The sequence below is a fragment of the Variovorax sp. DAIF25 genome (assembly GCF_050711835.1).
Classification (GTDB): Bacteria; Pseudomonadota; Gammaproteobacteria; order Burkholderiales; family Burkholderiaceae_C; genus Variovorax.
Genome location: NZ_CP136636.1, coordinates 450,425 through 504,785 on the forward strand (window position 1 = coordinate 450,425; position 54,361 = coordinate 504,785).

At 70.6% G+C, this 54,361-nt stretch carries 55 protein-coding genes (1 of these 55 only partly in view); 40 read left to right on the plus strand and 15 right to left on the minus strand.

The features are described from left to right. The first annotated feature begins 13 nt into the window (after positions 1-13). Genes R0232_RS02065 through speB form a run of 8 tightly spaced genes read left to right on the plus strand, consistent with a single transcriptional unit; the run spans position 14 to position 6,754 of the window. The gene (locus R0232_RS02065) at positions 14-847 is read left to right on the plus strand and encodes a transporter substrate-binding domain-containing protein (RefSeq protein WP_431511096.1); all 834 of its coding nucleotides are present in this window, start codon (positions 14-16) and stop codon (positions 845-847) included. A gap of 50 nt (positions 848-897) precedes the next feature. Continuing rightward, on the plus strand, positions 898-1,563 hold the full coding sequence (locus R0232_RS02070; protein WP_431511097.1) for an amino acid ABC transporter permease: 666 nt from the start codon (positions 898-900) through the stop codon (positions 1,561-1,563). Continuing rightward, positions 1,560-2,225 carry an amino acid ABC transporter permease gene (locus R0232_RS02075; RefSeq protein WP_203203832.1) on the plus strand — a complete coding sequence of 222 codons (666 nt, stop codon included), beginning with the start codon at positions 1,560-1,562 and terminating at the stop codon, positions 2,223-2,225. Before R0232_RS02070 ends, R0232_RS02075 begins: the two co-directional genes overlap by 4 nt. Continuing rightward, entirely contained in the window at positions 2,222-3,040 is an 819-nt protein-coding gene (locus R0232_RS02080; RefSeq protein WP_431511098.1) for an amino acid ABC transporter ATP-binding protein, read from the plus strand. The genes R0232_RS02075 and R0232_RS02080 overlap by 4 nt, the downstream gene beginning before the upstream one ends. Beyond that, positions 3,037-4,374 carry a M20 family metallo-hydrolase gene (locus tag R0232_RS02085; protein ID WP_431511099.1) on the plus strand — a complete coding sequence of 446 codons (1,338 nt, stop codon included), beginning with the start codon at positions 3,037-3,039 and terminating at the stop codon, positions 4,372-4,374. Before R0232_RS02080 ends, R0232_RS02085 begins: the two co-directional genes overlap by 4 nt. A gap of 7 nt (positions 4,375-4,381) precedes the next feature. Beyond that, the gene (locus R0232_RS02090; protein WP_431511100.1) at positions 4,382-5,110 is read left to right on the plus strand and encodes a DUF1989 domain-containing protein; all 729 of its coding nucleotides are present in this window, start codon (positions 4,382-4,384) and stop codon (positions 5,108-5,110) included. Positions 5,111-5,150: 40 nt separating this feature from the next. Then, on the plus strand, positions 5,151-5,795 hold the full coding sequence (locus R0232_RS02095; protein ID WP_431511101.1) for a cupin domain-containing protein: 645 nt from the start codon (positions 5,151-5,153) through the stop codon (positions 5,793-5,795). A 14-nt stretch (positions 5,796-5,809) separates the two neighbouring features. Then, positions 5,810-6,754: an agmatinase gene (gene speB, locus R0232_RS02100; protein ID WP_296799747.1), complete on the plus strand. Its 945-nt coding sequence runs from the start codon at positions 5,810-5,812 to the stop codon at positions 6,752-6,754. A 55-nt stretch (positions 6,755-6,809) separates the two neighbouring features. On the opposite strand, the gene R0232_RS02105 is transcribed toward speB, so the two are convergent. The 5 genes from R0232_RS02105 to R0232_RS02125 are packed head-to-tail and all read right to left on the minus strand — an operon-like array spanning position 6,810 to position 13,920. Then, the gene (locus tag R0232_RS02105) at positions 6,810-7,391 is read right to left on the minus strand and encodes a superoxide dismutase (RefSeq protein ID WP_431511102.1); all 582 of its coding nucleotides are present in this window, start codon (positions 7,389-7,391) and stop codon (positions 6,810-6,812) included. Between the two features lie 46 nt (positions 7,392-7,437). Next, positions 7,438-8,160: a helix-turn-helix transcriptional regulator gene (locus R0232_RS02110; RefSeq protein ID WP_208510409.1), complete on the minus strand. Its 723-nt coding sequence runs from the start codon at positions 8,158-8,160 to the stop codon at positions 7,438-7,440. 50 nt (positions 8,161-8,210) lie between these two features. Next, positions 8,211-9,710 (minus strand): efflux transporter outer membrane subunit, encoded by a 1,500-nt coding sequence (locus tag R0232_RS02115; RefSeq protein WP_431511103.1) that lies wholly within the window; start codon positions 9,708-9,710, stop codon positions 8,211-8,213. Then, on the minus strand, positions 9,707-12,817 hold the full coding sequence (locus R0232_RS02120; RefSeq protein WP_431511104.1) for a MexW/MexI family multidrug efflux RND transporter permease subunit: 3,111 nt from the start codon (positions 12,815-12,817) through the stop codon (positions 9,707-9,709). Before R0232_RS02120 ends, R0232_RS02115 begins: the two co-directional genes overlap by 4 nt. Then, positions 12,814-13,920: an efflux RND transporter periplasmic adaptor subunit gene (locus tag R0232_RS02125; protein ID WP_431511105.1), complete on the minus strand. Its 1,107-nt coding sequence runs from the start codon at positions 13,918-13,920 to the stop codon at positions 12,814-12,816. The genes R0232_RS02120 and R0232_RS02125 overlap by 4 nt, the downstream gene beginning before the upstream one ends. A 284-nt stretch (positions 13,921-14,204) precedes the next feature. On the opposite strand from R0232_RS02125, the gene R0232_RS02130 reads away from it, so the two are divergent. Then, entirely contained in the window at positions 14,205-14,531 is a 327-nt protein-coding gene (locus R0232_RS02130) for an ArsR/SmtB family transcription factor (RefSeq protein WP_093355146.1), read from the plus strand. A gap of 22 nt (positions 14,532-14,553) precedes the next feature. Here R0232_RS02130 and R0232_RS02135 read toward each other — a convergent pair whose 3' ends face one another. After that, positions 14,554-14,970, minus strand: a complete 417-nt coding sequence (locus R0232_RS02135; protein WP_057593584.1) for a DsrE family protein — start codon at positions 14,968-14,970, stop codon at positions 14,554-14,556. 185 nt (positions 14,971-15,155) lie between these two features. Between R0232_RS02135 and R0232_RS02140 the strand changes: the two genes are divergently transcribed. The 14 genes from R0232_RS02140 to R0232_RS02205 all read left to right on the plus strand — a co-directional run bounded on the left by R0232_RS02140 (position 15,156) and on the right by R0232_RS02205 (position 27,016). Then, positions 15,156-16,046 carry an MBL fold metallo-hydrolase gene (locus tag R0232_RS02140; RefSeq protein ID WP_431512850.1) on the plus strand — a complete coding sequence of 297 codons (891 nt, stop codon included), beginning with the start codon at positions 15,156-15,158 and terminating at the stop codon, positions 16,044-16,046. Further along, positions 16,043-16,513: a hypothetical protein gene (locus tag R0232_RS02145; protein WP_431511106.1), complete on the plus strand. Its 471-nt coding sequence runs from the start codon at positions 16,043-16,045 to the stop codon at positions 16,511-16,513. The genes R0232_RS02140 and R0232_RS02145 overlap by 4 nt, the downstream gene beginning before the upstream one ends. A 155-nt stretch (positions 16,514-16,668) precedes the next feature. Then, positions 16,669-16,980, plus strand: coding sequence for a c-type cytochrome (locus tag R0232_RS02150; RefSeq protein ID WP_408908584.1), 312 nt, complete (start codon positions 16,669-16,671; stop codon positions 16,978-16,980). 19 nt (positions 16,981-16,999) lie between these two features. Further along, positions 17,000-18,343 (plus strand): sulfite dehydrogenase, encoded by a 1,344-nt coding sequence (gene soxC / locus R0232_RS02155; RefSeq protein ID WP_208513786.1) that lies wholly within the window; start codon positions 17,000-17,002, stop codon positions 18,341-18,343. After that, entirely contained in the window at positions 18,327-19,385 is a 1,059-nt protein-coding gene (locus tag R0232_RS02160; protein WP_431511107.1) for a c-type cytochrome, read from the plus strand. The genes soxC and R0232_RS02160 overlap by 17 nt, the downstream gene beginning before the upstream one ends. Before the next feature lie 49 nt (positions 19,386-19,434). Then, positions 19,435-19,890: a thiosulfate oxidation carrier protein SoxY gene (gene soxY, locus R0232_RS02165; RefSeq protein WP_093355161.1), complete on the plus strand. Its 456-nt coding sequence runs from the start codon at positions 19,435-19,437 to the stop codon at positions 19,888-19,890. A 48-nt stretch (positions 19,891-19,938) separates the two neighbouring features. Then, the gene (gene soxZ, locus R0232_RS02170) at positions 19,939-20,250 is read left to right on the plus strand and encodes a thiosulfate oxidation carrier complex protein SoxZ (RefSeq protein ID WP_172705585.1); all 312 of its coding nucleotides are present in this window, start codon (positions 19,939-19,941) and stop codon (positions 20,248-20,250) included. Positions 20,251-20,259: 9 nt separating this feature from the next. Next, complete coding sequence (soxA, locus tag R0232_RS02175) at positions 20,260-21,063, plus strand: sulfur oxidation c-type cytochrome SoxA (RefSeq protein WP_093355164.1); 804 nt, start codon at positions 20,260-20,262, stop codon at positions 21,061-21,063. An 11-nt stretch (positions 21,064-21,074) separates the two neighbouring features. After that, on the plus strand, positions 21,075-21,740 hold the full coding sequence (gene soxX / locus R0232_RS02180; protein ID WP_431511108.1) for a sulfur oxidation c-type cytochrome SoxX: 666 nt from the start codon (positions 21,075-21,077) through the stop codon (positions 21,738-21,740). Positions 21,741-21,762: 22 nt separating this feature from the next. Further along, entirely contained in the window at positions 21,763-23,490 is a 1,728-nt protein-coding gene (gene soxB, locus R0232_RS02185; RefSeq protein WP_431511109.1) for a thiosulfohydrolase SoxB, read from the plus strand. A gap of 62 nt (positions 23,491-23,552) precedes the next feature. Continuing rightward, a complete protein-coding gene (locus R0232_RS02190) occupies positions 23,553-24,662 on the plus strand; it encodes a YeeE/YedE family protein (RefSeq protein WP_296801490.1) in 1,110 nt (369 codons plus the stop codon). Positions 24,663-24,744: 82 nt separating this feature from the next. Then, the gene (locus tag R0232_RS02195; protein ID WP_431511110.1) at positions 24,745-25,791 is read left to right on the plus strand and encodes a MerR family transcriptional regulator; all 1,047 of its coding nucleotides are present in this window, start codon (positions 24,745-24,747) and stop codon (positions 25,789-25,791) included. A 50-nt stretch (positions 25,792-25,841) separates the two neighbouring features. After that, a complete protein-coding gene (locus R0232_RS02200) occupies positions 25,842-26,552 on the plus strand; it encodes a phytanoyl-CoA dioxygenase family protein (RefSeq protein ID WP_431511111.1) in 711 nt (236 codons plus the stop codon). A 62-nt stretch (positions 26,553-26,614) separates the two neighbouring features. Continuing rightward, a complete protein-coding gene (locus R0232_RS02205; RefSeq protein WP_431511112.1) occupies positions 26,615-27,016 on the plus strand; it encodes a PaaI family thioesterase in 402 nt (133 codons plus the stop codon). Positions 27,017-27,034: 18 nt separating this feature from the next. On the opposite strand, the gene R0232_RS02210 is transcribed toward R0232_RS02205, so the two are convergent. Next, on the minus strand, positions 27,035-29,167 hold the full coding sequence (locus tag R0232_RS02210; protein WP_431511113.1) for a M14 family zinc carboxypeptidase: 2,133 nt from the start codon (positions 29,165-29,167) through the stop codon (positions 27,035-27,037). A gap of 134 nt (positions 29,168-29,301) precedes the next feature. On the opposite strand from R0232_RS02210, the gene rrtA reads away from it, so the two are divergent. From rrtA to fusA, 11 genes are all read left to right on the plus strand, one after another. Beyond that, positions 29,302-29,898: a rhombosortase gene (gene rrtA, locus R0232_RS02215; RefSeq protein ID WP_431511114.1), complete on the plus strand. Its 597-nt coding sequence runs from the start codon at positions 29,302-29,304 to the stop codon at positions 29,896-29,898. Between the two features lie 121 nt (positions 29,899-30,019). Further along, positions 30,020-30,142: a hypothetical protein gene (locus R0232_RS02220; protein WP_256223059.1), complete on the plus strand. Its 123-nt coding sequence runs from the start codon at positions 30,020-30,022 to the stop codon at positions 30,140-30,142. After that, positions 30,139-30,237: a K(+)-transporting ATPase subunit F gene (gene kdpF, locus R0232_RS02225; protein WP_057593567.1), complete on the plus strand. Its 99-nt coding sequence runs from the start codon at positions 30,139-30,141 to the stop codon at positions 30,235-30,237. Before R0232_RS02220 ends, kdpF begins: the two co-directional genes overlap by 4 nt. A 1-nt stretch (position 30,238) precedes the next feature. Next, on the plus strand, positions 30,239-32,044 hold the full coding sequence (kdpA, locus tag R0232_RS02230; protein WP_208509084.1) for a potassium-transporting ATPase subunit KdpA: 1,806 nt from the start codon (positions 30,239-30,241) through the stop codon (positions 32,042-32,044). Between the two features lie 13 nt (positions 32,045-32,057). Beyond that, on the plus strand, positions 32,058-34,154 hold the full coding sequence (gene kdpB, locus R0232_RS02235) for a potassium-transporting ATPase subunit KdpB (RefSeq protein ID WP_431511115.1): 2,097 nt from the start codon (positions 32,058-32,060) through the stop codon (positions 34,152-34,154). Positions 34,155-34,166: 12 nt separating this feature from the next. Next, a complete protein-coding gene (kdpC, locus tag R0232_RS02240; RefSeq protein ID WP_093355185.1) occupies positions 34,167-34,748 on the plus strand; it encodes a potassium-transporting ATPase subunit KdpC in 582 nt (193 codons plus the stop codon). A 54-nt stretch (positions 34,749-34,802) separates the two neighbouring features. After that, positions 34,803-35,210, plus strand: coding sequence for a hypothetical protein (locus R0232_RS02245; RefSeq protein ID WP_431511116.1), 408 nt, complete (start codon positions 34,803-34,805; stop codon positions 35,208-35,210). Next, complete coding sequence (locus R0232_RS02250) at positions 35,200-35,337, plus strand: hypothetical protein (protein WP_296793447.1); 138 nt, start codon at positions 35,200-35,202, stop codon at positions 35,335-35,337. Before R0232_RS02245 ends, R0232_RS02250 begins: the two co-directional genes overlap by 11 nt. Positions 35,338-35,362: 25 nt before the next feature. Continuing rightward, complete coding sequence (locus tag R0232_RS02255; protein ID WP_431511117.1) at positions 35,363-38,122, plus strand: DUF4118 domain-containing protein; 2,760 nt, start codon at positions 35,363-35,365, stop codon at positions 38,120-38,122. A gap of 5 nt (positions 38,123-38,127) precedes the next feature. Then, a complete protein-coding gene (gene kdpE, locus R0232_RS02260; RefSeq protein ID WP_093355193.1) occupies positions 38,128-38,820 on the plus strand; it encodes a two-component system response regulator KdpE in 693 nt (230 codons plus the stop codon). Between the two features lie 716 nt (positions 38,821-39,536). Beyond that, positions 39,537-41,555, plus strand: coding sequence for an elongation factor G (gene fusA / locus R0232_RS02265; protein ID WP_431511118.1), 2,019 nt, complete (start codon positions 39,537-39,539; stop codon positions 41,553-41,555). 48 nt (positions 41,556-41,603) lie between these two features. Here fusA and R0232_RS02270 read toward each other — a convergent pair whose 3' ends face one another. The 6 genes from R0232_RS02270 to R0232_RS02295 form a co-directional block, all read right to left on the minus strand. After that, positions 41,604-42,734, minus strand: coding sequence for a zinc-binding dehydrogenase (locus tag R0232_RS02270; RefSeq protein WP_057593558.1), 1,131 nt, complete (start codon positions 42,732-42,734; stop codon positions 41,604-41,606). A 112-nt stretch (positions 42,735-42,846) separates the two neighbouring features. Then, complete coding sequence (locus R0232_RS02275; protein WP_431511119.1) at positions 42,847-43,449, minus strand: dual specificity protein phosphatase family protein; 603 nt, start codon at positions 43,447-43,449, stop codon at positions 42,847-42,849. Then, entirely contained in the window at positions 43,446-43,937 is a 492-nt protein-coding gene (locus R0232_RS02280; protein ID WP_093355197.1) for a hypothetical protein, read from the minus strand. Before R0232_RS02280 ends, R0232_RS02275 begins: the two co-directional genes overlap by 4 nt. After that, on the minus strand, positions 43,934-45,082 hold the full coding sequence (locus tag R0232_RS02285; protein ID WP_431511120.1) for an MGDG synthase family glycosyltransferase: 1,149 nt from the start codon (positions 45,080-45,082) through the stop codon (positions 43,934-43,936). Before R0232_RS02285 ends, R0232_RS02280 begins: the two co-directional genes overlap by 4 nt. 331 nt (positions 45,083-45,413) lie before the next feature. Next, positions 45,414-46,859: a nicotinate phosphoribosyltransferase gene (locus R0232_RS02290; protein ID WP_431511121.1), complete on the minus strand. Its 1,446-nt coding sequence runs from the start codon at positions 46,857-46,859 to the stop codon at positions 45,414-45,416. 72 nt (positions 46,860-46,931) lie between these two features. Then, on the minus strand, positions 46,932-48,005 hold the full coding sequence (locus R0232_RS02295; protein WP_431511122.1) for a bifunctional nicotinamide-nucleotide adenylyltransferase/Nudix hydroxylase: 1,074 nt from the start codon (positions 48,003-48,005) through the stop codon (positions 46,932-46,934). Between the two features lie 206 nt (positions 48,006-48,211). Here R0232_RS02295 and R0232_RS02300 point away from each other — a divergent pair, with 206 nt between their 5' ends. The 6 genes from R0232_RS02300 (at position 48,212) to R0232_RS02325 (ending at position 53,346) form a co-directional block, all read left to right on the plus strand. Then, positions 48,212-49,012 (plus strand): pseudouridine synthase, encoded by an 801-nt coding sequence (locus R0232_RS02300; protein WP_057593553.1) that lies wholly within the window; start codon positions 48,212-48,214, stop codon positions 49,010-49,012. After that, positions 48,979-50,112, plus strand: coding sequence for a winged helix DNA-binding domain-containing protein (locus tag R0232_RS02305; RefSeq protein ID WP_431511123.1), 1,134 nt, complete (start codon positions 48,979-48,981; stop codon positions 50,110-50,112). Before R0232_RS02300 ends, R0232_RS02305 begins: the two co-directional genes overlap by 34 nt. Positions 50,113-50,306: 194 nt before the next feature. After that, entirely contained in the window at positions 50,307-50,963 is a 657-nt protein-coding gene (locus R0232_RS02310; protein WP_057593551.1) for a response regulator, read from the plus strand. After that, positions 50,960-52,342 (plus strand): sensor histidine kinase, encoded by a 1,383-nt coding sequence (locus R0232_RS02315; RefSeq protein ID WP_431511124.1) that lies wholly within the window; start codon positions 50,960-50,962, stop codon positions 52,340-52,342. Before R0232_RS02310 ends, R0232_RS02315 begins: the two co-directional genes overlap by 4 nt. A gap of 124 nt (positions 52,343-52,466) precedes the next feature. Beyond that, a complete protein-coding gene (locus R0232_RS02320; RefSeq protein WP_093355211.1) occupies positions 52,467-52,805 on the plus strand; it encodes a hypothetical protein in 339 nt (112 codons plus the stop codon). Positions 52,806-53,004: 199 nt separating this feature from the next. Beyond that, the gene (locus R0232_RS02325; protein WP_057593548.1) at positions 53,005-53,346 is read left to right on the plus strand and encodes a hypothetical protein; all 342 of its coding nucleotides are present in this window, start codon (positions 53,005-53,007) and stop codon (positions 53,344-53,346) included. Positions 53,347-53,425: 79 nt separating this feature from the next. On the opposite strand, the gene aqpZ is transcribed toward R0232_RS02325, so the two are convergent. Together aqpZ and R0232_RS02335 are read right to left on the minus strand one after the other, a co-directional pair. Further along, the gene (aqpZ, locus tag R0232_RS02330) at positions 53,426-54,169 is read right to left on the minus strand and encodes an aquaporin Z (RefSeq protein ID WP_093355215.1); all 744 of its coding nucleotides are present in this window, start codon (positions 54,167-54,169) and stop codon (positions 53,426-53,428) included. A gap of 184 nt (positions 54,170-54,353) precedes the next feature. Beyond that, positions 54,354-54,361 carry the 3' end of a zinc-dependent alcohol dehydrogenase family protein gene (locus R0232_RS02335; RefSeq protein ID WP_431511125.1) on the minus strand. The gene runs 1,000 nt beyond the window's last position, so only the last 8 of its 1,008 coding nucleotides appear in the window; its start codon lies beyond the right edge, outside the window — the gene reads right to left on this strand; it ends in the stop codon at positions 54,354-54,356.

The following is a 54,361-nucleotide window of genomic DNA, read 5'->3' on the forward strand; positions in this document are numbered from 1 at the left end:
GAGGGCCCTGCTCATGCTGTTCCATCGCGCAATCGCCGGCGTTCTTTCCCTGTTCCTGCTCGGTGCCGCGCACGGCGCCGACATGCTGGAGACGGTGAAGAGCAAGAAAGAAATCGTCATCGGTACCGAGGCGCAGTTCGCGCCGTTCGAGTACCTGCAGGACGGCAAGATCGTGGGCTACGGCCCCGACCTGATGCGCCTGATCCTGGCCGACCTGCCCGAGGTCAAGGTCAAGCAGTTCGACGTGCCGTTCCAGGGCATCCTGCCGGGCCTGGCGACCAGGCGCTTCGACTTCGTCGTGACCTCGGTCACGCTCACCAAGGAGCGCGCCGACAAGTTCGCGTTCACCGTGCCGATCGCCGACGCCACGACGGCGCTGGTCAAGCGCAAGGACGACGCCGCGCTCACCGACCCCGCGGGCATCGCCGGCAAGACGGTGGGCTCGCAGGCCGGCTCGGCCCAGCTGCGCGCGCTGCAGGACTATGCGAAGAAGCTGCAGGCCGACGGCAAACCCGCGGTCACGATCCGCGAGTACGTGAGCTTCGACGAGGCCTATGCCGACCTGGCCGCCGGCCGGCTGGTGGCGGTGGCGCAGTCGCTCTCCAACCTGGCGACGCTGGTGAAGACGCGCGGCGACATCTATGCGGTGATGCCCGCGCCCATCGGCCCCAAGACCTACTTCGGCTGGGTCGGCCGCAAGGACGCCGACAGTGCGCCGCTGGTCAAGTTCTTCAGCGACGGCATCGCGCGGGCGCAGAAGAGCGGCCAGCTCAAGGAACTGCAGATGAAGTGGTTCGGCTTCCCGATGGAGGTGCCCACCGACGCGGTGCCGGTGCCGCAGATGTGAGCGGGCCTGCTCCGCACGACGCTTCCTGACCCCGCACCACCGCGCTCCCGATGAATGCAACGACCCTTCTCGAGCGGCTGGCCGCCTACCTGCCCGTGCTGCTGCAGGGCGCCGTCACCACGCTGAGCGTGGCGATCGCAGCCATCGCGCTGGGCTTCGCCTGGGGCGCGGTGCTGCTGGGCCTGTCGCTGCGGCGCGGTGGCCGGGGCGTGCTGCCGGCCGCGGTGCGCACCTACCTGAGCTTCTTTCGCGGCACGCCGCTGCTGGTGCAGCTGCTCATGCTCTTCTACCTGCCCAGCGCCTACGGCCTCGACCTGCCGCCGCTGCTGGTGGCCATCGTCGCGCTGGGCCTGAACTCCGCCGCGTTCCAGTGCGAGATCCTGCGCGCCGGGCTGGTGGCGGTGCCGGTCGGGCAGATCGAGGCCGCGGCCTCGTTCGGCATGCCGCCCGCGCGCATCTTCCGCCACGTGCAGCTGCCGCAGCTCGCGCGGGCCGTGTGGCCGGCCGTGGTGTCCGAGGGCGTCGACGTGGTGAAGAGCTCGGCCATCGTCTCGGCGATCTCGGTGGCCGACCTGGCGCGCGGCGGGCGGCAGATCGTGGCCGCCAACTTCAGGCCGCTCGAGGTCTACGTCTCGGTGGGCCTGTGCTACCTGCTGATGACCGGCGCGGTGCTGTGGCTCGGCCACTGGCTGCGCGGCCGGATGGAGCGGCCATGATCGACACGGCGCTCCTGGGCCAGCTGCTGCCCGCGTTCGGCGCGGCCGCGCTGCGCACCGTGCTGCTCACGCTGACGGGACTGGCGGGCGGCCTGGTCGTGGGCTTCGCCTTCCACGCGCTGCGCGAAACCGGCTGGCGCGCGGCGCGCTGGCTCTACACCGCCTACACCGCGGTGTGGCGCGGCGTGCCGTTCCTGATCCACCTGTTCATCGTCTACTTCGGCCTGCCGAGCGCGGGCCTGTCGCTCGATCCCTTCGCCGCCGCGGGCCTCACGCTCGCGGTCTACGGCGGCGCCTACTTCGCCGAGATCTTCCGCGCCTGCTGGCAGAGCATTCCGCGCGGCCAGATCGAGGCGGCGCGCTGCATGGGCCTGTCCTCGCGCCAGATCTTCGCCACCATCGAATGCCCGCAGGCCCTGCGCGCCAGCCTGCCGCTGATCGCGAGCCAGACCATCCTGCTGATGAAGGAGTCCGCGCTGGCCTCGGTCATCACCTATCCCGAACTGACGATGACCGCCGGCAAGGTGGTGTCGGAGCAGTTCGTCTACGTCGAGCCCTACCTGCTGCTGGCGCTGAGCTACTGGGGCCTGTCGCTGCTCGTCAACCGCGCGGCCGGCACGCTGCGCGCCTGGGCCGCCCTTCGAGAAACCTCCCGTCCATGAATGCTCCCGTGACCGTTCCCATCGTCTCCCTGCGCGGCGTCGGCAAGTCCTTCGGCCCGCAGCGCGTGCTGTCGGACATCGACCTGGACATCCGCAAGGGCGAGGTCCTGTCGCTGATCGGCCCCTCGGGCTCGGGCAAGACCACGCTGCTGCGCTGCATGAACTTTCTCGAGGCCTACGACGAGGGCGAGGTCCGCATCCGCGGCGCGCTGCTCGGCTACCGCCGCAACGCGGCCGGCGCGCTGGCCCGCGAGAGCGAGCGCGTCGTCGCCGAGGTGCGCGCGCCGGTGGCCATGGTGTTCCAGCAGTTCAACCTGTGGCCGCACATGACGGTGCTGGCCAACGTGATGGCGCCGCTCACGCTGGCCAAGGGGCTGCGCGCGGACCAGGCCCGGGCCGTGGCCGGCGAGGCGCTGGCGCGCGTGGGCATGTCGGCCAAGGCCGATGCGCGGCCGCCCCAGCTCAGCGGCGGCCAGCAGCAGCGCGTGGGCATCGCGCGCGCGCTCGCGGTCGGGCCCGAGGTGATGCTGCTCGACGAGCCGACCTCCGCGCTCGATCCCGAGCTGGTCGACGAGGTGCTCGAGGTGATCAAGTCGCTGTCGCGCGGCGGCATGACCATGATCATGGTCACGCACGAGATGAGCTTCGCGGCCGAGGTGTCGGACCGGATCGTGTTCATGGAGAAGGGCCGCATCGTGACGATCGGCACGCCGCGCGAGGTGATCCACGCGCCGGCCCATCCGCGCATCCAGGCCTTCCTGCAGCCATGGATCCGCCGCAGCCTCGGCCAGCCCGCGGCGGGAGCGCTCGCATGAACGCGCTCGACGCGATGCGGGACGCGGCCCTCGCGGGCGACGTGGCGCGCGCGGTCGGCACCGCGAGCCTCGAGGCCCGGCTGCGTGGCCTGGCGGCGCATGGCGCCGCCGGCGCGGGCACCGGCGGCGGCGTGGCGCGGCAGGCGCTGTGCGCGCACGAACTGGCCGCGCGGCGCTGGCTGGTGCAGCCGTTCGCGCGCCGGCCCGGCTACCGCGTCGGCATCGACGCCGCCGCCAACGTGTTCGTCCGGCGCGACGGACAGGGATCGATGCTGTCGCCAATCATGACCGGCAGCCACATCGACACCCAGCCCCTGGGCGGCTGGCTCGACGGCGCCTTCGGCGTCGCGGCGGGCCTGGAGGTGTTCGATGCGCTCGACCGTCTCGGCCTGCGCACCCGCCGGCCGATCGACGTCGCCATGTGGACCAACGAGGAAGGCTCGCGCTTCGCGCCCGGGTTGATGGGCTCGGTCGCCTTCACCGCGCCGCAGCGGCTCGAGGCCTTCCTCGGCGTGCGCGACGGCGACGGCCTGCGCTTCGAGGCCGCGCGCGATGCCGCCGTGGACGACCTGCGCGCGGAAGCACTGCGCCAGGGCTGGCGCTGGATGGACACGCCGCTCGCGCGCCCGGTGCATGGCTACATCGAGGCGCACATCGAGCAGGGCCCGGTGCTGGAGGCCGAGGGCCTGCAGGTCGGCTGCGTGAGCGCGATCCAGGGCGTGCGCTGGTTCCGCATCACCGTGCCGGGGCGCAGCGCGCACGCGGGCACCACGCCGCTGGCCGCGCGCGACGACGCGCAGGCCAAGGCCGTGCGCATGGCCCATGCGCTGCTCGAACACGCGGCGCGGTGCGGCGACGACCGGCTGCGCCTCACCATCGGCTGCTGGGAGTGCAGCCCCGGGTCGATCAACACCATTGCCGAGCGCGTCGTCTTCACCGTCGATGCGCGCCATCCCGAGGCCGCCGCGCTCGATGCGGTGCGCGCGCTCGTCGACGCGGCGCTGCCGGCCGGCGGCCAGCTCGAGGTGCTGCAGGACAAGCCCACCGTGCGCTTCGACGCCGCGCTCGCGGGCCTGGCGCGCGAGGCCTGCGCCGCGCTGCAACTGAGCCACCGCGAGATGCTGTCGGGCGCCTTCCACGACGCCATGCCGCTGGCCGGCTTCTGCCCCAGCGCGATGCTGTTCGCGCCCAGCCGTGGCGGCGTGAGCCACCACCCCGACGAAGACACCCCCATCGACGACCTCGCGGCCTGCACGCGCGCCCTGGCCTGGTGCCTCGCGCGGCTGGCCGGGCCGCTCGTTTCCTCCACCCCTCCCGAAGCTTCAAAGGACTAGCCAGACCATGGACGACCAAGCCACTTCCTCTTTCCACACGGACACCCACGCGCACGCCCACGTGGCCGACAATGGCGAACCCGTCGGCGCCAACTGCACGCTGCGCGAGCCCGTGTCGGCCGACGGCACGCCCGAGCTCGGCAAGCGCTACGAAGTGCCCGCGCGCAACGGCCGCGCCGTGCGCCTCGCCAAGGGCCAGGTGATCCGCGTCATCAACACGCACGGCAGCCAGGTGTGCGACTTCTGGGCCTTCAAGGCCGACGACCTCAGCGAGTTCATGTCGATGGAGCATGCGCGCGCGGTCATCGACCGCATCATGCCCAGGGCCGGCGATCCGCTCGCCACCAACCGCCGCCGTCCCATCATGACGCTCGTGGCCGACACCTCGCCCGGCGTGCACGACACGCTCATGGCCGCCTGCGACGCCTACCGCTACCAGAACCTCGGCGTGACCGAGTACCACGACAACTGCGCCGACAACATGCGCATGGCGCTCAAGGCCATCGGCCTGCGCGCGCGCGAGGTGCCGCAGCCGCTCAACCTGTGGATGAACATCCCGGTGGGCCCGGGCGGCGGCGTAGACTGGCTGCCGCCCGTCTCCAAGGCCGGCGACCATGTGGATCTGCGCGCCGAGATGGACTGCGTGGTCGTCATGTCGGCCTGCCCGCAGGACATCGTTCCCATCAACGACAACCGCCCGGTCGAAGTGCACTTCACCGTGCTGGCGGATGCCTGAGCTTTCCGGCGCGCCGCCGGCCCACTGACGACTCGACGCCATGCGCACTGCCAAGAAGACCACCGCCATTCCCGCTGCCGCCGCCGCCTCGCCGGCACCGGTGGAGGCAGACCCGGACCTCGCGCTGTCGGCGCTGGGGCCGCGGCTCAAGCATGCGCGCATGGTGCGAAGTCTCACGCTGAAGGCGCTCGCCGATGCCGCCGGCTGTTCCGAAAGCCTGCTGTCGCGCGTGGAGCGCGGCCAGGTCATGCCCTCGCTGGCCAACCTGCACCGCCTCGCGCGTGCGCTCGACACCAACGTCGCCGAGCTCACGGCCTCGTTCGCGCCGCCCATGTCGCCGGTGACGCGTGCTTCCGAACGCCCCGTGATCGAGTTCACCGGCCTGCGCGGCAAGAAGCGCGGCGTGAAGCTCGAGCGCGTGATCGTGCCGATCCGCGGCCAGCTGCTGCAGGCCGACATCCACGTGCTCGAGCCCAAGGCCGAGAGCCTGGAGCAGATCGCGCACGTCGGCGAGGAGATGGGCTACGTGATCGAGGGCGAGTTCGAGCTGCGCCTGGGCGACGAGGTCTACCGGCTGTCGGCCGGCGACTCCTTCTATTTCTCCAGCGACGTGCCGCACAGCTACCGCAATCCCGGCAAGACCCAGACCCGGGTGCTGTGGACCAACACCCCGGCCACGTTCTGAACCCCCTGCCTGCCATGCAAACAGACACCGCCATGCAGACGCTGCCGCGCTACAGCGGCATCCCGACCTTCATGCGCGTGCCCTTCGCGCAGCGCCTCGAGGACTTCGACATCGCCCTGGCCGGCGTGCCCTTCGACGGCGGCGTGACGGCGCGTCCCGGCGCGCGCTACGGCCCGCGCGAGATCCGCAACATGTCGTCGATGACGCGCGCCATCCACCACGTCACCGGCTTCAATCCCTTCGAGGCCTGCCGCGTGGCCGACGTGGGCGACGTGCCGTTCACCGACGTGTTCCACCTCGAGCGCTCGCACGAGGACATCCGCCGCTTCTTCGAACCCCTGTTCGCGGCCGGCAAGACGGTGCTGGCCGCGGGCGGCGACCACTCGATCACCTTCCCGGTGTTCCAGGCGATGCAGCCGCGCCGGCCGCTGGGCATGGTGCACATCGATGCGCACACCGACACCTGGGACGACTTCCTCGGTTCCAAGTTCAGCCATGGCTCGCCGTTCCGCCGCGCGGTCGAGGCCGGGCTGCTCGACCCGAAGCGCACCATCCAGATCGGCATCCGCGGTGCGCAGAACTCCGACCAGGGTTGGCGCTATTCGCTCGACAGTGGCATGCGCGTGGTCTTCATCGAGGAGTTCGAGGCCAAGGGCGTCGAGGCGATCGTGCAGGAGGCGCGGCGCATCGTCGGCGATGGGCCCACTTACCTGTCGCTCGATGTCGATGGCCTGGACCCGGTGTTCGCGCCGGGCACCGGCACGCCCGAGATCGGCGGCATGACCACGCGCGAGACGCTGGGCCTGCTGCGCGGTCTCGACGGGCTGGACTTCGTGGGTGGGGACGTGGTCGAGGTGTCGCCGCCCTACGACCCCTCGGGCAGCACCGCGCTGCTGGGTGCCACGCTGATGTACGAGATCCTCTGCCTGCTGGCGCGCAGCGTGGCTTCGCGGCGCTGAAGCAGGGGTTCGGGGCGCCCCGCGGGCACGCCCCGAACCCGATCGACCCCGGGGATCAGCCGAAGTTCTTTTCGGCGAAGTCCCAGTTGACCAGCTTGGACAGGAAGGTCTCGACGAACTTGGGACGCAGGTTGCGGTAGTCGATGTAGTAGGCGTGTTCCCAGACGTCGACCGTCAGCAGCGCCGTGTCGGCGGTCGTCAGCGGCGTGCCGGCGGCGCCGGTGTTCACGATGTCCACGCTGCCGTCGGGCTTCTTCACCAGCCAGGTCCAGCCCGAGCCGAAGTTGCCCACGGCCGACTTCACGAAGGCTTCCTTGAAGGCATCGAAGCTGCCCCACTTGGCGTCGATGGCCTTGGCCAGCGCGCCACTCGGAGCGCCGCCGCCTTGCGGCTTCATGCAGTTCCAGAAGAAGGTGTGGTTCCAGATCTGGGCCGAGTTGTTGTAGATACCGCCGCTGGACTTCTTGATGATCTCTTCGAGCGTGAGCGACTCGAACTCGGTGCCCTTCTGCAGGTTGTTGAGGTTCACCACATAGGCGTTGTGGTGCTTGCCGTAGTGGTACTCGAGGGTCTCCTTCGAGTACTCGGGTGCCAGCGCGTCGAGGGCGTAGGGCAGGGGAGGCAGGGTGTGTTCCATCGTGGGGTCCTTCTGGTTGATAAAAAGAAAAAGAGGCGGGGGGCGCTCAGTCGGCGCCCTTGCTTGGTTTGATGCGGGTCTTGTCGCCTGGCTTGTCGCCGGCCTTGGGAACGACGCGGTAGGCGCAGCGCCGCGCGCCCGCGAGCACGTGCTCGACGCGGCTCACGCTCACGTCGGGCCCGAGCACCTCGTCGAAGAGCTGCAGCTCGCTGCGGCAGAAGCCCGTGCAGGCACGCGCCGCGGTGCAGATCGGGCAATGGTTCTCGATGAAGAGGAAGCCCTCGCCCTCGTCGTCGGCGCGGTACTCGGCCATGTAGCCCTCGCGGCTGCGCACCTCGGCCAGCCGCTCGAGCCGTGCGCCGATGCCGCGCGCGCCGCGCAGGGCCTCGCGGTAGTTGCTGCGCATGGTTTCCTCGCGCGCGCCGATCAGCTGGTCCATGCCCTTCTCGCCGAACACCTGGATCACGGCGCTGATCATCTGCACCGTCATCTCGGCATGCGTGTCGGGAAAGCGCGCATGGCCCGAGGCCGTGAGCCGCCAGATCTGCGTCGGCCGGCCGCGCCCGGCGCTGCGGCTCTCGGCGTCGACCAGGCCCTCGGCCTGCAGCTTGGCCATCTGCTGGCGCACCGCCTCCGCCGTGACCTGCAGCACCTTGGCGATGTCGGGAATGCCGAGCGCGCCGCGGGTCTTGAGCGTCGAGAGGATGCGGTCGGCCGGCTGGTGCGGGGTCCAGGCGGGCTTGGCGTCGGCGGTGTCGTTGGCGGACATGGCGCGGTCTTCGTGGGGAGCGGAACGGAAAGGCGGCAACCCTTGCATTGTCAGGTGCTTGGGGCGTCCTTCGCAGAAACGCCCGAAAGCCCCTTGGCCGCGCCCTCGTCGCGGCCCGCGGTCGGGGCATCGGGCGCCTGCCATCCGCCGCCCACGGCCTTGTAGAGCGCGACCAGGCTGGTGTACGAGGCGGTCTCGGCCTCGGCCACCGCATCCTGCGCGCGCAGCAGCGTGCGCTGCGCGTCGAGCACCGACAGGTAGGGCGCGGCGCCTTCGCGGTAGCGCACCTCGGCCAGCTCGGCCGCGCGCGCGCTCTGTTCCGAGGCCACCACCAGGCTTTGCAGCCGCTGCTGGTTCTGGCCGTAGCCGGTGAGCGCGTTCTCCACGTCCTCGATGGCGCGCAGCACGGTCTGCTCGTAGGCCGCGCGCTCGCCCTGCGCGCGCGCCTGGGCGCCGCGCAGTTGCGCGCGCACCGAGCCCAGCCGCAGCGCGGGCCAGCTCAGGCCCGGCGTGAGGCTGAAGGCGCGGCTCGACCCGCGGCCCAGGTCCGAGCCGCGCAGCGCGATGAAGCCGAGGAAGCCGCCGATGTCGAGCCGCGGGTACAGCGCGGCCGTGGCCGCGCCCACGTCGGCCGTGCTCGCGGCCAGGCCGCGCTCGGCGCGCAGCACGTCGGGCCGGCGGCGCAGCAGGTCGCCGAGGTCGCCCACCGGCAGCCGCTTGGCGAGCAGCTGCAGCGGCCGCGGCGCGAGCATCGGCTCGAGCTCGGCCGGCTGCAGCGCCGCGAGCACCGCCACGCGGTGCGCGGCCTGGCGGCGCGCGGTCTCGAACAGCGGCAGCTGGCTCTCGGTGCTCGCGAGGTTGGCGCGCGCGCTCGCGAGGTCGCCCGCGAGGCCGCGGCCGATGCCGACCTGGGCCTCGGTCACGCGCAGGCTGTCGCGCAGGCTCTGCAGCGTGCGCTGCGTCACCGCGAGCCGCTGCTCGGCACCGCGCATCTCGTAGTAGTTGCGCGCTAGCTCGGCCACCACCACGATGCGCGCCTGCTCGAGGTCGGCGGCCTGCGCCTCGGCGCGTGCGCTGGCGGCCTCGTCGAGCCGGCGCAGGCGGCCGAACAGGTCGATCTCCCAGCCGGCGTCGAAACCCAGGCGGCTGCTTTCGGCCAGCGTGCGGGCCTCGGCCGGCACGCCGTTGCCCTGCGCGATGCTGCGGGTCTTGCTCGCACCCATCGTCACGGTGGGCCAGCGGTCGAGCTCGGCCTCGTCCTGCACGGCGCGGGCTTCGAGCAGCCGTGCCTGCGCGATGCGGATGTCGTGGTTGGCGGCCAGCGCGCGTTCGATCAGCGCGTCGAGCTGCGCATCCTCGAGCTGGCGCCACCAGTCGCGCTGCACCGCGTCGGGCGCGAACAGGTGGCGCTCGGGCGCGGCGATCGTCACCGGCGAGGTCTCGGGCGCCGCGTAGCGCGGGCCGACCGCGCAGCCGGCCAGCAGCAGTGCCGTGGCCAGCATCGACAGGGAAAGGATCAGGGTCTTCATGGTCGTTCTCCCGTGCTTCATGCGTGGCCGCCCGCCGTGGCCGGTGCCGTCGGGCCGTCCTCCAGCGCCGCGAGCTCGGCCGCGCGCTTCGACTGCCCCGCGGCGCGATGGTCGCGCGCCAGCAGCGTGTACATCGTGGGCAGCACGAACAGCGTGAACAGCGTGCCCACCAGCATGCCGACCACGATCACCAGCCCGATGCTGAAGCGGCTGTTGGCGCCCGCGCCGCTTGCGAACAGCAGCGGCACCAGGCCCACCACCATCGCGGCCGTGGTCATCAGGATCGGCCGCAGGCGGATGCGCGCGGCCTCCTCGATCGAGGCGCGGCGGTCGAAGCCCTTGCGCATCTGGATCTCGTTGGCGAACTCCACCATCAGGATGCCGTGCTTGCTGATCAGCCCGATCAGCGTCACCAGCCCGATCTGGGTGTAGATGTTGATGGTCGCGAAGCCCAGCGCCAGCGGCACCAGCGCGCCGCAGATCGACATCGGCACGCTGACCAGGATGATCAGCGGGTCGCGCAGGCTCTCGTACTGCGCGGCCAGCACCAGGTAGATCACGACGATCGCGAACACGAAGGCCAGCACCAGCGCCGAGCCTTCCTGCGTGAACTGGCGCGCGTCGGACTGCCAGTCGTAGCTGAAGCCGGCCGGCAGCTTCTTCGCCTCGGCGCTCAGGAAGGTCACCGCGTCGCCCATGGTCACGCCGGGCATCGGAATGGCCTGGAAGGTGGCGGCGTTGAGCTGGTTGAACTGCGTGAGCTTGTTCGGGCCCACGCTGGTCGACAGCTGCACCAGGTTGGCCAGCGGCACCGGCTGGCCGCTCGCGCTCTTCACGAAGTAGCGCGACAGCGCCTCGGCCGTCAGCCGCTGCTCGCGCGGCGTCTGCGGGATCACGTCGTAGGAGCGGCCGTCCATGCCGAAGCGGTTGACGTAGTTCTCGCCCACCAGCACGGCCAGCGTGTCGCCGATGGACTTCATGGTCACGCCCAGGCTGTTGGCCTTGGCGCGGTCCACGCGCACCTCGACCACCGGGTTGTTGAACTCGAGGTCGCTGTCGACCACGGCGAACTTGCCGCTCTCGCGCGCCGCCTTCTTGAGCGCCTCCATGGCCTCGAACACGCTGCGGTGGTCGCCCGGGCTGCGGATCACCATCTGCACCGGCAGCCCGCCGGTGGAGCCCGGCAGCGAGGGCAGCTGGAAGGCGAAGATGTTGCTGCCTTCCACCGCGCCCATGCTGCCCTGCACCTCGTGCTGGATCTGGTCGGCGTTGCGCTGGCGGTCCTTCCAGTCGGACAGCTGCACGCCGCCGATCGAGTTCGACACGCCGTCGGAGCCGTTGATCAGCCAGCGGCCGGTGTTCTCGGGCAGCGCGGCGAACACGTCGTCCCACTTCTTGCCGAACTTCTCGACGTAGTCGATGTTGGCGTGCTGCGGCGACTTGATCGCGGTCAGCACCATGGCCTGGTCCTCGCCGGGCGCGAGCTCGCGCTGCGCGGCGTTGTAGAGGAAGGGCAGGCTCACCAGCACCACGGCGGCCAGCGCGCCCGTCACCCAGCGGTGGCGCAGCGACACGTCGAGCACGCGGCCGTAGCCGGTGGCCAGACGGTGGAAGAAGCCCTCGGCCAGCCGCGCCATGCGCGTGCCGGTGGCGTCCTGCGGCAGCAGGAAGGAGCTCATCACCGGCGACAGCGTGAGCGCGATCACGCCCGACACCACCACCGCGCCCGCGAGCGTGAAGGCGAACTCCTTGAACAGCGAGCCGGTGAGCCCGCCCATCAGGCCGATGGGTGCATAGACCGCGGCCAGCGTGAGCGTCATCGCGATCACCGGGCCGGCCACCTCGCGCGCGCCGATCAGCGCCGCCTGCACGCGCGACTTGCCTTCCTCGATGTGGCGGTGCACGTTCTCCACCACCACGATCGCGTCGTCCACCACCAGCCCGATCGCCAGCACCATCGCCAGCAGGGTGAGCAGGTTGATCGAGAAGCCGAACACCAGCATCAGCGCCGCGGCACCCAGCATCGACAGCGGAATGGTCACCACCGGGATCAGCACCGCGCGCACCGAGCCCAGGCACAGGAAGATCACCAGCACCACGATCACCACGGCTTCGAGCAGCGTGTGGCGTACCTCGTCGATCGAGGCCTCGATGAAGCGCGCGAGCTCGAACGGCAGCTGCACCTCCACGCCCGCGGGCAGGTTCTGCTTGATGCCGGGCAGCAGTTCGCGGATGCGCTTCACGATCACCAGCGGGTTGCCGTTGGGCGCCGCCTGCAGGCCGAGGTAGATGGCCTTGTCGCCGTCCATCATCGCGCTGACGTCGGCGCTCGCCGCGCCGAGCTCGACCGTGGCCACGTCGCCCAGGCGCACCAGCGCATCGCCGTCGCGCTTGATCACCATGTCGCGGAACTCGGCCACATTCACCAGGTCGGTGTTGACGCGGATGTTCGACACCACGTACAGGCCCTTGACCTGGCCCGGCGCCGCCTGCACGTTGTTCTGGCGCAGCGCGTCGGCCAGCTCGCCGGCCGAGATGCCGCGCGCGGCCATGCGGTTGGCGTCGAGCCACACGCGCATCGCCAGCGTCTGGCCGCCCGAGACCTCCACGCCCGACACGCCCTCGATCGACGCGAACTGCGGCTGCACCACGCGCGAGAGGTAGTCGGTGAGCGCGGGCACGCCCATGGTCTTGCTCGAGAAGCCCACGTAGGCCACGGCCGTGGCCTCGCCCGATGACTTGAGGATCACCGGGTCGAAGGCCTCCTGCGGCAGCCGGTACTTGACCTGGCTCACCTGCGCCATCGCCTGCGTGAGCGCCTGGTTGGCGTCGGCGTTGAGCTTCATGCGCACGGTGATCACGCTGCGGCCCAGCGTGGACGAGGACGACAGGTAGTCGACGTTCTCGATCGTGGCCACCGCCTGCGCGATCGGCTGTGTGACGAAGCCCTGCATCAGCTCGGGCGAGGCGCCCGGGTACTGGGTGGTGATGGTCAGCGTGGTGCTCTCGGTCAGCGGGTACTGGCGCACCGGCAGCGAGCCCAGGGCGCGCGCACCCAGCAGCAGGATCAGCGTGCTCACCACCAGCGCCAGCACCGGCCGGCGCACGAACAGGTCGGTGAATCTCATGACTTGCGCTCCTGCACGGCCAGCGTGTCCTTGTCCATCGGCTGCACCGCGGCGCCGCCGTACAGGCGCAGCTGGCCCGAGGTCACGACGCGCTCGCCGGCCTGGAGGCCCTTCTCGATCACCACCTGGCCGTCCTGCCGGTCGCCGGCCGTCACGAACAGCTGCTGCACCACGAAGCCCTCGCCCTTGTCGGCCGGACGCACCACGTAGACCGAGTCGCCGTGCGTGCTGTAGGTGAGGGCGGTCTCGGGCACGGTGATGGCGTCGGCGCGCGGCGGCAGCGCCACGCGCGCGCTCACGTACATGCCGGGCGCGAGCGCGCCGTCGGCGTTGTCGATCGCCGCCTGCAGCCGCACGGTGCGCGTGTCGCTGCCGATCTGCGGCTCGATCGCGCTGAGCCGGGCCTGGAAGGCGCGGCCGGGCCAGGCGTCGACGTTGAGCAGCACCTGCTGGTTGCGCTGGAGCGCGGGCAGGGCGGCCTCGGGCAGGGTGATGGTCGCGAGCAAGGTGCGCGCGTCGGTCAGCGAGACCAGCGCATCGCCCGAGCGCACGAACTGCCCGAGGTTGACCTTGCGCAGGCCCAGCCGGCCGTCGAAGGGCGCCACGATGCGCTTCTGGGCGATCTGCGCCTGCACGCGCCGCAGCTCGCCGCTGGCCTGGTCGTAGCCGGCCTGCGCCTGGTCGAGTTGCTCCTGCGTGGCGGCCTGCTGCGGCAGCAGCCGGCGCGTGCGCTCGAGCAGCGCCTTGGCATTGGCGCGCTGCGCCTGCAGCCGTTCGAGGTCGCCCTGCTCGGGTGCGTCGTTGAGCTGCACCAGCAGCTGGCCCGCGCGCACCTCGGCACCCGCGGTGAAGAGGATCTTCGCGATCCGCCCCTCCACCTCGGCCGGCACCTCGACCTGCCGGTTCGCCTCCAGCGTGCCGATGCCGCTGAGGAAGCGCGGCAGTTCGGTCTGCCGCGCCGCGGCCACCGCCACCTGCGCCGGCGGCATGCCGCCACCGCCGCCGCCGGCCGCCTTCGATTTCGCCACGAGGCCGTAGCCGGCCCCTCCCACCACCACTGCCGCGAGGCCGGCTCCGAGCCAGGCCCTTGATCGTGCGTTCATGATCTTACCGTTATTAATCAAAGAAAGTGCTTGGATTATTGGCGGCTCGCGGGGGCCTGTCGAATAAAGGAAAGCAATGCCCCCGATGAAGGCGGGCTATCCGGGTCGGGTCGTGCATGAGGGAATCTCCGAAAGTCGAGCGGGAAATGCCGCTGCTCCGAAGACGGGCCATGGGGCCGTTTTGTGACGCGCGCGTCACGCGCGATTCACCGGCGCGGCGGCCGTGCATTGCGCACGGGGCCGGGGGCCGATGTACATTGCGGCCTGCTCAAGAATCTTTCAGCATGGCCACCAAGTCCCGAAAAAAGCCCGCGGCCGTCACCGAGGACGAGGTCTTCGACATCGCTGCCGAGCTGTTCCGGGCCATGGCCGCGCCCATGCGGCTGAAGATCGTCAGCCTGCTGTGCAACGGCGAGAAGAACGTGAGCGAGCTGCTGGCCGAGATCGACACCACGCAGCCCAACATGTCGCAGCACCTCAACACCCTCTACCAGGCGGGCGTGCTCGCGCGGCGCCGCGAGGGCGTGAGCATCTACTACAGCATCGCGAACGAGACCGTGGTGGCGCTGTGCCGCAGCATCTGCGTGCAGATCGCCATCGAGCAGGCCTGAGGCCCGTGCCGGGCCGCCGCCCTCAGGGCTTCAGGTAGACGTAGCCTTCCTGCGCCTGCAGCCGCGCCACCTCGGCCACGCCCGAGGGCACCACCTTCGCTTCCATCAGCAGCCGGCCCGCGTCGATGTTGCGCGTGCTCAGCGTGTTGTTGCAGACGTCGAACACCACGCCGCGCGCGGCCAGCGCGCTCACCGGGCCGCTGAACTCGCGGCCCTTGCTGTCCTTCGCGTCGCTCAGCAGGAAGTCGATGCCGGGGCCGTGCGTCACCACCACGATCTTCGCCTTCGGGTCGGCGTTGAGGTGGTTCGTGATGTTGGCGAGGATGGCCGCGCTGGTCTCGACGCCGGTGTTGACGTGATAGACCGCCTTGACCACCTGCTGCGCGCCGGCGAACGAAGCCGCGATGGCGAGAAGGAACGCGATGAATGCCTGTCTCATGGGGAAACCCTCGGTTGTTGTTGTGGCCCTCAAAATATCATCTTCTACTTATATTTACAGCCGGGCAAGTCCGGGGTCGCGCGGCGATGCATCGCGCGACGAAAAAAAAGAGAGACGCCACGATGTTCCCGCTCCTTCTTCGCGCGCTTCTTCGCACGCTGTTGCCGCTGGCCTTCGGCCTCTTCATGGCGAGCGCGCTCGCCGCGCCCGACATCGCGCCGCGCGCCGTCGCGCCCGATGTCTACTACGTGCAGGGCGTGCCGGCCCTGGGCTCGGCCGAGAACCAGAACTTCATCTCGAACGCGGGCTTCGTCGTCACGCGCGACAGCGTGGTGCTGATCGATGCGCTCGGTTCGCCGGCCGCGGCCGAGCGGCTGGTGCAGGAGATCCGCCGCATCACGCCCAAGCCGATCAGCCACGTGATCCTCACGCACTATCACGCCGACCACATCTACGGCCTGCAGGTGTTCAAGGCGCTGGGCGCGCAGGTGATCGCGCATGCGCTGGCCAAGACCTACCTGTACTCCGACGCGGCGCGGCTGCGCCTCGAGGCCTCGCGCAAGGACCTCGCGCCGTGGATCGACGACAGCACGCGGCTGGTGCCGGCCGATGTCTGGCTCGAGGGCCGCACCGAGATGACGATCGGCGGCACGCGCTTCGTGATCCAGCCCGCGGGCCCGGCCCACACGCCCGAGGACCTCGCGATCTACCTGCCGCAGCAGCAGGTGCTGTTCTCGGGCGACGTGGTGTTCCGCAACCGCATTCCCTACGTGGGCACGGCCGACAGCCGCCACTGGATCGCGGCGCTCGATGCGCTGCTCGCGCTCGATGCGCGCACCATCGTGCCGGGCCACGGGCCGGCTTCCTCCGATCCGCGGCAGGACCTGCAGCTCACGCGCGACTACCTCGTGTTCCTGCGCGGCGCGATGCGCAAGGCCGCGGCCGACATGACGCCCTTCGACGAGGCCTATGCGGCCACCGACTGGTCGCGCTACGAGGCCATGCCGCTGTTCAAGGCCGCGAACCGCATGAATGCCTACAACACCTACCTGCTGATGGAGCAGGAGGCGCGATGAATACGCACAGGTCGACGCGGCGCCAGGTCCTCGCCGGCATCGCGCTGTCGTGCGCCTGGCCCCTGGCGCATGCCGCCGAGTCGGCGCTGCCCGCGCCGGACTCGCTGGCCGATGCGCTCGCCGCCGCACTCGCGCGTTCGCAGCCTTTGGTCGTGATGGCCAGCCTGCGCGGCTGTCCCTTCTGCCGCATCGTGCGCGAGCACTACCTGATGCCCGAGCTGGCGACGGGCCTGCCCGTGGTGCAGATCGACCTGCGCGACCGCCGCATGGTGCGCGACTTCGACGGCACGCCGCGCACGCACGAGGCCCTGCTCGCGGCCTGGGGCATCGCGGTCGCGCCCACGCTGCTGTTCTTCGGCCGCGGCGCGCGCGAGGTCGCCGAGCGGCTCACGGGCGGGGCCTCGGATTTCTACGGCGCCTACCTCGAGCAGCGGCTGCGCCAGGCCCGCGCGGCCGTGCGCGCGTGATCGCGAGCTGGCGTTATGCATGAGCGTGCCGAGCGGGTTTCCCCCAGGCACGAAGCCCTTCCCATCGACGCACGGACTCCTAAAATCAATACATAACGATTTACTTATTTAACGATGAAACTGGCAGCTTCGATGCGAGTTTCGAGGAGACGAAATTGAAGTTGTTGCCGTCGCTCGCGGTCGCCGCCGCTTTGCTGATCTGCGTCCAGGCGCATGCGAGCAAGGAGCTGGCCCAGAAGAACGCCTGCCTCGCCTGCCACGCGACCGACAAGAAGCTCGTGGGCCCGGCCTACCAGGACGTCGCGAAGAAGTACGCGGGCCAGTCCGATGCGCTGGCCGTGCTCACCGCGAGCATCCAGAAGGGCAGCAGCGGCAAGTGGGGCCCGGTGCCGATGCCGGGCCAGCCCGCGCTGAGCGAGGCCGACGCCAGGTCGCTGGCCGCCTGGGTGCTGGGCGGCGCCAAGTAGGCGGTTGCGAAGGCCTGCGATGAGCAACATCCAGCAGCCCGGCCAGGTGCGCAAGGCGCCCGAGAACTTCGTCGACGCGCAGGGCGTGCGCACCGTGTTCTCGGAAGCGCGCAAGGGCCGGCGCGATTTCATCCGCGGTGCCTTCGCGGCCGCCGTCGCGGGTGGCGCAGCGACGTCGGCGTTCGCGCAGGCCGATGGCGATCCCGCGATCCTCCAACTGCCCGCGCACAGCACCGGCCTCGGCCAGCCCGTGGTCACCGACGGCTACGGCAAGCCCTCTAAGTACGAGGCCAACGTGCAGCGCCGCCAGAGCCCCGGACTCACGCCGACCGCGCAGGCCTCGGTCTCGTTCGCGCCGCTGCAGTCGCTGTTCGGCATCGTCACGCCCAGCGGCCTGCACTTCGAGCGCCATCACCAGGGCTGGTGGGACATCGATCCTTCGAAGCACCGCCTGATGATCAACGGCCTCGTGAAGGCCGCCAAGGTCTTCACGCTCGACGAGCTGATGCGGCTGCCCTCGGTCTCGCGCTTCCACTTCATCGAATGCGGTGCCAACACCGGCATGGAGTGGGGCAATGTCGCGGTGCCCACCGCGCAGTACACGCACGGCATGCTGTCGTGCAGCGAATTCACGGGCGTGCCGTTGATCACGCTGCTCGAGATGGCCGGCGCCGACCTCAAGGGCGAGCGCTTCGTGCTGGCAGAGGGCGCGGACGGCTCCTCGATGACGCGCACCATCCCGATGAGCCTGGTGCGCTCGGGCGAGGTGCTGGTGGCCTACGGCCAGAACGGCGAGATGCTGCGGCCCGAGCAGGGCTATCCGCTGCGGCTGGTGGTGCCGGGCGTGCAGGGCGTGAGCTGGGTCAAGTACCTGCGCCGCATCGAGCTCGGCGACATGCCCTACGGCACCAAGGACGAGACGGTGCACTACGTCGACCTGATGCCCGACGGCCAGCATCGCCAGTACACCAGCGTGCAGGAATGCAAGAGCGTGGTGACCACGCCCTCGGGCGGGCAGACGCTGCTGGACAAGGGCTTCTACAACATCACCGGCCTCGCCTGGTCGGGACGCGGCAAGGTGAAGCGCGTCGACGTCAGCGTGGACGGCGGGCGCAACTGGCGCAGCGCGCGGCTCGAGTCGCCGGTGCTCTCGAAGTGCCTCACGCGCTTCAACATCGACTGGGCGTGGGACGGTTCGCCCGCGATCATCCAGAGCCGCGCGATGGACGACACCGGCTACGTGCAGCCCGGCTACCGCCAGCTGCGCGCGGTGCGCGGCACGCGCTCGATCTATCACAACAACGCGATCCAGTCCTGGCAGGTGCAGGCGAGCGGGGAGGTGGCGAATGTCCAGCTCGGTTAGCCGCATCGTGTTGCGCGCGCTGCTGGCGCTCGCGGGCTGCGGCGTCTGCATCGCCACCTGGGCGCAGCCGAAGGCCGCCTACCCGGGCATCGGGCGCGACGCCACGCCGAAGGAAGTGGCGGCCTGGGACATCGACGTGCGCCCCGACTTCAAGGGCCTGCCCAAGGGCTCGGGCTCGGTCGCGCGCGGCCAGGACATCTGGGAGGGCAAGTGCGCCTCGTGCCACGGCGTGTTCGGCGAATCGAACCAGGTGTTCAGCCCCATCGTCGGCGGCACCACGGCCGAGGACATCAAGACCGGCCATGTCGCGCGACTCAAGGACCCGGCCTTCCCGGGCCGCACCACGCTGATGAAGGTGGCGAGCCTCTCGACCGTCTGGGACTACGTCTACCGCGCCATGCCGTGGAACCAGCCCAAGTCGCTGACGCCCGACGACGTGTTCGCCGTCACCGCCTACATGCTGAACCTCGGCGGCATCGTGCCCGACGACTTCACGCTGTCGGACCGCAACATCCGCGAGGTGCAGGCGCGCATGCCGAACCGCAACGGCACCACCACCGCGCACGCGATGTGGCCCGGCAACGAGTTCGGCCGCGCGGCGAAACCCGACGTGGCGGCGGTCGCCTGCATGCGCGACTGCGTGCCTGCCACGCAGACCGTGTCGCAGCTGCCGCCGCATGCGCGCGGCAGCCACGGCAACCTCGCCGAGCAGAACCGGCTGGTGGGCCCGCAGCGCGGCATCGACACCGCGCCGGCCACGAAGACCGGCGCCCCCGCCGCGGCGGCACCGGCCTCGAAGGCCCCGCTCGCCGTGCTCGAGAAGAACAGCTGCGTCGCCTGCCACGGCATGACGCAGAAGCTCGTCGGCCCCGCCTTCTCCGACATCGCGAAGAAATACCCGGGCCAGGTCGACCACCTGCTCGAGAAGATCAAGAGCGGCGGCAGCGGCGTATGGGGTGCGATCCCGATGCCGCCGCAGACCATCGGCGACGACGATGCCAGGGCCGTGGCGCGCTGGCTCGCCGAAAGCGCCGGGCCATGACATCGCAACCGCGCACCCGGCCCACCATCGATTCGACAGGAGACACGCCATGAAGAACCGCAGACAGATCCTCCAGCAGTCCGCCGCGCTCGCGGGCCTCGCCGCCACCGGTGCCTGGCTGCCGGCCAGCGCGCTGGCCTACACCAAGGAAGCCTTCGAGGCCAAGAGCGTGGCCGATGCGCTCAAGGCCATCGGCGCGGGCACGCCCACCGAGAGCAAGGAGGTCACGATCACCGGCCCCGACATCGCCGAGAACGGCGCCGTGGTGCCGCTGAGCGTCGCGACCTCGCTGGCCGGCGTGAAGCAGCTGATGCTGCTGGTCGAGAAGAACCCGAACGCGGTGGTCGCGATCTTCAACACCTCGGAGTTCGTCGAGGCGAACTTCACCACCCGCGCCAAGCTGGGCCAATCCTCCGACGTGTACGCGATCGCCGTCATGAACGACGGCAAGGCGCTGTTCGCGAAGAAGGAAGTCAAGGTCACGCTGGGCGGCTGCGGCGGCTGACGCGCGCGCCGACCCCCACGAAGAAACAACGAGAGAAGGAGACCCACCATGGCAGATCCCATGCGCATCCGCGCCCAGGCCGCGGGCGACAAGACGACCGTTCGCATCCTGATGGCGCACGAGATGGAAACCGGCCAGCGCAAGGACGCCGCCGGCAAGACCATCCCGGCCTGGTTCATCCAGGAGGTCACGGCCTCGCTCAACGGCAAGACCGTGCTCACGGCCGACTGGGGCCCCGCGGTCTCGAAGAACCCGTTCATGCAGTTCACGCTCAAGGGCGCGAAGGCGGGCGACAAGATCTCGGTGACCTGGAAGGACAACCGCGGCGACACCCGCACCGACGAAGCCACCGTCAGCTAGGCGGTCGCCATGCGCAAGATCCCACTCCCGTGCCTGCTGCTGCTGGCGGGCAGCCTGTCGCTGCACGCCGCCGCGCAGAAGACCACCGCCGAAGGCATCGCCGAGTACCGCGCGCTGCTGCAGGACGGCAACCCGGCCGAGCTGTTCGAGGCCAAGGGCGAAGACCTCTGGAAGCAGAAGCGCGGGCCCAAGGGCGCCTCGCTCGAGAAGTGCGACCTCGGCAAGGGCCCGGGCGTGGTCAAGGGCGCGTTCGCCGAACTGCCGCGCCACTTCGCCGACACCGGCCGCGTGCAGGACATGGAATCGCGCCTGCTGACCTGCATGCAGACCCTGCAGGGCTTCGATGCCGCCGAGATCGCGAAGACGCCGTTCGGCAGCGGCGAGCAGAAGAACCTCGAGGCGCTGGTGGCCTGGATCTCGGCCGAGTCGAAGGGCATGGCGCTGAACCTGCCGCAGTCGCATGCGAGCGAGCGCCGCGCCTACGAGGTGGGCAAGCGCCTGTTCTTCCTGCGCGCCGGCCCGCACGACTTCGCCTGCGCCACCTGCCATGGCGCCGACGACAAGCGCATCCGGCTGCAGGACCTGCCGAACCTCACGAAGAGCCCCGGTGCCGGCGACGGCTTCGGTGCCTGGCCGGCCTACCGCGTGTCCTCGGGCGAACTCTGGGGCATGCAGCGGCGGCTCAACGACTGCTTCCGCCAGCAGCGCTTTCCCTACCCGGGCTATGCCAGCGACGTGACCATCGCGCTGGCCGTGTACATGGGCGTCAACGGCAAGGGCGTGAAGACCACGGCCCCGGCCATCAAGCGCTGAAGGAACGCGACATGAATGCCGACCACATCCTGGGCGCCGTCGCGGTCGCCTGCGCGCTGGCCCTGTTCGGCTGCGCGAGCGCCGACAGCGCGGCCGACATCGACCGCTACACGGCCGAGGCCCTGAAGAGCTCGTTCCGCGACCAGGGCATCGCCAAGGTCGACCGCCTCGTGCAGGACCCGGCCAACCGTGCCTGCAGCGAGGCCGACGCCAGCGGCAAGCCGCTCGAAGAGAAGACCGCCAAGGAGATCGAGGCGGCCAACATGAAGACCATCCGGTGGCCGGCCGACGGCAGGTTCGTCGGCGACTGGCGCGAGGGCGAGAAGATCGCGCAGAACGGGCGCGGCCTGACCTGGACCGACGCCGCCGCCTCCGCCAAGGGGCCGGCCAACGGCGGCAACTGCTACAACTGCCACCAGATGTCGAAGGAGGAGATCTCCTTCGGCACCCTCGGCCCCAGCCTCTACCAGTACGGCAAGCTGCGCGGCGTGAGCGACCCGGCGGCCGCGGCCTCGAAGCCGATCGTCGACTACACCTGGGGCAAGCTCTGGAACGCGCGCGCCTACAACGCCTGCTCGAACATGCCGCGCGTCGGCCACTCGGGCATCCTCGACGAAGCGCAGATCCGCGACGTGATGGGGCTGCTGCTCGATCCGCAGTCGCCGGTCAATCGATAGACGCAGAAGGCCCGCCGCTTCCATGAACCTTTCCAAGCGCGAGTTCCTGCAACTGCTGGGCGCCGGCAGCGTGGCCGGCCTGGGCCTGGGGCGCCACGACGGCGCCAGCGCGGCCGGTGCCGTCGATGCGATGTACGCGCTGCCGCGCTTCGGCAACGTGTCGCTGCTGCACATGACCGACTGCCATGCGCAGCTCAAGCCGCTGTACTTCCGCGAGCCCAGCGTGAACATCGGCCTGGGCAGCATGCGCGGCAAGGTGCCGCACCTGGTCGGCGAGCAGTTGCTCAAGGCCGCGGGCGTCGCGCCCGGCACGCGCGTGGCGCATGCGCTCACGCACCTCGACTTCGACCGCGCGGCACAGCGCTACGGCAAGGTCGGCGGCTTCGCGCACCTCGCCACCCTGGTGAAGCAGCTCAAGGCCAGCCGGCCCGGCGCGCTGCTGCTCGACGGCGGCGACACCTGGCAGGGCTCGGCCACCTCGCTGTGGACCCAGGCGCAGGACATGGTCGATGCCTGCAAGCTGCTCGGCGTCGACGTGATGACCGGCCACTGGGAGTTCACCTACGGCATGGAGCGCGTGAAGGAGATCATCGAGAAGGACTTCGCGGGCCGCGTCGAGTTCGTCGCGCAGAACGTCAAGACCGCCGACTTCGGCGACCCGGTCTTCAAGCCCTACGTCATGCGCGAGATCAACGGCGTGCCCTGCGCCATCGTGGGCCAGGCCTTTCCCTACACGCCGATCGCCAACCCGCGCTACATGGTGGCCGACTGGACCTTCGGCATCCAGGACGACAACCTGCAGCGCGTGGTGGACGAGGCGCGTGCCAAGGGCGCGCAGGTGGTGGTCGTGCTCTCGCACAACGGCATGGACGTCGATCTCAAGATGGCCAGCCGCGTGCGCGGCGTCGACGCCATCCTCGGCGGCCACACGCACGACGGCACGCCCATGCCCACGCTGGTGGGCAATGCCGGCGGCCAGACCATCGTGGTCAACGGCGGCTCCAACGGCAAGTTCCTCGGCGTGCTCGATTTCGAGGTGAAGGCGAAGAAGGTCAGCGACTTCCGCTATCGCCTGCTGCCGGTGTTCTCCGACCTGATCCCGGTCGACCGCGAGATGGACGCGCTGATCGCGCGCATCCGCGCGCCCTACGAGGCCAAGCTGTCCGAAACCCTGGCCCACACCGACGGCACGCTGTACCGGCGCGGCAACTTCAACGGCACCGGCGACCAGCTGCTGCTCGACGCGCTGATGGAGGTGCAGGACGCGCCAATCGCCTTCTCGCCCGGTTTCCGCTGGGGCACCTCGCTGCTGCCGGGCCAGCCCATCACGCGCGAATGGCTGATGGACATGACCGCCACCACCTACTCGTACGCCACCGTCACGCCGATGAGCGGCGAGATGCTCAAGACCGTGCTCGAGGACGTCTGCGACAACCTGTTCAACCCCGACCCCTACTACCAGCAGGGCGGCGACATGGTGCGCGTGGGCGGCCTGCAGTACGCCTGCGATCCCACGGCCGCGATGGGCCAGCGCATCCAGGACATGCGCCTGGACGGCAAGCCCATCGAGGCCGGCCGCACCTACAAGGTCGCTGGCTGGGCGCCGGTCAGCGAGGAGGCGCGCAGCGCCGGCAACAAGCCCGTGTGGGAGGTGATCGAGCCCTGGCTGAAGTCGCGCAAGGTGGTGGCCGCGCGCGCGCCCGAGGCGCCGGTGCTGAAGAACGTCGCGCCCAATCCGGGGCTGGCCTGACGGCCGCCGGCGGGTGCGCACCGTGTCGTGTGGACACGGGCCGCGCTCCCTAGAATCGCCGCATGTCTGTCGAACAGGTCTCCCTCCTCACCTCGTTCGCGCTCGCGGCCGCCTTCGCGCTCTCGGCCGTGTTCGGCGCCGTCGCGCGCGCCACGCGCTTCTGCACCATGGGCGCCATCAGCGACGTGGTCAACCTCGGCGACTGGACGCGCGTGCGGCAATGGGCCGCGGCCGGCGGCGTCGCGCTGATCGGTTTCTCGGCGCTGGTGTTCGCGGGCTGGGTCGATGCCGACCGCACGCTCTATGCATCGAACCGCATCCTCTGGCTCTCGGCGCTGGTCGGCGGCCTGCTGTTCGGCTTCGGCATGGTGCTGGCCTCGGGCTGCGGCAACAAGACGCTGGTGCGCGTCGGCGGCGGCAGCCTCAAGGCGCTGGTCGTGCTGCTGGTGATGGGCATCGCGGCCTTCGCCACGCTCAAGGGCATCACCGCCGTGCTGCGCGTGGCCACCGTCGACGCGGTGCACCTGGAGCTGGCCGTCAATGCCTCGCTGCCCGAGGTGCTGGCCGGCGCGCTGCGCATGCAGGCCGCGCCGCTGCGGCTCGCGATCGGCCTGGTCGCGGGTGGCGCGCTGATCGCCTGGGCCGCCTGGGGCCGGCGCGATGCGCGCAGCCTCGCGGGCGGGCTCGCCATCGGCGCGCTGGTGGTGGCCGCCTGGTGGCTCAGCGGTCACTGGGCCGTGGTCGAGGAGCATCCGCTCACGCTCGAGCACGTGTTCCTCGCCACCAACTCCGGCCGCGCCGAGGCGCTGAGCTTCGTCACGCCCGTGGCCTATGCGCTCGACTGGCTGATGTTCTACAGCGACGCCAACAAGCTGCTGACCCTGGGCATCGCCTCGGTGGCCGGCGTGATCGTGGGTGCCGCCGCGCAGGCGCTGTGGGCGCGCGAGTTCCGCTGGGAGGGCTTCGCCGGCAGCGGCGACCTCGCGCACCACCTGGGCGGCGCCGTGCTGATGGGCATCGGCGGCGTCACCGCCATGGGCTGCACCATCGGCCAGGGCCTGAGCGCGCTCTCCACGCTGAGCCTCGCGAGCCTGCCGGCGATCGTCGGCATCGTCGCGGGCGCGGTGGCGAGCCTCAAGTACCAGGCCTGGCAGCTGCAGCGCGATCTTTGAGTGCGTTGCGCGCGCCATGCTTGACCCGGCCCCTGCGGCCACCTCGATAAACACGGCATCGCAGCAAAACCGAGGTGATTCCGTGACCCCTTCTTCCCGTTTCCTGAACCCGGCCGAGGCCGCGCGCCGGCTCGGCGTGTCCGCCAAGGCCCTGCGGCTGTACGAGCAGCGCGGCCTGCTGGTGCCGGCGCGTACGGCCGCAGGCTGGCGTTCCTACGGGCCCGCCGAGATGGCGCGTGCCACCGAGATCGTCGCGTTGCGCGCGCTGGGCCTGAGCCTCGCGCAGGTGGCGCGCGTGCTGAAGGGCGATGCGCAAGGGCTGGCGCCGGCGCTGGCCGCGCACCAGGCGGTGCTCGAAGCCAAGGCGCGAGAACTCGACGCCACGCTGGACAGGGTGCGCGGCCTGCGCGACGAACTCGCGCGCGGACGCCTGCCCGCGCCCGGCGAACTCGCGCGCCTGCTGCAGCCCGACACCCGACCCGCGCTCGAGTTCGAACTGCCCTGGCCCTGGCCCTGGGGCGGCGAACGCTTCGCGCTGAGCGAAATCCGCCCGATCAACCATATCGTCGGCCCGCTGGGCAGCGGTAAGACGCGGCTCGCGCTGCGCATCGCCGAGCGTTTTCCGGGCGCGGTCTTCCTGCCGCTGGACCGCGCCGAGGGCGATGCCACCGCCACGCGGTTGCGTGAAGACGCCGCCCTGCGATCGCGCGTCGATGCCGCGCTGGCCTGGCTCGTGGAGGACGGCGCCACCGGATCCGAGGCCCTGACCGCGCTGCTGGCCGGCCTCGAGGCCGAAGGCCCCGCCGCCATCGTCGTCGACATGGTGGAGCAGGGCCTCGACCACGCGACCCAGGAAGCGCTGATCGCCCACCTGCGCCGCCGCGGCGCCGAGGCCCGGCCGCTGTTCCTGCTCACGCGCTCCAGTGCCTTCCTCGATCTCGCGGCGGTCGGCGCGCACGAGTCGATCCTGCTGTGCCCGGCCAATCACAGCCCGCCGACCTATGTCGCGCCCTTCGAAGGCGCACCGGGCTACGAGGCCGTCGCCACCTGCCTCGCGACGCCCGAGGTGCGCGCGCGCACGCAGGGCGTGATCGCGTGGCGGCCGAAGGTGTCGGATCCCGCTGGCTGACGCCGGGCCGCCAGCGTGTTCCACTGCCGGGAGTTCCCCTGGATGCTTTCATGAGCCCCACGCAGATCGATCATTTCAGGACCCACGGCTACCTCCACCTCGAAGGCTTCCACCCGAAGCCCCGCGTGGCCCCGCTGCGCCAGAAGCTGCGCGACGAACTCAAGCGCCTGGCCGGCGCCAAGGGTGGCCTGAGCGCGGTGCAGCGCCTGCCGCTGTTCCAGCAGATCGGCAAGCTCTCGGCGCTCGTGAACCTGCCCGGCTTGCACGAGGCGCTGGTCACGCCGGCGTTGCTCGACTTCATCGCGAAGCTCGGCCACCGCGCCCCGCCGTCCGCCGCCACGGGCCACCCGGGCACGCAGCTGCTGCTGTCGCCGCCACAGCAAGGCGACTGGACCCTGCAGGGCCTGAACTGGCATGTAGACCTCGCGGCGCGGCCGCAGGATCCGCTGCCCGGCGTGCAGGCCTTCTTCCTGATCGACGACGTGGCGCCGCACGGCGGCGCCACGCTCGCGCTCGCGGGCTCGCACCGCATCGACACGCGGCGGCCGGCCTCGGATTCGCAACCCGCGCTGCGCGAGCTGCTCAAGGACCCGCTGGACCTGGAGCGCCGCCTGGGCGAGCAGGGCCTGGCCATCGTCGAGATGTGCGGCCGCGCCGGCGACGTGTTCCTGATGGACATGCGCGTGCTGCACACGCCCTCGGTCAACGCGACGAAGCAGCCGCGGATGATGGCGACCACGCGCTGCATCTTCGGCACCTGACGCGCCGGGACAAGACGCCGAGGCGTCAAGGCCGTGCGCATCGGCCACGCGAAAATCCCCGCATGGACATCGAAAAATTCCCGAGCGCGCTGATGCACACCATCGGCTTTTCGCAGCTGCTGCGCAGCGATGCCGAGGCCGGCCTCGCGCGCGTGCGTTTCGTGGCGCGGCCCGAGTTCGCGCACAGCAACGGCACGGTGGTGCAGGGCGGGCTGGTCACCGCATGGCTCGATTGCGCGATGGCCTTCGCGGTGAACGCGAAGGACGCCGCGGCCGGCCTCGCGAGCCTCGAGCTCAAGATCTCGTTCCTCGACCGGGCCGACGTTGCTAGCTTCGAGGCCGAGGCGCGCATCCTGCGCTGGGGCCGCAGCGTGGTGTTCCTCGAGGCCGACCTCTGGTCGCTCGATGGCCGGCTGATCGCGCGCGCCTCGTCCACCGGCAAGCTCGTGCGACGAGGCGCCTGAGCGCCCCGTCGCGCGCGATCAGCGACGACGCCGGCGCGCGGCCACCAGGCCCGCCACGCCGAGCGCGGCCAGCGCCAGGTCGACCAGGTCCAGCGCGCCGCCGCTCCTGCGGAAGGGGAATGCGATCGGCATCACCGGCTGTTCCGGCGTGACCTCGGGCGCGGCCTTGACGTTCAGGAACGCGGCCGACACCGACCCCGGCTTGTCGTCCTCGTTGATGCCCTGCACGTAGACCATGTGGCGGCCCGGTGCGAGGCCCGTGGTGTCGAGCATGCCGCTCGCGGTCCGGGTCGCTTCCTCGAGGCCGGGGCTGGCCTGGTCCGAGGCCGAGAGCGCCAGCGGGATGCCGACCGCGCCGGCCTCCCACGGCAGCTTGCCGACATAGGCCAGCGCCGTCTTGATCTTCTTGACGACCGGGACCGGCGGCGCCGGAATGTCCGACTGGCCAGGCTTCGAATAGAGGTAGCGGTTGTCGTCCACGGTCGCGGTGACGAGCGCCTTCGTTCCCGCCTGCACGGCCTCGGCGGCGATCTTCACGTCGACCGTGTCCGGTCCCTGCGGCAGCTGGTAGGGCCGGTACAGCACGCGGCTCAGGTAGTGGAAGCCGTTGAAGTTCTCGGGATAGACCTCCTTGTTGAAGTTGTCGCAGCTCTCGTAGAAGGAGCGGCCCATCTCCACCGTGTACGAAGGCGCGCCCAGGTAGCCGTAGACGGCGTCCTTGGTCGTTCCCTCGGTGTCGTAGCCGAGCACCTGCTGCGCCGAATACTTGTTGTGATAGGCCATGCGCTGCGCGATGGTGGCCAGCCCGAGGTTGTTGGGCGTCTGGATGTTGTTCTCGTTCTCGGAGCGCCGCACGCCCCAGGACCAGAGGATGGCGCGCGCCGCGCTGTGCAGGTCGATGAACACCCCGCCGCCGTAGTTCTCGTCGGCACCGGTCTTCCAGTCGAACTCGCCGGCACCGCCGTTGTCGCGGTTCTGCGCGTTGCAATAGGTCGCGCTCTTGGGCCGCCCGTCGGGCAGGGCGCCGCCCTCCCACTTGCAGGCGGCCTGGTTCCAGCTGCCGCGCACGTAGTCGAGCACCACCTGCGTCTCGGGCTCGGAGACGGCCGCGGTGCCGCGATAGTCCTCGGCGCACTGGTTGTCCGAAGCCCCGGGCCCGCCCGTGCGCCAGCCGAAGGGGTAGTTGCGGTTCAGGTCGACCCCGCCGCTGCGCGCCGTGCTGCAGGCGGCCGTGGCGTAGTTGGTGTTCTTGCGCTGCCGGGCCGTGATCTGCTGCTCGGCGATCGAGCGGCCGTCGGGGTTGTGGACGACGAAGTGGTAGCGGTTGGTGTCGAGCATCATGCGGGCGTTCGCATCGGTCTCGTAGTTGTCGAGCAGCCACTCGATGTACTTCATGCCGACTTCCTGCGGGGCGTACTCGCGGGCATGGATGCCGCCGGTCCAGACCATGTTCGGCGGCTTCTGCGCCTGCGCGTCCTGCTTCTCGAAGTTGCCGGCCACGATCACGCGGATCGGGTAGGGCTCGGTGGGAAACAGGCTCAGGTTGAAGGTGTTGAGAACGCTCGCGGGCAGGTACTTGACCAGCAGGTTGACCCAGGACGAATTCGTGTTGTTGTCGGAGTCCGTGCCGGGTTGCCGGTACTGGCCGCCCATCCAGGTCTTGCCGAGCGTCTGCACCTTCACCAGCTTCGGATACTTGGCGGCCAGCTCGTCGAAGCTGCTGTAGACCTGCCCGACGGTGCGGTAGCAGGCCGCATGCGAACCGCCGTCGGAGATCTTCTTCGTGCCCGGCGTGGTGTCCGGTGCGGACGAGGCCTGCTTGCCCACGCCCTTGGTGATGTAGTCGCGGATCCGGGCCGTCTCGGCCTCGTTGATCTGCACGGGAAGGCCCAGCATCCGCAGCTGCGCCAGTTCGCCCGGGCCGACCTCCGCCGACACCGTGCGGGCCTTCTGGTCCACGTAGGCATGGTCGAGCAGCCGGGTCAGGGCGTTGAGATCGTTGTCGCTGGCGTAGGGCACGACGATCGAATAGACCTGGACCCAGTCGCCGGTGTCGGGCGATTGCGCCGACACCGGGTGGCCGGCCGCGATGGCGGCGGCGAGCACGATGGACCATTGCGTGGGACGTGAGATGCGATGACTGATCCTCATGACAATTCCCCTTGTTTTGTTGAACAAAAATTGGCCGACCACAGCTTGAAGGCCCATTGGCCGGGGTTCGATAGTGATTACCCGGATTCCGCGCGCGGGCAGGCTGTGGAAGTCGCGCCGATACACTGCCGCGCATGCAAGACCCGCCGTCCTCCTCGCCGGTGCCCGCGCGCTGGCGTGGCCCCGTCGTGCTCGCGGGCCTGATGCTCGCGCTGCAGGCGGGCGGCGAGCCGGTCTACGAGGCGCTGCGCTACGAGCGCTCGGCCGTGCTCGGCGGCCAGCTCTGGCGCCTGCTCACGGCGCACCTGGTGCACCTCGGCTGGACGCATTGCCTGCTGAACCTCGGCGGGCTGGCCGTGTGCGCGGCGTTCGCGAAGGACCGCGCCGGCGCGCGCGCCTGGGCCGGCGCCTTCGTCGCGCTGGCGCTCGGCGTGAGCGCCTTGCTGCTGCTGGCATCGCCCCGGGTCGCGGACTACGCGGGGCTGTCGGGCGTGCTGTACGGCCTGTTCGTCTGGGTGCTCGCGCCGCAGGCCTGGCGCGGCGACCTGCCGGCCCGGTTGGCACTGGCCGTCGTGGCGGCCCGCATCGGCTGGCAGCTGTGGAGCGAGCCCACCGAGGCACAGCGTGCACTGATCGGCGGCGAGGTGCTGGTGCAGGCGCATCTCTATGGCGCGGCATGCGCCGTGCTGCTCGTGCTCGCGCAGGCGCTGCGCAGCCGTTCCCCCGCCTGATCCGACGCCGCCCCGCGCGGCGTTTTTACGCTTTCTTTACGGCCCCCCACCGACTCTTTCCCCCGTTTTGACGCGCATCTGCCGAGACTGCAATTCATCTTTTTGATAGCAGGAGTGATGCATGGACATCGTCTGGATGAGCGCCTTGCTGGCGCTATGGGTCGTGGTGGCGGCCATGGTCGTCGGGCTGAACCGGCTCGAGGGACCGAACCCGCCGGCAGCCAAAGAGGGAGACGCATCGTGATCGGCCTCGACGTCCTCTACGGCTTCGGCGCGCTGATCGCCGTGGTGCTGTTCGCCTACCTGGTTTTCGCGCTGATCTGCGCCGAGGAGTTCTGAGATGAGCGCCTCGGCCTGGGGCCTGCTGGCCCTCTTCTTCGCGCTGCTCCTGCTGCTGGCCTGGCCGGTCGGCAGGTTCCTCGCGGCGCTGTGCAACGAACGCGTGCCGCGCTGGATGGCACGCGTCGAATCCCCGTTCTACAAGCTGGCCGGCGTGGCGCCGGCGCAGTCGATGAACTGGCGCGTCTACGCGATGGCGCTGCTGGCCTTCAACACGGTCGGCGCGATCGTGGTCTACGGCCTGCAGCGGCTGCAGGGACTGCTGCCGCTCAACCCGGCCGGCATGGGCGCGGTGTCGCCCGACTCGGCCTTCAACACCGCCGTGAGCTTCGTCGCCAACACCAACTGGCAGGGCTACGCGGGCGAGTCGACGATGAGCTACCTCACGCAGATGCTCGGCCTCACGGTGCAGAACTTCGTGTCGGCCGCGACCGGCATCGCGGTGGCGTTCGCGCTGGTGCGCGGCTTCGCGCGCCGCGGCGAAGGCCAGGGCAAGGGCCTGGTCGGCAACTTCTGGGCCGACATCGTGCGCGTCACGCTGTGGGTGCTGGTGCCGATCTCCTTCGTGCTGGCGGTGGTGCTGGTGGGCCAGGGCGTGATCCAGAACTTCGACGAGTACAAGGCGGCGACCACGCTCGAGACGACCGCGTTCCAGCAGCCCAAGGCCGGCCCCGACGGCCAGCCGCTGAAGGACGACAAGGGCGCGCCGGTGATGGAGGACGCCACCACCACGACGCAGACGCTGGCCATGGGCCCGGTCGCCTCGCAGGAGGCGATCAAGATGATCGGCACCAACGGCGGCGGCTTCTTCAACGCCAACTCGGCGCACCCCTACGAGAACCCGACCGCGCTGTCGAACCTGCTGCAGATGCTCGCGATCTTCCTGATCCCCGCGGCGCTGTGCTTCACCTTCGGCCGCGTGGTGGGCGACATGCGCCAGGGCTGGGCGGTGTTCGCGGCGATGGCGATCATGTTCGTGGTCGCGGTGATGGTGCTCACGCCCGCCGAGCAGGCCGGCAATCCGCTGCTCGGCCCGCTGGGTGTCGACCAGGCCGCGAGCACGCTGCAGTCGGGCGGCTACATGGAAGGCAAGGAAGTGCGCTTCGGCATCGACGCCTCGGCGCTGTTCGCCGCGGTGACCACGGCCGCCTCGTGCGGCGCGGTCAACCTCATGCACGACTCGCTGACGCCGATCGGCGGCATGGTGCCGCTGGTGCTGATGCAGCTCGGCGAAGTGGTGTTCGGCGGCGTCGGCTCGGGCCTGTACGGCATGCTGATCTTCGCGATGCTCGCGGTGTTCATCGCCGGGCTGATGATCGGCCGCACGCCCGAGTACCTCGGCAAGAAGATCGAGGTGCGCGAGATGAAGCTGCTGTCGATCGCGATCCTGGTGACGCCGATCCTGGTGCTCGTGGGCACCGCCATCGCGGTGGTTTCGGGCGCGGGCAAGGCCGGCATCGCCAACCCCGGCGCGCACGGCTTCTCCGAGATCCTCTATGCGCTGACCTCGGCCGCCAACAACAACGGCAGCGCCTTCGCGGGCCTGTCGGCCAACACGCCCTTCTACAACGCGCTGCTGGGCCTGGCGATGTGGTTCGGCCGCTTCGCGATGATCGTGCCGGTGCTCGCCATCGCGGGTTCGCTGGCCGCCAAGAAGCGTCTTCCGGTCACGGCCGGCACGCTGCCCACGCACGGGCCGCTGTTCGTTTCCCTGCTGATCGGCACCGTGCTGCTGGTCGGTCTGCTCAATTACGTGCCGGCGCTGGCCCTCGGGCCGATCGTCGAGCACCTGGTGCTCTGGAAGTAAGGAGGAGCACGTCATGACCACAACCAAGACTTCCCTGTCGCTGTTCGACGCGGCACTGGTGCGCCCCGCGCTGCGCGGTGCCTTCGCCAAGCTGAACCCGCGCACCCAGTGGCGCAACCCGGTGATGTTCATCGTCTACATCGGGAGCATCCTCACCACGCTGCTGTGGATCCACACGCTGAGCTTCCCGGGCGACACCGGCATGTCGCCGACCTTCGTGCTCGCGGTCACCGTGTGGCTCTGGTTCACGGTGCTGTTCGCCAACTTCGCCGAGGCACTGGCCGAGGGCCGCAGCAAGGCCCAGGCCGCCTCGCTGCGCGGCCTGCGCAAGGACACCTGGGCCAAGAAGCTGGCCGAGCCGCAGCGCGACGCGAAGTGGCTGCCCGAGCAGGCGCCCAACCTGCGCAAGGGCGACGTGGTGCTGGTCGAGGCCGGCGACGTGGTCCCGCTCGACGGCGAGGTGATCGAAGGCGTGGCCTCGGTCGACGAGAGCGCCATCACCGGCGAATCGGCACCGGTGGTGCGCGAGTCGGGCGGCGACTTCTCGGCCGTGACCGGCGGCACCCGCGTGCTGTCCGACTGGCTGGTGGTGCGCATCGCGGTGAACCCGGGCGAGTCCTTCCTCGACCGCATGATCGGCATGGTCGAGGCCGCGCGCCGCCAGAAGACGCCCAACGAGATCGCGCTGACCATCCTGCTGGTGGCGCTCACGCTGGTGTTCCTGATGGTCACGGTCACGCTGCTGCCGTTCTCGGTGTTCAGCGTGGAAGCCGCGGGCGCCGGCACGGTGGTCTCGCTGACCGCGCTGGTCGCGCTGCTGGTGTGCCTGATCCCCACCACCATCGGCGGCCTGCTGTCGGCCGTGGGCGTGGCGGGCATGAGCCGCATGATGCAGGCCAACGTGATCGCGACCTCGGGCCGCGCGGTGGAAGCCGCCGGCGACGTCGACGTGCTGCTGCTCGACAAGACCGGCACCATCACGCACGGCAACCGCCAGGCCAGCGCCTTCCTGCCGGCGCCCGGCGTCACCAAGGCACGCCTCGCGCGCGCCGTCATGCTGGCCTCGCTGGCCGACGAGACGCCCGAGGGCCGCAGCATCGTGGAGCTCGCGCGCCGCGACGGGCTGGAACCCGCGCCGGTCGAGGATGCGCGCTTCGTGGCCTTCACCGCGCAGACCCGCATGAGCGGCGTCGACCTGCCGGCCGCGCCGAACAGCCTGGACACCGATCCCATCGTGCTGCGCAAGGGCGCGGTCGAGGCGGTGCGCCGGCACGTCGAGGCGCTCGGCGGCACGATGGCGCCCGAGCTGCTGCGCGCCTCCGAGGAAGCCTCGCGCCGCGGCAGCACGCCGCTGGCGGTGGCCGAGGGCGACCGCGTGCTCGGCATCGTCGAGCTCAAGGACATCGTCAAGACCGGCATCAAGGAGCGTTTCGCCGAGCTGCGCCGCATGGGCATCAAGACGGTGATGATCACCGGCGACAACCGGCTCACCGCCGCCGCCATCGCGGCCGAGGCCGGCGTGGACGACTTCCTGGCCGAGGCCACGCCCGAGGACAAGCTGGCGCTGATCCGCAAGTACCAGGCCGAGGGCCGGCTGGTCGCGATGACCGGCGACGGCACCAACGACGCGCCCGCGCTCGCGCAGGCCGACGTGGCGGTGGCCATGGGCAGCGGCACGCAGGCCGCGAAGGAGGCCGGCAACATGGTCGACCTGGACTCGAACCCGACCAAGCTGCTCGAGGTGGTGGAGACCGGCAAGGCGCTGCTGATGACGCGCGGCTCGCTGACCACCTTCTCGATCGCCAACGACGTGGCGAAGTACTTCGCGATCATTCCCGCGATCTTCGTCTCGACCTATCCGCAGCTCGCGGCGCTCAACGTGATGCGCCTCGCGAGCCCGTCGTCGGCGATCCTGTCGGCGGTGATCTTCAACGCGCTGGTGATCGTGTTCCTGATCCCGCTGGCGCTCAAGGGCGTGCGCTACCGGCCGGTGGGCGCCGCCGCGCTGCTGCGCCGCAACCTCGCCATCTACGGCCTGGGCGGCCTGCTCGTTCCCTTCATCGGCATCAAGCTGATCGACTGGCTGCTGGTCGCCATTCACCTGGTCTGAGGAGTCCCCATCATGAGCAACACCACCGGCGGCATCGTCCGCCCCGCCATCGTCGTCTTCGCGCTGCTGAGCGCGCTCACCGGCCTGATCTACCCGATGGCCGTCACCGGCGCCGCCAAGGCGGCCTTCCCCGCGCAGGCGGCCGGCAGCCTGATCGTGCTCGACGGCACCACCGTCGGCTCGAAGCTGATCGGCCAGAACTTCAGCGACCCCAAGCACTTCTGGGGCCGCCCCTCGGCCACCGCGCCGCAGCCCTACAACGCGAGCGCCTCGGGCGGCGCGAACCAGGGCCCGCTGAACCCGGCCCTGACCGACGCCGTGAAGGCGCGCGTGGAAGCGCTGCGCGCGGCCGACCCGGGCAACACCGCGCCGGTGCCGGTCGACCTGGTGACGGCCTCGGGCAGCGGCCTCGACCCCGACATCAGCCCGGCCGCGGCGCGCTACCAGGCGCCGCGCGTCGCGCGCGAGCGCGGCCTGCCGCTGGGGGAGGTCAACGCGCTGATCGATCGCCAGACCCAGCAGCCGCTGTGGGGGCTGCTCGGCGAGCCGCGCGTGAACGTGCTGGCGCTGAACCTCGCGCTCGACAAGCGCTGAACCCCGAATCGCAATCCGCAACCCGCAAAGCAGATCCAGGCAAAGGAGACCTGTATGGCCTACGCCGCTTACCGTGAACATCCCGTGTATTTCCGAAGTCCCGCCGCGGCCGGTGCCGCGATCGCCGCCACGGCGGCGCCGGTGCCGGCCGCTGCCCGCAAGGCCGGCGGCGACAGCTTCCACGTGCTCGACGTCACCGTCAGCTGTGCCGACGCGCTGCGCGTGCGCCGCAGCCTGGCCGGCTGCGCCGACGCCGGCGTGGTGCGCTGCGAACCGCTGCTGCACGGCTGCAGCTCGCAGGAGAGCGACGCGCCCTGCGTGCGGCTGATGGTCCGCCTGCCGATGCGCAGCTACGCCGACGTGCTGCACCGGCTGATCGAATGCGTGCCCTCGGGCGAGATCGGCCGGCTGGTGAGCTGGCGCGAGCACCTCGCGCGCTGCGGACTGCGCCATGGCCACTGACTGGTTCCATGCGCTGCTCGCGCTGGCGGCGCTGTTCGTGCCGCTGGGCTTCGCCTGGCTGGTGCTGTCGCGCACCGCGCGGCGCCACGAGCACCGCGCCCGGCGCAAGGACGGTGCCGCGCGATGAGCCGATGCGCTAACCTGCGCTCCCGATGAGCGAGCTGTCCCGCCCCGACCCCGACGCGTTGATCGCCCAGCTGCGCAGCGACGAGGCGCGCGCGCGGCGCGGCAAGCTGCGCATCTACTTCGGCGCCAGCGCCGGCGTGGGCAAGACCTGGGCCATGCTGAGCGCCGCGCAGCGCGAGCGCAAGGCCGGGCGCGACGTGCTGATCGGCGTGGTCGAGACCCACGGCCGCGGCGAGACCGCCGCGCTGCTGGCGGGGCTCGATGCCCTGCCGCTGCGCGAGATCGCCTACCGCGGCCGTACGCTGGCCGAGTTCGACCTCGATGCCGCGCTGGCGCGCCAGCCCGCCGTGCTGCTGGTCGACGAGCTGGCCCACACCAACGCGCCCGGCTCGCGCCATGCCAAGCGCTGGCAGGACGTGCAGGAGCTGCTGGCCGCCGGCATCGAGGTCTGGTCGGCGCTCAACGTGCAGCACCTCGAGAGCCTCAACGGCACGGTCGGCGCGATCACCGGCGTGCGGGTGCACGAGACCGTGCCCGACTCGGTGCTCGACGAGGCCGACGAGGTGGTGCTGGTCGACGTCACGCCCGACGAGCTCACGGCGCGGCTCGCGGCCGGCAAGGTCTACCTGCCGCAGCAGGCCGAGCGCGCGGCGCAGAACTTCTTCCGCAAGGGCAACCTGATCGCGCTGCGCGAGATCGCGTTGCGCCGCACCGCCGAGCACGTGGAGGACGACGTGCGCGGCTGGCGCATCGAGCAGTCGGGCCCGGGCGCCGGCGGCCACGGCAAGGGCACCGGCCTGCAGGCCTGGCACACCTCGGGCGCGATCCTCGCGTGCGTCGGCCCGCACGAGGGCGCGGCGCAGACGGTGCGCACCGCGGCGCGGCTCGCGGGCCAGCTCAACGTGCGCTGGCATGCCGTGTATGTCGAGACCCCGCGGCTGCAGCGGCTGGCCGCGGCCGAGCGCGACCGCATCCTCGCGGTGCTCCAGCTGGCCGAGGAACTGGGCGCGGCCACCGCGGTGCTCACCGGTTCCGACGTGGCCGAGCAGCTCGCCGAGCAGGCGCGCCGGCTCAACTGCGCGACGCTGGTGCTCGGGCGCGCCGAGCCGGCCACCGGCTGGCGCCGCCTGTGGATGGCGGCGCAGGTGCCGCTGGCGCGCGCGCTCGCGCAGCTGGCGCCGGCGCTCGACATCCTCGAGGTGGGGCGCGCCGACAGTGCGCGCCGGCTGTCGCGCTCGCCGCTGGGGGGAGCGGGGGCCCGCATCGACAGCGACGACCACGAGAAGGCGCCGATCCACTGGCCCGGCTATGCCTGGGCCGCGGCCACCAGCGTGGCGCTCACGCTGCTGTGCACGCCGCTGACCGGCGTGCTCGAGCTGTCGAACATCGTGATGCTGTTCCTGCTCGGCGTGGTGGGCGTGGCGATGCGCTTCGGGCGCGGGCCCTCGGCGCTGGCGGCGCTGCTCAACGTCGCGGCCTTCGACTATTTCTTCGTGCCGCCGCGGCTGTCGTTCGCGGTCAGCGACGTGCAGTACGTGCTGACCTTCGCGATCATGCTGGGCGTGGGCCTGCTGGTGGGCCAGCTCACGGCCGGGCTGCGCTTCGCGGCCGGCGTGTCGACCAGCCGCGAGCGCCGCGCGCGCTCGCTGTTCGAGCTCACGCGCGAGCTCTCGGCCGCGCTCGAGAGCACGCAGGTGGTCGCGCTCGGCGCGGCCGCGGTGCAGGGCCACTTCGGCGGCCATGCGCTGGTGCTGGTGACCGATGCCGCCGACCAGCTGGTGGCGCCGCCCGATCCGCCGCCGGGCTTCGACGCGCAGGTGGCCGACTGGGCCTTCCGCCACGGCCAGAGCGCGGGCCTCGCCACCGCCACCCTGGCCGCGCAACCCTGGCACTACGTGCCGCTGCAGGCGCCGATGCGCGTGCGCGGCGTGCTCGCGCTCGAACCGGCGCAGCCGCGCTGGCTGCTGATCCCCGAGCAGGCGCAGCAGCTCGACACGCTGGCGCGGCAGATCGCGATCGCGCTCGAGCGCGTGCACTACGTGGAGGTGGCGCAGCAGGCGGTGGTCGAGATCGAATCGGAGCGGCTGCGCAACGCGCTGCTGGGCGCGATCTCGCACGACGTGCGCACGCCGCTGACCGCGCTGATCGCGCTGGCCGAATCGCTGCAGACCCTGCCGGCGGAAGAACACGCCGAGGCGGCGCGCGCGATCGTCGCGCAGGCGCACGAGCTGCATGCGCTGGTCAACAACCTGCTCGACATGGCGCGGCTCGAGAGCGGCATCGCGGGCGGCGCGGTCAACCTGCGGCGCGACTGGCAGTCGGTCGAGGAGGTGGTGGGCTCGGCCATCCGCGCGGCGCGCACCGCGCTCGGCGCCACCGTGGTCCAGACCGCGCTCGATGCCGGGCTGCCGCTGGTCGAGTTCGACGCGGTGCTGATCGAGCGCGTGCTGGTGAACCTGCTCGAGAACGCCACCAAGTACGGCGCGCCGCCGATCGTGGTGGGCGCGCGCGCCGAGCCCGGCACGCTGGTGCTGAGCGTGCGCGACCATGGCCCGGGCCTGCCCGCGGCGCTGCTGGGCCACGAGCAGAAGCTGTTCGACAAGTTCACGCGCGGCGAGGTCGAATCGGCCACGCCGGGCGTGGGGCTGGGGCTGGCGATCTGCAAGGCGGTGGTGAGCGCCCATGGCGGCGAGATCGTGGCTGCCAATGCGCGCGGCGGCGGTGCAGAATTCACGGTCACGCTCCCGCGCCGGGAGCCGCCCGAACCGGCCGAAGCCCCGCTCTGACCCCCATGCCAGCCCCCACCGCCATCGTGATCGAGGACGAGCCGCAGATCCGCCGCTTCGTGCGCGGCGCGCTCGAGGCCGAGGGCTGGCTGGTGCACGAGGCCGGCACGCTGCGCGACGGCCTCGCCGCGGCCGGCACGCGCCAGCCCGACCTGCTGGTGCTCGACCTGGGCCTGCCCGACGGCGACGGCGTCTCGCTGATCCGCGACGTGCGCGGCTGGTCGGCGGTGCCGATCATCGTGCTGTCGGCGCGCAGCGACGAGGCCGACAAGATCGCCGCGCTCGACGCCGGCGCCGACGACTACCTGACCAAGCCCTTCGGCACCGGCGAACTGCTCGCGCGCGTGCGCGCCAACCTGCGGCGCCCGCGCGCGGCCAGCAGCGAGGAGGTGCCCGAGGCGCTGTTCCGCTTCGGCGAGATCGAGCTCGACCGCGCCGCGCGCATCGTGCGCCGCGCGGGTGCCGAGGTGCACCTCACGCCGACCGAGTACCGGCTGCTGTCGGTGCTGGCGGCGAACGCGGGGCGCGTGCTGACGCAGCGCCAACTGCTGCGCGAGGTCTGGGGACCGTCGCACACGGACCAGAGCCACTACCTGCGGATCTACATGGGGCATCTGCGGCAGAAGCTCGAGGACGATCCGGCGCAGCCGCGGCATCTGCTGACGGAGACTGCGGTGGGGTATCGGCTGGTCGTGTAGGGCGCGTCTTTTTTGAAACCCGATGACGAGTCGGGGCGCGTGCACAGGACAGTGGGTACTTCCCTCCGCGAATGTCCCCCGGCCTTCGGCCTCCTCCTTTATTTCGCTGCGGGAAGCACCCACTGCCCTGTGCACGTGGGCGTAGCGGTGGTGCAGCCGGTTCGACGGCCGTGTCCAGGCTCACGTCGATGGGGTACTCCCCGCAGCGAAATAAAGGAGGAGCCGAAGGCGGGGGACATTCGCGGAGGGGAGTACCCCGTCGGCGTGAGCCCGTCCCAGTCCGTAAAGTGGCATCCGACCAACAAGCCAGACAACAAGGCTTGTCTTGATCGAAGAGCACACCCACAATCCGCCCCACCATGAAATTCACCCAAGCCATCGAAGCCGGCCTCACCGCCACCTGACATCGCCTTCGATCGCGTTCGGAAGGCGTTGCGCCTTCCGGTACTGAAAACCCCGGCAGGCCCGTCCTCCGGGGTTTTGTCTTTTCCGCCTCTCACTTCTTCATCGCCATGCGTACCTACGACAAGCTGATCGCCACGATTCGCCTCCGCCGGAGCGTGGCTTCCGTGCGCCCGGGCTCCGGCCGCCGCATCAGCAGATTGCACGACACCGTTCGTCGCTAGCCCTCAGGCGAATCCTTTCCGCCTGGGGGCCGGCACATGCCCACCAGGCTCTCGAAGCCGTGCTTCGAGCCAGAGAAAGAAAGATTCGCCATGACCCCCACACCCAGGAACCTGCGCAATATCGGCATCATTGCCCACGTCGACGCCGGCAAGACCACCACCACCGAACGCATCCTGTTCTACGCCGGCGAGAGCCATCGCATCGGCGACGTGAGCCGCGGCACCGCGCGCATGGACTTCGATGCGCAGGAGCGCAAGCGTGGCATCACCATCAGCAGCGCCGCCATCACGTTGCAGTGGAACGCGACCCAGATCAACCTGATCGACACGCCCGGCCACATCGATTTCAACATCGAGGTGAACCGCTCGCTGCGCGTGCTCGACGGGGCCGTGGTCGTGTTCGACGGCGTGGCCGGCGTGGAGCCGCAGACCGAGACCAACTGGCGCCTCGCGGATCGCTATCGCGTGCCGCGCATCGCCTTCGTCAACAAGCTCGACCGCCTGGGCGCGGACTTCCCGCGCGTGGTCGCGATGATGGAAGAACGCCTGGGCGTGAAGGCCGTGGCGGTGCAGTGGCCGATCGGCGCGGAAGGCGACTTCCGCGGCGTGGTCGACCTGCTGGGCCTGCGCGCGCTGGTCTGGGACCTCGACGATGCGAGCCGGCCGTACCGCGTGACCGAGGTGCCCGCGGAGCTGATGGCCACCGTGTTGCAACAACGCGCGCGGCTGGTGGAGCTCGCCGTCGAGCAGGACGAGGCCGCGATGGGGGCCTACCTGAACGGCGAGGCGCTCCCGGCCGAGGTGCTGCGCGACTGCATCCGCAAGGGCGTGCTGGCCGGTGCCTTCGTGCCCGTGCTCGCGGGCTCGGCCTTCCGCAACCGCGGCGTGGAACCGCTGCTCGACGCCATCGTCGACTGGCTGCCGAAGCCCGGCGAGGTGGCGCTGCCCTGCGATCCGCAGGCGCCGTTCGCGGCGCTGGCGTTCAAGGTGGCCAGCGACGACCACGGCGCGATGGTGTTCGTGCGTGTCTACAGCGGCCGGTTGCGGCGCGGCGACAGCATGCTCGACGCCACCACCGGCCGCATCGAGCGCGCGGCACGGCTGTACGAGGTGCAGGCGGGCGACCGCATCGAACGCGACGAACTGGTGGCCGGCGACATCGCCGGCATCGTCGGGCTGAAGGACACGCTGACCGGCCACACGCTGTGCGACCGGCAGCATCCGGTGCAGCTCGAACAGATCGGCGTGCCCGAGCCCGTGCTCCACGTCGCGATCGAGCCGAAGGCGCAGGCCGACCAGCAGGCGCTCGCGAAGGCACTGCAGGCGCTGCTGCGCGAGGACCCGAGCCTGCGGCTGCGGCAGGACGCCGAGTCGGGCCAGACCATCGTGTCGGGCATGGGCGAGCTGCAACTCGAGGTCTCGATCGAGAAGCTGCGCGAGCGCTTCGGCGTCGAAGTGTCGGTGGGACGGCCCCAGGTCGCCTGCCGTGAAACGGTATCGAAGGAAACGGAGGTGCACCATGTGCACAGGAAACAGAACGGCGGCCAGGGCCAGTTCGCGGAGCTGAGGCTGCGCATCGCCCCGCGCGGGCGCGGCGAAGGCATCGCGTTCGAGAGCCGGGTGGTGGGCGGCGCGATCCCGCGCGAGTTCATCCCCGCGATCGAGGCCGGCATCCGCCGTGCCGCGCAGTCGGGCGTGCTGGCCGGGTATCCCTGCGTGGACTTCGTGGCCACGCTGCTCGACGGCAGCCACCATGAACGCGACTCGTCGGCGATGGCCTTCGAGTTCGCGGCCGCCGCGGCCTTTCGCGAAGCGGCGGCGCAGGCCGGGCCGCAGTTGCTCGAGCCGGTGATGGCCGTGGAAGTGACCACGCCCGCCGAGCACGTGGGCGACTGCATCGGCGACCTGCACCGGCGGCGCGGCATGGTGCGCGGCCAGGCGATGCGCGGCAACGCGATCGTGGTCGAGGCCCATGTGCCGCTGGCGCGGATGTTCGGCTACATCGGCAACCTGCGTGCGCTGTCCTCGGGCCGCGCGCAGTACGCGATGCAGTTCGACCACTACGCCGTGGTGCCTGCGGGCGAGATGGCCGGCCTCGTGAAACGTTGACGGCCCCAGAGGGCGACCCGCGAGGGTCGCCCTTTTTTTTCGTCTATCTCAGGCCGCGATGCCCTTGTTGGGATTGAGCAGGAACTTCTCGCCCGTCGCCTGCTTGCCGTAGACGCCGATCGCATCGAGCTGCAGCGCCTCGGTCAGCGAGACCTCGCGCGTGTAGCGGCTCGCGAAGGTGGTCTTGAGCTCGGCCACCACGCGTGCGCGCAGCCGCTGCGTGCCTTCGGCGCCGAGCTTCTGCAGGAACGGGAACAGCAGCCAGCCGCCCATGCCCCAGGCCATGCCGAAGTTGCGCACGAACTCGGTCGGGCCGCGGTCGAGGCCGCCGTAGATGTAGACCTGCTTGTGCGTGGTCGAGCCGTAGCGGCTGTATTCCTTGGCGGTGCGGTTGAGCGCGGCCTCCATGCAGCCGAGGATCTGGCCCGCGAGCTTGCCGCCGCCGGTGGCGTCGAAGGCCAGCGTGGCGCCGGTCTCGACCAGGGCCTGCGTGAGATCGTCGAGGAAGGTGGGCGAGGCGGCGTTGCAGACGTACTTGGCGCCGAGGCCGCGCAGCAGTGCTTCCTGCTCGGGCTTGCGCACGATGTTGACGAGCGCGATGCCGTCCTTCTGGCAGATCTTGTTGAGCATCTGGCCGAGGTTGGAGGCGGCTGCCGTGTGGACCAGCGCGGTATGGCCTTCGCGCTTCATGGTCTCGACCATGCCGAGCGAGGTCAGCGGATTGACGAAGCACGACGCGCCATCGGCCGGCGCGGTGCCTTCGGGCAGCTCGAGGCATTGCGCGACGGCCACCGCGCGGTACTGCGAGTACATGGCGCCGCCGATGGCGGCCACGGTCTTGCCGAGCAGGGCCTGGGCCTCGGGGGAAGACCCGGCCTTCACGACCGTGCCCGCGCCCTCGTTGCCCACGGGCATCGACTGGTCGAGCCGGCCCGCCATCGCGGGGCGCGCGCGCTCGGGCACGGTGGCGGTGACGACCGGGCGCTCGGCGCTGCCCGAGGCCTTGGCGGTCGCCATGTCGGCGGCGCCGAACAGCAGGCCGAGGTCCGAGGGATTCATCGGCGAAGCCTCGACGCGGATCACGACCTCGTGGGCCTGCGGTTCGGGGATGGGTTCGTCGTGCAGCGAGAGCTCGAGCTCGCCGTTCGAACGGACGAGGGAACGCAGTTGGAGTGCCATGGCGGATGCCCCTTGTGAAGCGGATGAAGCGTGTGCGGAAGGTGGGTGCGACCGGCCGCCGGGGGCCGGCGCGGGCCAGTATAGGAGCGGGCCGCGAAGCCTGCTGGCGCCTTCAGGACAGCCCTGGAACCGCCGGTGTCGCGGGCGCCTGGGCCAGCGCGTGGCGCATCTTCTCGGGGTCCACGCGCTCGATGTAGCGCGGGATGTTGCGCCACAGCGTGTGGTAGCCGTAGCCGCCGCGCAGCATCTCCTGGCGCGCGGCCTCCTTGTCCCAGCCCTGCAGCGCCATGCGGTAGACGGCGGAGACGACGCCGGTGCGGTCGGCGCCGTGCATGCAGTGGATCAGCACCGGCCCGTGCCGTTCGGCGTCGAGGATCGCGTGCAGCGCGCGCTGCACCTTCGCATCGTCGATGTCCCAGGTGTTGATCGGCACGCGCACCAGCCGCATGCCATGGCCCGCGAACACCTTGCGGTCGTCGTTGAAGGAACGCAGGCTGACCACGGTGCGGATGCCGAGCGACTGCAGCGCCGCCACGTCCTTCGCGCGCGGCTGGGCGCTGCGGTAGAGCGTGGGCGTGAGGCGGTGCAGGTTCTCCACGCCCAGCGCATCGAGCGGATCGGCCCAGTGGTCGGGCCGCTCCACGGGCGCGGCCTGCGCCTCGCGCTGCGCCCGGCGGGCCTCGCGCATGCGGCGCACGATGTTCGCGCGGCTCATCGGCGCGGCCAGTGCCGGCGCACCAGGATCAGCGCGGCGACCGCGAGGCCGCCCCAGTAATCGACCGGCGCGCCCCACATCCAGTGCTTGTGCCAGAAGGCCTTGGTGGGGTTGAAGTTGTCCCAGCCGAAGGCCGGGTTGATGAGGAACCAGAGGAAGTCCTCGCAGACCCAGAACACGATCAGGCCCGCGAGCGCGAGGCCCCAGTCGCGCAGCTTCCAGCGGCCCGAGAAGGCCAGCGGCGAGAAGAACACCAGCGCCATGAAGGTGAAGACCCAGGCGTGGTAGCCGGTCATCGCGCGGCCGCCCCAGAAGATGTCGAGCCAGATGCTGTTCTCGATGCGCCAGGTCGGCAGCGAGGTGGCCCAGCCGGCGCCGCCCTCGATCTGGATCTCGGCATTGGCGAAGAAGAAGGCCATGGTGACGACCCAGAGCAGGTACACCAGGGTGCGGCCCACGGTGGGCCGGTCTTCGTTGCGCCAGCTCATGCCGAAGGCCCCAGCACGCGATCGAGCACCGCGCGCGCGGCCCGTGGCTTGCCCAGCGCCTTGCTGCGCTGGGCCATGTGGGCGAGCTTGGCCGGATCGGCCATCAGCCGCGCGACCTTGTACTCGAGGCCGATGGCGTCGTAGGCGAGCCAGCCCGCGCCTTCCTCCATCAGGAAGCCGGCGTTGTGCTCCTCCTGGCCGGGGATCGGCGAGATCAGCAGCATGGGCTTGCCGAGCGCGAGGCATTCGGAGACCGTGAGGCCGCCGGGCTTGGTGACGACGAGGTCGGACGCGGCCATGAGCTTGTGCATCTCGTTGGTGAAACCCACGGCCACCACGCGGCCCGGATGGCGCGCCGCGAGAGCCTGCAACCGGCCGTGCATCTCGGCATTGCGGCCGGCCACGGCGATCACCTGGAAGCGGCCGCCGGGTTCGTCGCCGGCGCCGAGCGCGAGCACGCGCTCGACCATGCTCGAGAGATCGCCCACGCCGGCGCCGCCCGAGACCATCAGCAGCACGGGCCGCGCGGGATCGAGGCCGAGCGCGGCGGCGCAGGCGTCGCGCTCCAGCGCATCGGGTTCGGAGAAGGCGGGCATGACGGGAATGCCGGTGACGTGGATGCGCTCGGGCGGGATGCCGCGCGCGCGCAGCCGGAACGCGACCTCCTCGGTGGCCGCGAGGTAGCCGGTCATGCCCGGCACCAGCCACATGTTGTGCAGGTCGTAGTCGGTGACCTGCAGCCACACCGGATACTCGATGCGCCCGCGGTTACGCTCGCGCATCAGCAGTTCGGCCGGCAGGAAGTGGGTGCAGATCACCGCATCGGGCTTCTCGCGCCGGATCTCGCGCACCAGCGCGACGGTGCTCAGCCGCTCGATGCCGCGGCGCATGCGCTGCGAGGGTGCGTGGTGCGGCGTGACGTCGGTGCGCTGGTGCAGGTACGACCAGAGCTCGGGTGCGCGGTTCACGAGCTGGATGTACCAGTCGGTGTAGACCTTGCGAAAGCCCGCGGGCACGTGGGCCATGGCGTCGATGTGGACCGCCGGGCAGGGCGGGCTGAGGGCTTGGGCGGTGGCGGCGAGGGCCTGGGCGGCCCGCACGTGGCCGTTGCCCGCGCTCACGCTGAGGATCAGGAGTTTGGTCATGTGTTCGGCGGTCTGCGCGGATTATGGCTAGGGCTTGTGGCAGTGCGGGGATCGGGGTCCGGAGCGCCGGGGTGGGCTCACGCCGACGGCGTGCTCCCCTCCGCGAATGTCCCCCGCCCTTCGGGCTCCTCCTTTATTTCGCTGCGGGGAGCACACCGTCGACGTGAGCCTGGGGCAGGGCGGTTGAACCGGCCGGCACAACGACTGCGCCCACGTGCACAGGGCAGTGGGTGCTTCCCGCAGCGAAATAAAGGAGGAGCCGAAGGCGGGGGACATTCGCGGAGGGAAGTACCCGCTGTCCTGTGCACGCGCCCCCGGCCACAACAAAGAATCAGAGCGGCGCCCGAGAAGTAACCAACCGCCCCACCCCAGAAGCAGCCAGCCCCCGTATAGCCTCGAAGCCAGACTCCCGAACGATCCGCCCGTTCTCATACACAGTCTCGAGCAGATCGACCTGCCCAGGCTCCAGAACTTGCTCGGCACGTTGCGTACGCACTTCGCCGTCGGCGGAAGCCGCCAGCACCAGCCGCCCCTTCTTCGAGGTCTTGCTCGTGTCGCCCACGGGTGCCTTGTAGACGTCGCGCCATTCGCCGTCGACCTGCATCGCCGAGCACTTCATCGCCCATTGCATGGTGTCGCGGTTCACCTGCTGAAGCAGCCCGCCGCCCATGCCGAAGGCGATGTTCTCGGCCGAGAAGCCGTTGTGGAAGAAGTTCGACAGGCACAGCCGCAATGAATCGAGCGTCACCCCGTCGCCCTGGATGATGCGCACGTTGTTCAGCACCCGGAAACCCTTGGCATTGGTGGTCGTGCCGAAGCGCTCGGCCAGGATCTGCGCCACCTTCAGGGTCGTCTCGGCCGGGTCGCCCGAGTCGGGGCGTACCACCAGCGTCGCGCCCGAGCGGATCACCTGCTCGCGCAGCGCATCGCCCCACAGGCGGGCGCAGGCGTTGAAGATGTCGTAGCTGTCGCTCACCACCGCGAAGATCGAGCCCGGCTTGCCGAACTGCGCCACCATGTTGCGATAGGCATCGGCCTCGTGCTCGCGGCCCCAGCCCGTGATGGTGCTGTGCTCGGCCGCGGGGATCGAGAAGCCCGCCACGTCGCAGTCGTAGTAGCGGCGCGCGGCCAACAACGCGCTCAGCGTGTCGGTGCCCATGAAGTTGACCAGGTGCGCCATGCCGCCGAGCGCCGCCGATTCGAGGCTCGAGACCCCGCGCGCGCCGAAGTCGTGCAGCTTGAACGCGATCTGGCCCTGCGGATCGTCGCAGGTGGCCTCGAGGTAGCGCAGCAGCGTGGTCTTGGCCGCGGCCGAGACCGTCGCCACCGTGGTCGGGTACCAGATCGCGCGCAGCAGCTCGGTCTCGAGGAAGCTCGTGACCCAGAAGAACTCGGGGTCGGTGTTCTCGATCGTCGCGAGCACGTTGTGCACCGGCAGCACGCTGCCCTCGGGCACCGCGCGGATGCGCACCGGCATCAGCCCGCCGTGCTTCTCGATCAGCCGCAGCCAGCCTTCGCGGTTGAAGGGCTCGCCGTGCACCGCCATCAGCGCGGCGGCTTCGTCCACGTCGTCGCGCGTCACCGGCGTCTGCAGATATTCGCGCAGATAGGCCTGCAGTCCGAAGAACAGCGAATGGCTGAAGAGCCCGCCGCGCGACTCGATGTAGCTGAACACCGTCTGCGTGCCCGGCGGGTATTGCATCCAGTGCGACACCTTGTAGGAGTCGGTGCGCAGCAGCAGGTTGCTGCCGAGGGAGGGAGAGAGCGTGCGGTTCATGTGAAAGCTCCTTTCACGGTGGCACCCGTCAACCGGGGCCGTACTTGCTGACAAGGCCCGGGGCGAGTTCTCTCAGGACTTGCCCAGGCCACCCAGGAAATGATTGGCGATGAAGAAGTGGTCTTCGTAGACCCGCTCCTGCATGCCGAGGAATTCGGCGATCGGCACCCAGCGCACCGCGGCCGCGTCGTCGTCGGCGCGCACGTCCGACAGGCCCGCCCACTGGTTGTGCGCGAGCTCGAAGAAGAAGCCGTGCGTGATCGTGCGGCCGCGCTGCGAGCGCTCGGGCGCGTCGAACACGTGGCTGCCCTTCATGCTGCCGTGGAGCACGGGCACCGGCACCTTGAGACGGGTTTCCTCCTTGAGTTCGCGCACCGCCGCATCGAGCAGCCGCTCCTGCTGGCCCACGAAGCCGCCGGGCAGCGCCCAGGTGCCGCGCCCCGGATGGAACTTGCGCTGCACCATCAGGATGTGGCCGGCCTCGACCACCACCGCGTCGACCGTGGTGTAGATCGGCGGGAAGTCGCTGCCCGCGTAGCGGTACTTGTCGCGGTAGTCGGCGAGGAAGGTGCGCTCCTCGCAGAGCTCGGCATAGTCGGCCGTCGATGTGAAGCGTTCGAGAAAGGCCGCGCTGCCCTCGGGCAGGTCGGCGCGCGCGAGCTGGCCGCGGTTCTCGGGGTCGAAGTAGAGGTTGCGCACGTCGGTGGCGTTGAGGCTCTCGACGTTGTGCTGGCCCGCGAACTCCCAGTGCGGGAACAGCTTGAGGTAGTAGCTCGAGGCGTCCTTGAGGTGCCCCACCAGCGCCACCCTGGCCTGCGCGGGTGCGAGGCCGTCCTGCAGGATCAGCCGCTCGACCGCCGACTGGATCGACGCGATCCACAGCTGGTCGTTGTAGGGCGAGTCGCCGACGCCGACCACGCTCACGCGCATCTGGTCGCCGCCGCGCAGGCAGGCGCGCACCATGCGTTCGCGTTCGTCGAAGGTGAAGGGGTTCTTGACGCTGCGCGGCGTGCGGTCGGAGCCGACCACCACGATCACGCGATCAGCCGCGCGGGCGGCTTCCTCGATGAGTCTCTGGTGACCGAAGTGGACGGGCTGGAAGCGCCCGATGACGATGGCGTAGTGGTACTTGCGTGTGGTGCTCATTTGGGAATCCCCCAAAAAGGGCGCGATCAACTCGCGCTTGCCGCCACGATAGCACCGGCCTCGCATGCGGCGCAAGCCGGACAAAAGGCTTACGCCCTGCGCGCTGGCGATAATCGGCCATGCCCGCGCCTCCTCCCTCCAACGGTCCGTCCTCCTTTCGCCGCGCACCCGCGCCGCAGTCCGCGCAGGCCTCGGCCGACGGCCCCATGCGGCTCAACAAGCGCATGGCCGAACTCAAGATCTGCTCGCGCCGCGAGGCCGACGAATGGATCGCCAACGGCTGGGTCAAGGTCAACGGCAAGCCGGCCGAGATGGGCGTCAAGGTCACGCCCGCCGACCGCATCGAGATCGACAAGGCGGCCAAGGGCCAGCAGGCCAACCAGGTCACCATCCTCATCAACAAGCCCATCGGCTACGTCAGCAGCCAGGCCGAGGACGGCCACGAGCCCGCGGTCACGCTGTTCACGCCCGCCAACCGCTGGGCCGAGGACAACGCGCGCTTCTTCTTCAACCCGCAGCAGCTGCGCGGCCTCGCGCCCTGCGGCCGGCTCGACATCGATTCCATCGGCCTGCTGGTGATGACGCAGGACGGCCGCGTCGCGCGCCAGCTGATCGGCGAGGACTCGACGATGGAGAAGGAGTACCTGGTGCGCGTGGCCTACCACGGCCTGGGCCAGCCCGCGCCCACCGGCCAGCTGGTGCGCATGGACGACGACGACCCGGTCACGACCAACGTGCAGGCCGTGTTCCCGCCCGCGATGCTCGCCAAGCTGCGCCACGGCCTGAGCCTCGACGGCCAGGCGCTCAAGCCCGCGCGCGTCGAATGGCAGAACCCCGAGCAGCTGCGCTTCGTGCTGACCGAAGGCAAGAAGCGCCAGATCCGCCGCATGTGCGAGCTGGTCGGCCTCAAGGTGGTGGGGCTCAAGCGCGTGCGCATCGGCAAGGTCATGCTCGGCAACCTGCCGCTGGGTCAATGGCGCTATCTGGCACCGCACGAGAAGTTCTGAGCCTGCGCGCGCTGAACCGCGCCACGCTGGCGCGGCAGATGCTGCTGGCGCGCCAGCGCCTGCCGGTCGCGCAGGCCATCGAGCGCCTCGCGGGACTGCAGGCGCAGGCACCCAATCCGCCCTATGTCGGCCTCTGGAGCCGGCTCGAGGATTTCCCGCGCGAAGCCCTGACCGAGGCGCTGCGCCGGCGCCGCGTGGTGCGGCTGTCGATGATGCGCGCGACCCTGCACCTGGTGAGCGCGCGCGATGCGCTGGCCTGGCGGCCGCTGCTCGATGCGGCGCATCAACGTGGCCTGCTGGGCAACCACAAGCGCGCGCTCGAAGGCGTGGATCGCGAGGCCGCGCTGGCCATGGGCCACGCACTGCTCGACGAGCGTGCGCGCACCAGCACCGAGCTCGGCCAGGCCTTGCTCGAACGCTGGCCGCACAGCGAGCCGGCCTCGCTCGCCGGGCTGGTCCGCAACAACCTGCCGCTGGTGCACCTGCCGCCCGCGGGCAGCTGGAATTCGCACCAGAACGCGCTGCTGCAGCGGCTCGGCACCTGGCTCGACAAGGAGGAAGAAGAGCAGGGCGCTGCCACGCAGGACGACCTGCTGCTGCGCTACCTCGCTGCCTTCGGTCCCGCGACCCTGGCCGATGCCGGCGCGTGGTCGGGCCTCACGGGCTGGAAGGCCGTGGCCGAGCGGCTCGGTGCGCGATTGCGCTGCTTCGAGGGCCCGCAGGGCGAAACGCTGTTCGACCTGCCGCGCGCGCCGCGTCCCGACGAAGCGACGCCCGCGCCGCCGCGCCTGCTCGCCGAGTGGGACAACCTGCTGCTCGCGCACGACGACCGCGCCCGCGTGCTCGACGAGGCGCATCGCCCGCGCGTGTTCACCATCAACGGCATCGTGCGTGGCACGGTGCTGATCGACGGCTTCGTCGCCGGCACCTGGAAGATCGAGCGCGCGAAGGGCGCCGCCACCGCCGTGCTCGAACCCTTCGCGCGCTGGCCCTCGGCCGGGCGCGAGGGGGCCGAGCAGGAGGCGCTGCGCCTCTTGGCCTTCGCCGCCGACGCGCCCGGCGAACGCCATGCGGTGCGCGTCGCGCGGCCCGCTGCCTGAGCGGCGCCTGACCCCTCGGGCGGTACGGCGCCTAAGCACCGTCTAAGTATTCGCCCTTAGTCTGCGCCGCGGCGCAGGCACTACCGATCATCCCGTTCGCGTGCTACCTTGCGGCCCGGACCCGACGCCCCCTGGCGCACGGCCGTGCCGCAAGGCGGTGCGGCGCTTTCTGCGTGATATGAGGAGTCGCTGCGATGCGCGTTCTGCTGGTGGAAGACGATGAAATGATCGGGCGCAGCCTGAAACAGGCGCTCGAGGGCGCGGGCTGGTCGGCCGACTGGGTGCGCGACGGCGAGCTCGCGCAGAGCGCGCTCGGCGACGGCGGCTACACCTGCGTGCTGCTCGACCTGGGCCTGCCGCGCCAGGACGGCACCGAGGTGCTGCGCCGCGCGCGCGAACGCGGCGATGCCACGCCGGTGCTGGTGCTCACGGCGCGCGACGGCCTCGACGATCGCATCCACAGCCTCGACCTCGGCGCCGACGACTACCTGCTCAAGCCCTTCGAATTTCGCGAATTGCTCGCGCGCATGCGTGCCATCGTGCGCCGCCGCGACGGCGCCGCGCACTCGCTGGTGGGCAGCGGCGCGCTGCAGCTCGACCTAACGACGCGCGAGGTGGTGGTCAACGGCAACCGCGAGGCGCTGACCGCGCGCGAGTTCGCGCTGCTGCATGCGCTGCTCGAACGCCCGGGCGCGATCCTCTCGCGCGAGCAGCTCGAGAACCGCATCTACGGCTGGGGCGAGGAGGTCACGAGCAACGCGATCGACGTGCTGATCCACGGCATGCGCCGCAAGCTCGGCGCCGAGTCGATCCGCAACGTGCGCGGTCTCGGCTGGCGCGTCGCCGCGTGACGGGGGAGAAGGGCGGCTGGCGCCGGCCGCGCTCGCTGCGCACCCAGTTGCTGCTGTGGCTCATCACGCTGCATCTCGCGGCGGCGGTGCTCACGGCCTGGTTCTCGTTCCTGGCCTACGGCAACCTGGTGCACAACGCGCTCGACGACCAGATGCGGCTGGTGGCCGAGTCGTATGCGGGCGGCGACCAGTCGCGCACCCCGCGCCTCTTGAACAGCGATGCCGTGCTCGAGCACGGCGCCTTCGTGGTGCAGATCTGGAGCCCCGACGGCAGCCGGCTGCTCAGCAGCTCCTGGCCCGACCTGCCGATGCCGCTGCAGCCGCGCCCGGGCTTCGGCGACCTGCGCACCGGGCCGCAGCCCTGGGCCCACTGGCGCGCCTTCACGGCCGAGCCCGGCACGCATGCCGACCAGCGGCGCGTGCAGGTGCTGCAGAACGAGGACTACCGGCGCCAGCGCGCCCTGCGCCGCGCGCTGCTCGAGGGCCTGCCGATCACGCTGCTGCTGCCGGTGGCGCTGCTCGCGCTGTGGCTGATCGTCTCGGCCGCCTCGCGCTCGCTGCGCGCGGTGGCGCGCGACGTGGCCTCGCAGGACGAGCGCAGTCCCACCGACCTGCCGCTGGCGCGCGTGCCCGACGAGATCGCGCCGCTGGTCGCCTCCTTCAACCACCTGCTGGGCCGCGTGCGCAGCGCCTTCGCCACGCAGCGCCGCTTCGTGCAGGACGCCGCGCACGAGCTGCGCACGCCGATGGCCGCGATCGGCCTGCAGATCGAGAACCTGCGCTCGCACATCCCGGCCGGCGAGGCCACCGAGCGCTTCAACCAGCTCGAGGCCGGCGTGACGCGCGCCAAGCACCTGATCGAGCAACTGCTGAGCCTCTCGCGCCAGGACGCGCCGCGCCGCGCGACCGCGCGCGAGGCGGTCGACATCGAGGTGCTGCTGCGCGAGAGCGTGAGCCAGCTCATGGTGCTGGCCGATGCGCGCCAGGTCGACGTGGGCTTCGAGGGCAGCATCGCGCCCGTGGTGTTCGCTCCCGCGGCCGAACTGCGCAGCGTGTTCGACAACCTGATCGACAACGCGCTGCGCTATGCGCCCGAGGGCGGCGTGGTCGACGTGAAGCTGCATGCGGTGAGCGGCCACGGCGTGGTGGACGTGCTCGACAACGGGCCGGGCATTCCGGCCGATGCGATGACGCGCGTGTTCGACCGCTTCTTCCGCGTGCCGGGCGCGGCCGCCGGCGGCAGCGGGCTCGGGCTCGCGATCGCGCGCACCGCGGCCGAGCGCAACGGGCTGCGCATCGAGCTCAGCAACCGCGAGGACGGGCGCGGCCTGCGCGCGCGCGTGCACCTGCCGGCCGAGCCCGAGGCCGACAAGCCGTAGCGGGCCCTCACGCGGCGCGAAGTTTTTGCTCAGTGCCGGCTGAGACTCGCGGCCTAGAGTGAATCTCCAGGGCCGAGGGGCCGCATGTCGCGGCCATCGCGAGCCCGCATTCAAGGAGTTCGCCATGCAGATCGCTTTCCTGTCTTCGCGCCGGCTCGCCCTCATCGCGGCCGCGGGCGCCGTGGTGGCGCTGGCCCCGATGGTGGCCGCGCAGGCCGACGAGGCCGACGGTTCGGAGCACGTGCTGCAGTTCCAGTCGCAGCGCTCGCGCGCCGACCTCGCGCGCGACGCGGCCGAGGCCACGCAGACCGCGACCGCCTCGCCGATGGTGTCGCAGGAGACCGCGCCGCCGATGGAACGCGCGCAACCCGGGCTCACGCGCGACAGCGTCAGCGCGCTCGCGGCCCAGGCCGAGCGCGAGGGGCGCATTCCGTACGGCGAGGTGGGCGCGGCCGGCGAATGAATGCCTTCGTGCCACCTTCAGCGGCCGATTTAGGAAGTTCGTTGAACGTCGGCGAAGAAGCGCGCAACGCCCGCTAAGTCCCGCGTAATTCTTTACTCACGCTGCCCTCAGTCGGGCTGCATAGAGTGCGTCCAGGCCTGCCGCGCGCCCGTCGGCGCCGGCACGAGGCCGGGGACAACCTGTGACCAGGAGAACACGCATGCGCACTTCTTTCAAGCTTCTCGCCGTCGCCTCCTTCGCCGCGCTCGCGGCGACGGGCGCCATCACCGCATCGGCCCAGGAAAAGATGGACGGTTCGGACTACCACCCGCTGCAGATGAATTCACCCGCCAGCGCCGAGATCCAGGCCGCGGCCATGGCCGCTGCGCGCCCGAGCGGCACCGAGTCCATCGGCCAGTCGACCAGCGCGCCCGCGATGAATTCGGTGACGCCGGTGTCGGACATCCAGGCCGGCGCCTACGCGGCCTCGCACCCGAGCGGCACCGAGTCCATCGGCCAGTCGACCTCGGCACCGCTGGTGAAGTCGGCCACCGGCAGCTGAGCGACCCGCGCTTCGGCGCCATGAAAAAAAGGGGAGGCAGCGATGCCTCCCCTTTTGTCGTTGGCGCGGTGCGCGTCGTTCAGAGCGCGCTGTCGCTGCCGCTTCCGCTGCCACCGTTGCCGCGCAGCCGCAGCCCGCGGTAGATCAGCGCGCCGATCACGGCGCCCACGATCGGCGCGACCCAGAACAGCCACAGCTGCTCGATCGCATAGCTCGGGCCGAACAGCGCCACGCCGGTGCTGCGCGCCGGGTTCACCGAGGTGTTGGTGACGGGGATCGAGATCAGGTGGATCAGCGTGAGGCACAGGCCGATGGTCAGGCCCGCGAAGTTCTGCGCCGCGCGGCGGCCGGTGGCGCCGAGGATCACGACCAGGAACACGGCCGTGAGCACCACCTCGATCAGCAGCGCCGACATCAGGTTGTAGCCGCCGGGCGAATGCTCGCCGTAGCCGTTGGTGGCGAAGCCGCCGAGTTGCGCGCCGGCCTTGCCGGTGGCGATCAGGTAGAGCAGGCCGCCGGCGACGATCGCGCCCAGCAGCTGCGCCACGATGTAGGCTGCGAGCTGCGTCGGGTTGAAGCGTCCGGCCGCGGCGAGGCCGATCGAGACCGCGGGGTTGAAGTGGCCGCCCGAGATCGGGCCGAGCGCGTAGGCACCGGTCAGCACCGTGAGGCCGAAGGCCAGCGCGACGCCCGCGAAGCCGATGCCCAGTTCCGGGAAGCCCGCCGCGAGCACCGCGCTGCCGCAGCCGCCGAAGGTGAGCCAGAAGGTGCCGATGAATTCGGCAGCCCATTTCTGCGGTGCACTGAAGTCCCTGCGTTCCATGTTCGATTTCCTCTCTCTGATGTTCTCGATGTCAACGAAAACGCCGGGGCGAAACCCGGCGCGCGCGGATTCTGGAACGGGAAACGAAGAGGAAACCTTCAGGCGCCCGCACGGGATCGGGCAAGGCGGCAACTGTTCACGAAAACGTCACGGTTTTCTGCCCAACGCCGGGGCCGGCACGGATTCAGGGGG

What these genes read in the sequence shown, in the direction of transcription:
- R0232_RS02065 (WP_431511096.1), top strand. Translation starts at nt 14, where the DNA reads ATGCTGTTCCATCGCGCAATCGCCGGCGTTCTTTCCCTGTTCCTGCTC.
- R0232_RS02070 (WP_431511097.1), top strand. Translation starts at nt 898, where the DNA reads ATGAATGCAACGACCCTTCTCGAGCGGCTGGCCGCCTACCTGCCCGTG.
- R0232_RS02075 (WP_203203832.1), top strand. Translation starts at nt 1,560, where the DNA reads ATGATCGACACGGCGCTCCTGGGCCAGCTGCTGCCCGCGTTCGGCGCG.
- R0232_RS02080 (WP_431511098.1), top strand. Translation starts at nt 2,222, where the DNA reads ATGAATGCTCCCGTGACCGTTCCCATCGTCTCCCTGCGCGGCGTCGGC.
- R0232_RS02085 (WP_431511099.1), top strand. Translation starts at nt 3,037, where the DNA reads ATGAACGCGCTCGACGCGATGCGGGACGCGGCCCTCGCGGGCGACGTG.
- R0232_RS02090 (WP_431511100.1), top strand. Translation starts at nt 4,382, where the DNA reads ATGGACGACCAAGCCACTTCCTCTTTCCACACGGACACCCACGCGCAC.
- R0232_RS02095 (WP_431511101.1), top strand. Translation starts at nt 5,151, where the DNA reads ATGCGCACTGCCAAGAAGACCACCGCCATTCCCGCTGCCGCCGCCGCC.
- speB (WP_296799747.1), top strand. Translation starts at nt 5,810, where the DNA reads ATGCAAACAGACACCGCCATGCAGACGCTGCCGCGCTACAGCGGCATC.
- R0232_RS02105 (WP_431511102.1), bottom strand. Translation starts at nt 7,391, where the DNA reads ATGGAACACACCCTGCCTCCCCTGCCCTACGCCCTCGACGCGCTGGCA.
- R0232_RS02110 (WP_208510409.1), bottom strand. Translation starts at nt 8,160, where the DNA reads ATGTCCGCCAACGACACCGCCGACGCCAAGCCCGCCTGGACCCCGCAC.
- R0232_RS02115 (WP_431511103.1), bottom strand. Translation starts at nt 9,710, where the DNA reads ATGAAGCACGGGAGAACGACCATGAAGACCCTGATCCTTTCCCTGTCG.
- R0232_RS02120 (WP_431511104.1), bottom strand. Translation starts at nt 12,817, where the DNA reads ATGAGATTCACCGACCTGTTCGTGCGCCGGCCGGTGCTGGCGCTGGTG.
- R0232_RS02125 (WP_431511105.1), bottom strand. Translation starts at nt 13,920, where the DNA reads ATGAACGCACGATCAAGGGCCTGGCTCGGAGCCGGCCTCGCGGCAGTG.
- R0232_RS02130 (WP_093355146.1), top strand. Translation starts at nt 14,205, where the DNA reads ATGGCCACCAAGTCCCGAAAAAAGCCCGCGGCCGTCACCGAGGACGAG.
- R0232_RS02135 (WP_057593584.1), bottom strand. Translation starts at nt 14,970, where the DNA reads ATGAGACAGGCATTCATCGCGTTCCTTCTCGCCATCGCGGCTTCGTTC.
- R0232_RS02140 (WP_431512850.1), top strand. Translation starts at nt 15,156, where the DNA reads ATGGCGAGCGCGCTCGCCGCGCCCGACATCGCGCCGCGCGCCGTCGCG.
- R0232_RS02145 (WP_431511106.1), top strand. Translation starts at nt 16,043, where the DNA reads ATGAATACGCACAGGTCGACGCGGCGCCAGGTCCTCGCCGGCATCGCG.
- soxC (WP_208513786.1), top strand. Translation starts at nt 17,000, where the DNA reads ATGAGCAACATCCAGCAGCCCGGCCAGGTGCGCAAGGCGCCCGAGAAC.
- R0232_RS02160 (WP_431511107.1), top strand. Translation starts at nt 18,327, where the DNA reads ATGTCCAGCTCGGTTAGCCGCATCGTGTTGCGCGCGCTGCTGGCGCTC.
- soxY (WP_093355161.1), top strand. Translation starts at nt 19,435, where the DNA reads ATGAAGAACCGCAGACAGATCCTCCAGCAGTCCGCCGCGCTCGCGGGC.
- soxZ (WP_172705585.1), top strand. Translation starts at nt 19,939, where the DNA reads ATGGCAGATCCCATGCGCATCCGCGCCCAGGCCGCGGGCGACAAGACG.
- soxA (WP_093355164.1), top strand. Translation starts at nt 20,260, where the DNA reads ATGCGCAAGATCCCACTCCCGTGCCTGCTGCTGCTGGCGGGCAGCCTG.
- soxX (WP_431511108.1), top strand. Translation starts at nt 21,075, where the DNA reads ATGAATGCCGACCACATCCTGGGCGCCGTCGCGGTCGCCTGCGCGCTG.
- soxB (WP_431511109.1), top strand. Translation starts at nt 21,763, where the DNA reads ATGAACCTTTCCAAGCGCGAGTTCCTGCAACTGCTGGGCGCCGGCAGC.
- R0232_RS02190 (WP_296801490.1), top strand. Translation starts at nt 23,553, where the DNA reads ATGTCTGTCGAACAGGTCTCCCTCCTCACCTCGTTCGCGCTCGCGGCC.
- R0232_RS02200 (WP_431511111.1), top strand. Translation starts at nt 25,842, where the DNA reads ATGAGCCCCACGCAGATCGATCATTTCAGGACCCACGGCTACCTCCAC.
- R0232_RS02205 (WP_431511112.1), top strand. Translation starts at nt 26,615, where the DNA reads ATGGACATCGAAAAATTCCCGAGCGCGCTGATGCACACCATCGGCTTT.
- R0232_RS02210 (WP_431511113.1), bottom strand. Translation starts at nt 29,167, where the DNA reads ATGAGGATCAGTCATCGCATCTCACGTCCCACGCAATGGTCCATCGTG.
- rrtA (WP_431511114.1), top strand. Translation starts at nt 29,302, where the DNA reads ATGCAAGACCCGCCGTCCTCCTCGCCGGTGCCCGCGCGCTGGCGTGGC.
- R0232_RS02220 (WP_256223059.1), top strand. Translation starts at nt 30,020, where the DNA reads ATGGACATCGTCTGGATGAGCGCCTTGCTGGCGCTATGGGTCGTGGTG.
- kdpA (WP_208509084.1), top strand. Translation starts at nt 30,239, where the DNA reads ATGAGCGCCTCGGCCTGGGGCCTGCTGGCCCTCTTCTTCGCGCTGCTC.
- kdpB (WP_431511115.1), top strand. Translation starts at nt 32,058, where the DNA reads ATGACCACAACCAAGACTTCCCTGTCGCTGTTCGACGCGGCACTGGTG.
- kdpC (WP_093355185.1), top strand. Translation starts at nt 34,167, where the DNA reads ATGAGCAACACCACCGGCGGCATCGTCCGCCCCGCCATCGTCGTCTTC.
- R0232_RS02245 (WP_431511116.1), top strand. Translation starts at nt 34,803, where the DNA reads ATGGCCTACGCCGCTTACCGTGAACATCCCGTGTATTTCCGAAGTCCC.
- R0232_RS02250 (WP_296793447.1), top strand. Translation starts at nt 35,200, where the DNA reads ATGGCCACTGACTGGTTCCATGCGCTGCTCGCGCTGGCGGCGCTGTTC.
- R0232_RS02255 (WP_431511117.1), top strand. Translation starts at nt 35,363, where the DNA reads ATGAGCGAGCTGTCCCGCCCCGACCCCGACGCGTTGATCGCCCAGCTG.
- kdpE (WP_093355193.1), top strand. Translation starts at nt 38,128, where the DNA reads ATGCCAGCCCCCACCGCCATCGTGATCGAGGACGAGCCGCAGATCCGC.
- fusA (WP_431511118.1), top strand. Translation starts at nt 39,537, where the DNA reads ATGACCCCCACACCCAGGAACCTGCGCAATATCGGCATCATTGCCCAC.
- R0232_RS02270 (WP_057593558.1), bottom strand. Translation starts at nt 42,734, where the DNA reads ATGGCACTCCAACTGCGTTCCCTCGTCCGTTCGAACGGCGAGCTCGAG.
- R0232_RS02275 (WP_431511119.1), bottom strand. Translation starts at nt 43,449, where the DNA reads ATGAGCCGCGCGAACATCGTGCGCCGCATGCGCGAGGCCCGCCGGGCG.
- R0232_RS02280 (WP_093355197.1), bottom strand. Translation starts at nt 43,937, where the DNA reads ATGAGCTGGCGCAACGAAGACCGGCCCACCGTGGGCCGCACCCTGGTG.
- R0232_RS02285 (WP_431511120.1), bottom strand. Translation starts at nt 45,082, where the DNA reads ATGACCAAACTCCTGATCCTCAGCGTGAGCGCGGGCAACGGCCACGTG.
- R0232_RS02290 (WP_431511121.1), bottom strand. Translation starts at nt 46,859, where the DNA reads ATGAACCGCACGCTCTCTCCCTCCCTCGGCAGCAACCTGCTGCTGCGC.
- R0232_RS02295 (WP_431511122.1), bottom strand. Translation starts at nt 48,005, where the DNA reads ATGAGCACCACACGCAAGTACCACTACGCCATCGTCATCGGGCGCTTC.
- R0232_RS02300 (WP_057593553.1), top strand. Translation starts at nt 48,212, where the DNA reads ATGCGGCTCAACAAGCGCATGGCCGAACTCAAGATCTGCTCGCGCCGC.
- R0232_RS02305 (WP_431511123.1), top strand. Translation starts at nt 48,979, where the DNA reads ATGGCGCTATCTGGCACCGCACGAGAAGTTCTGAGCCTGCGCGCGCTG.
- R0232_RS02310 (WP_057593551.1), top strand. Translation starts at nt 50,307, where the DNA reads ATGCGCGTTCTGCTGGTGGAAGACGATGAAATGATCGGGCGCAGCCTG.
- R0232_RS02320 (WP_093355211.1), top strand. Translation starts at nt 52,467, where the DNA reads ATGCAGATCGCTTTCCTGTCTTCGCGCCGGCTCGCCCTCATCGCGGCC.
- R0232_RS02325 (WP_057593548.1), top strand. Translation starts at nt 53,005, where the DNA reads ATGCGCACTTCTTTCAAGCTTCTCGCCGTCGCCTCCTTCGCCGCGCTC.
- aqpZ (WP_093355215.1), bottom strand. Translation starts at nt 54,169, where the DNA reads ATGGAACGCAGGGACTTCAGTGCACCGCAGAAATGGGCTGCCGAATTC.